General features: G+C 65.4%; 50 protein-coding genes and 1 riboswitch. Of the genes, 28 read left to right on the top strand and 22 right to left on the bottom strand.

What is annotated here, in order from left to right:
• Together GY769_07280 and GY769_07275 are read right to left on the bottom strand one after the other, a co-directional pair.
• Positions 1-277: hypothetical protein (locus GY769_07280; GenBank protein ID MCP4201721.1), on the bottom strand; the 277-nt coding region annotated here is incomplete at its 3' end.
• Positions 278-314: 37 nt separating this feature from the next.
• Entirely contained in the window at positions 315-800 is a 486-nt protein-coding gene (locus GY769_07275; protein ID MCP4201720.1) for an MgtC/SapB family protein, read from the bottom strand.
• A 251-nt stretch (positions 801-1,051) separates the two neighbouring features.
• On the opposite strand from GY769_07275, the gene GY769_07270 reads away from it, so the two are divergent.
• The 5 genes from GY769_07270 (at position 1,052) to GY769_07250 (ending at position 5,899) form a co-directional block, all read left to right on the top strand.
• Positions 1,052-1,642, top strand: a complete 591-nt coding sequence (locus tag GY769_07270) for a sigma-70 family RNA polymerase sigma factor (GenBank protein ID MCP4201719.1) — start codon at positions 1,052-1,054, stop codon at positions 1,640-1,642.
• Between the two features lie 356 nt (positions 1,643-1,998).
• Positions 1,999-2,643, top strand: coding sequence for a polyisoprenoid-binding protein (locus GY769_07265; protein ID MCP4201718.1), 645 nt, complete (start codon positions 1,999-2,001; stop codon positions 2,641-2,643).
• A 100-nt stretch (positions 2,644-2,743) separates the two neighbouring features.
• A complete protein-coding gene (locus GY769_07260) occupies positions 2,744-4,267 on the top strand; it encodes a mercuric reductase (protein ID MCP4201717.1) in 1,524 nt (507 codons plus the stop codon).
• A 52-nt stretch (positions 4,268-4,319) separates the two neighbouring features.
• Complete coding sequence (locus GY769_07255; GenBank protein ID MCP4201716.1) at positions 4,320-4,496, top strand: hypothetical protein; 177 nt, start codon at positions 4,320-4,322, stop codon at positions 4,494-4,496.
• A gap of 464 nt (positions 4,497-4,960) precedes the next feature.
• Positions 4,961-5,899, top strand: a complete 939-nt coding sequence (locus tag GY769_07250) for a hypothetical protein (protein ID MCP4201715.1) — start codon at positions 4,961-4,963, stop codon at positions 5,897-5,899.
• A 38-nt stretch (positions 5,900-5,937) separates the two neighbouring features.
• Here the strand turns inward: GY769_07250 and GY769_07245 are convergent, their stop codons facing one another.
• Together GY769_07245 and GY769_07240 are read right to left on the bottom strand one after the other, a co-directional pair.
• A complete protein-coding gene (locus GY769_07245) occupies positions 5,938-6,831 on the bottom strand; it encodes a DUF1207 domain-containing protein (protein ID MCP4201714.1) in 894 nt (297 codons plus the stop codon).
• 98 nt (positions 6,832-6,929) lie between these two features.
• A complete protein-coding gene (locus GY769_07240) occupies positions 6,930-7,616 on the bottom strand; it encodes a hypothetical protein (GenBank protein ID MCP4201713.1) in 687 nt (228 codons plus the stop codon).
• Between the two features lie 321 nt (positions 7,617-7,937).
• Between GY769_07240 and GY769_07235 the strand changes: the two genes are divergently transcribed.
• A complete protein-coding gene (locus GY769_07235; protein MCP4201712.1) occupies positions 7,938-8,312 on the top strand; it encodes a hypothetical protein in 375 nt (124 codons plus the stop codon).
• Positions 8,313-8,419: 107 nt separating this feature from the next.
• On the opposite strand, the gene GY769_07230 is transcribed toward GY769_07235, so the two are convergent.
• A complete protein-coding gene (locus GY769_07230) occupies positions 8,420-8,941 on the bottom strand; it encodes a hypothetical protein (GenBank protein MCP4201711.1) in 522 nt (173 codons plus the stop codon).
• 728 nt (positions 8,942-9,669) lie between these two features.
• Here GY769_07230 and GY769_07225 point away from each other — a divergent pair.
• The 4 genes from GY769_07225 (at position 9,670) to GY769_07210 (ending at position 16,376) form a co-directional block, all read left to right on the top strand.
• Positions 9,670-11,856 (top strand): TonB-dependent copper receptor, encoded by a 2,187-nt coding sequence (locus tag GY769_07225; GenBank protein MCP4201710.1) that lies wholly within the window; start codon positions 9,670-9,672, stop codon positions 11,854-11,856.
• Between the two features lie 83 nt (positions 11,857-11,939).
• On the top strand, positions 11,940-12,617 hold the full coding sequence (locus tag GY769_07220) for a hypothetical protein (GenBank protein MCP4201709.1): 678 nt from the start codon (positions 11,940-11,942) through the stop codon (positions 12,615-12,617).
• A gap of 149 nt (positions 12,618-12,766) precedes the next feature.
• Entirely contained in the window at positions 12,767-13,546 is a 780-nt protein-coding gene (locus GY769_07215; GenBank protein ID MCP4201708.1) for a ParA family protein, read from the top strand.
• A 160-nt stretch (positions 13,547-13,706) separates the two neighbouring features.
• The gene (locus tag GY769_07210; protein MCP4201707.1) at positions 13,707-16,376 is read left to right on the top strand and encodes a tryptophanase; all 2,670 of its coding nucleotides are present in this window, start codon (positions 13,707-13,709) and stop codon (positions 16,374-16,376) included.
• Positions 16,377-16,385: 9 nt separating this feature from the next.
• Here the strand turns inward: GY769_07210 and GY769_07205 are convergent, their stop codons facing one another.
• Positions 16,386-17,615, bottom strand: coding sequence for a glycosyltransferase family 4 protein (locus GY769_07205; protein MCP4201706.1), 1,230 nt, complete (start codon positions 17,613-17,615; stop codon positions 16,386-16,388).
• 23 nt (positions 17,616-17,638) lie between these two features.
• Between GY769_07205 and GY769_07200 the strand changes: the two genes are divergently transcribed.
• Positions 17,639-19,468, top strand: coding sequence for an SLC13 family permease (locus GY769_07200; GenBank protein ID MCP4201705.1), 1,830 nt, complete (start codon positions 17,639-17,641; stop codon positions 19,466-19,468).
• Positions 19,469-19,544: 76 nt separating this feature from the next.
• On the opposite strand, the gene GY769_07195 is transcribed toward GY769_07200, so the two are convergent.
• On the bottom strand, positions 19,545-20,042 hold the full coding sequence (locus tag GY769_07195) for a hypothetical protein (GenBank protein ID MCP4201704.1): 498 nt from the start codon (positions 20,040-20,042) through the stop codon (positions 19,545-19,547).
• A 310-nt stretch (positions 20,043-20,352) separates the two neighbouring features.
• On the opposite strand from GY769_07195, the gene GY769_07190 reads away from it, so the two are divergent.
• From GY769_07190 to GY769_07160, 7 genes are read left to right on the top strand one after another with little or no spacing between them, the layout of a single operon-like run.
• Positions 20,353-20,562 carry a SoxR reducing system RseC family protein gene (locus tag GY769_07190; protein ID MCP4201703.1) on the top strand — a complete coding sequence of 70 codons (210 nt, stop codon included), beginning with the start codon at positions 20,353-20,355 and terminating at the stop codon, positions 20,560-20,562.
• Positions 20,549-21,904: an electron transport complex subunit RsxC gene (gene rsxC, locus GY769_07185; protein MCP4201702.1), complete on the top strand. Its 1,356-nt coding sequence runs from the start codon at positions 20,549-20,551 to the stop codon at positions 21,902-21,904. Before GY769_07190 ends, rsxC begins: the two co-directional genes overlap by 14 nt.
• Entirely contained in the window at positions 21,901-22,932 is a 1,032-nt protein-coding gene (locus tag GY769_07180) for an RnfABCDGE type electron transport complex subunit D (GenBank protein ID MCP4201701.1), read from the top strand. The genes rsxC and GY769_07180 overlap by 4 nt, the downstream gene beginning before the upstream one ends.
• Positions 22,929-23,600, top strand: a complete 672-nt coding sequence (locus GY769_07175) for an FMN-binding protein (protein MCP4201700.1) — start codon at positions 22,929-22,931, stop codon at positions 23,598-23,600. The genes GY769_07180 and GY769_07175 overlap by 4 nt, the downstream gene beginning before the upstream one ends.
• Positions 23,597-24,268 carry an electron transport complex subunit RsxE gene (gene rsxE, locus GY769_07170; GenBank protein ID MCP4201699.1) on the top strand — a complete coding sequence of 224 codons (672 nt, stop codon included), beginning with the start codon at positions 23,597-23,599 and terminating at the stop codon, positions 24,266-24,268. The genes GY769_07175 and rsxE overlap by 4 nt, the downstream gene beginning before the upstream one ends.
• 1 nt (position 24,269) lies before the next feature.
• Positions 24,270-25,040, top strand: a complete 771-nt coding sequence (locus GY769_07165) for an RnfA-Nqr electron transport subunit (GenBank protein MCP4201698.1) — start codon at positions 24,270-24,272, stop codon at positions 25,038-25,040.
• A gap of 11 nt (positions 25,041-25,051) precedes the next feature.
• Entirely contained in the window at positions 25,052-25,975 is a 924-nt protein-coding gene (locus GY769_07160) for an RnfABCDGE type electron transport complex subunit B (protein ID MCP4201697.1), read from the top strand.
• On the opposite strand, the gene GY769_07155 is transcribed toward GY769_07160, so the two are convergent.
• The 4 genes from GY769_07155 to GY769_07140 all read right to left on the bottom strand — a co-directional run bounded on the left by GY769_07155 (position 25,976) and on the right by GY769_07140 (position 29,483).
• Positions 25,976-27,037: an FAD:protein FMN transferase gene (locus GY769_07155; GenBank protein ID MCP4201696.1), complete on the bottom strand. Its 1,062-nt coding sequence runs from the start codon at positions 27,035-27,037 to the stop codon at positions 25,976-25,978.
• 31 nt (positions 27,038-27,068) lie between these two features.
• Entirely contained in the window at positions 27,069-28,031 is a 963-nt protein-coding gene (locus GY769_07150; GenBank protein MCP4201695.1) for a ring-cleaving dioxygenase, read from the bottom strand.
• 78 nt (positions 28,032-28,109) lie between these two features.
• Positions 28,110-28,859, bottom strand: a complete 750-nt coding sequence (locus tag GY769_07145) for an SDR family oxidoreductase (protein MCP4201694.1) — start codon at positions 28,857-28,859, stop codon at positions 28,110-28,112.
• Positions 28,860-28,874: 15 nt separating this feature from the next.
• The gene (locus GY769_07140) at positions 28,875-29,483 is read right to left on the bottom strand and encodes a TetR/AcrR family transcriptional regulator (GenBank protein ID MCP4201693.1); all 609 of its coding nucleotides are present in this window, start codon (positions 29,481-29,483) and stop codon (positions 28,875-28,877) included.
• A gap of 128 nt (positions 29,484-29,611) precedes the next feature.
• A riboswitch (cyclic di-GMP riboswitch) is annotated at positions 29,612-29,720 on the top strand.
• Positions 29,721-29,782: 62 nt separating this feature from the next.
• On the opposite strand from GY769_07140, the gene GY769_07135 reads away from it, so the two are divergent.
• From GY769_07135 to GY769_07110, 6 genes are read left to right on the top strand one after another with little or no spacing between them, the layout of a single operon-like run.
• Positions 29,783-30,529, top strand: coding sequence for an ankyrin repeat domain-containing protein (locus tag GY769_07135; GenBank protein MCP4201692.1), 747 nt, complete (start codon positions 29,783-29,785; stop codon positions 30,527-30,529).
• Between the two features lie 30 nt (positions 30,530-30,559).
• Positions 30,560-31,006 (top strand): DUF4878 domain-containing protein, encoded by a 447-nt coding sequence (locus GY769_07130; protein ID MCP4201691.1) that lies wholly within the window; start codon positions 30,560-30,562, stop codon positions 31,004-31,006.
• A 34-nt stretch (positions 31,007-31,040) separates the two neighbouring features.
• Positions 31,041-33,974 (top strand): PRA1 family protein, encoded by a 2,934-nt coding sequence (locus GY769_07125; GenBank protein MCP4201690.1) that lies wholly within the window; start codon positions 31,041-31,043, stop codon positions 33,972-33,974.
• Complete coding sequence (locus GY769_07120) at positions 33,929-35,392, top strand: hypothetical protein (GenBank protein MCP4201689.1); 1,464 nt, start codon at positions 33,929-33,931, stop codon at positions 35,390-35,392. Before GY769_07125 ends, GY769_07120 begins: the two co-directional genes overlap by 46 nt.
• Positions 35,389-39,795 carry a VWA domain-containing protein gene (locus tag GY769_07115; GenBank protein MCP4201688.1) on the top strand — a complete coding sequence of 1,469 codons (4,407 nt, stop codon included), beginning with the start codon at positions 35,389-35,391 and terminating at the stop codon, positions 39,793-39,795. Before GY769_07120 ends, GY769_07115 begins: the two co-directional genes overlap by 4 nt.
• A 47-nt stretch (positions 39,796-39,842) precedes the next feature.
• Entirely contained in the window at positions 39,843-40,367 is a 525-nt protein-coding gene (locus GY769_07110; GenBank protein MCP4201687.1) for a DinB family protein, read from the top strand.
• A gap of 33 nt (positions 40,368-40,400) precedes the next feature.
• Here GY769_07110 and GY769_07105 read toward each other — a convergent pair whose 3' ends face one another.
• The 3 genes from GY769_07105 to ychF form a co-directional block, all read right to left on the bottom strand.
• Positions 40,401-41,276, bottom strand: coding sequence for a mechanosensitive ion channel family protein (locus tag GY769_07105; GenBank protein ID MCP4201686.1), 876 nt, complete (start codon positions 41,274-41,276; stop codon positions 40,401-40,403).
• Between the two features lie 9 nt (positions 41,277-41,285).
• On the bottom strand, positions 41,286-42,086 hold the full coding sequence (locus tag GY769_07100; protein MCP4201685.1) for a hypothetical protein: 801 nt from the start codon (positions 42,084-42,086) through the stop codon (positions 41,286-41,288).
• 95 nt (positions 42,087-42,181) lie between these two features.
• Positions 42,182-43,270, bottom strand: coding sequence for a redox-regulated ATPase YchF (gene ychF, locus GY769_07095; protein MCP4201684.1), 1,089 nt, complete (start codon positions 43,268-43,270; stop codon positions 42,182-42,184).
• A 101-nt stretch (positions 43,271-43,371) separates the two neighbouring features.
• Between ychF and GY769_07090 the strand changes: the two genes are divergently transcribed.
• Positions 43,372-44,265, top strand: a complete 894-nt coding sequence (locus GY769_07090) for a hypothetical protein (protein ID MCP4201683.1) — start codon at positions 43,372-43,374, stop codon at positions 44,263-44,265.
• Positions 44,266-44,317: 52 nt separating this feature from the next.
• Here GY769_07090 and GY769_07085 read toward each other — a convergent pair whose 3' ends face one another.
• Positions 44,318-44,776, bottom strand: coding sequence for a hypothetical protein (locus tag GY769_07085; GenBank protein MCP4201682.1), 459 nt, complete (start codon positions 44,774-44,776; stop codon positions 44,318-44,320).
• A 25-nt stretch (positions 44,777-44,801) separates the two neighbouring features.
• On the opposite strand from GY769_07085, the gene GY769_07080 reads away from it, so the two are divergent.
• Entirely contained in the window at positions 44,802-45,182 is a 381-nt protein-coding gene (locus GY769_07080; protein MCP4201681.1) for a pyridoxamine 5'-phosphate oxidase family protein, read from the top strand.
• Positions 45,183-45,205: 23 nt separating this feature from the next.
• On the opposite strand, the gene GY769_07075 is transcribed toward GY769_07080, so the two are convergent.
• Positions 45,206-46,744 (bottom strand): glycosyltransferase family 39 protein, encoded by a 1,539-nt coding sequence (locus tag GY769_07075; GenBank protein ID MCP4201680.1) that lies wholly within the window; start codon positions 46,742-46,744, stop codon positions 45,206-45,208.
• A gap of 80 nt (positions 46,745-46,824) precedes the next feature.
• Between GY769_07075 and GY769_07070 the strand changes: the two genes are divergently transcribed.
• Positions 46,825-46,992: a hypothetical protein gene (locus GY769_07070; protein ID MCP4201679.1), complete on the top strand. Its 168-nt coding sequence runs from the start codon at positions 46,825-46,827 to the stop codon at positions 46,990-46,992.
• Here GY769_07070 and GY769_07065 read toward each other — a convergent pair.
• Positions 46,989-47,195: a hypothetical protein gene (locus GY769_07065; protein ID MCP4201678.1), complete on the bottom strand. Its 207-nt coding sequence runs from the start codon at positions 47,193-47,195 to the stop codon at positions 46,989-46,991. The two genes, GY769_07070 and GY769_07065, sit on opposite strands and share 4 nt — an antisense overlap.
• A gap of 134 nt (positions 47,196-47,329) precedes the next feature.
• Here GY769_07065 and GY769_07060 point away from each other — a divergent pair, with 134 nt between their 5' ends.
• Positions 47,330-47,806, top strand: coding sequence for an isoprenylcysteine carboxylmethyltransferase family protein (locus GY769_07060; protein MCP4201677.1), 477 nt, complete (start codon positions 47,330-47,332; stop codon positions 47,804-47,806).
• A 338-nt stretch (positions 47,807-48,144) separates the two neighbouring features.
• On the opposite strand, the gene xni is transcribed toward GY769_07060, so the two are convergent.
• The 5 genes from xni to GY769_07035 form a co-directional block, all read right to left on the bottom strand.
• Positions 48,145-48,972, bottom strand: a complete 828-nt coding sequence (gene xni / locus GY769_07055; protein MCP4201676.1) for a flap endonuclease Xni — start codon at positions 48,970-48,972, stop codon at positions 48,145-48,147.
• Between the two features lie 394 nt (positions 48,973-49,366).
• Complete coding sequence (locus GY769_07050; GenBank protein ID MCP4201675.1) at positions 49,367-49,864, bottom strand: hypothetical protein; 498 nt, start codon at positions 49,862-49,864, stop codon at positions 49,367-49,369.
• Between the two features lie 91 nt (positions 49,865-49,955).
• Entirely contained in the window at positions 49,956-50,537 is a 582-nt protein-coding gene (locus GY769_07045; GenBank protein MCP4201674.1) for an RNA polymerase sigma factor, read from the bottom strand.
• Between the two features lie 199 nt (positions 50,538-50,736).
• Positions 50,737-51,726 carry a SpoIIE family protein phosphatase gene (locus GY769_07040; protein MCP4201673.1) on the bottom strand — a complete coding sequence of 330 codons (990 nt, stop codon included), beginning with the start codon at positions 51,724-51,726 and terminating at the stop codon, positions 50,737-50,739.
• A partial coding sequence (locus GY769_07035; GenBank protein MCP4201672.1) for a DinB family protein occupies positions 51,723-51,950 on the bottom strand: 228 nt, incomplete at its 5' end. The genes GY769_07040 and GY769_07035, both read right to left, overlap by 4 nt.

The raw sequence follows: 51,950 nt of genomic DNA, 5'->3' as shown, positions 1-51,950 counted from the left end.
TGGCTCCCAGGGCGGCGTAGAGGGTGCCCAACACAGGACCGAAGATGCGCCCCGCAAGAACATCGAGCGGGAACGTCGGCACCGGCAGGACAACGGTAGTCGCCATGACAAAGACGAAGACCAGTGGCGCTAGCGGGCCGGCGGCGCGAAGTCGCTCTTCGATGCGGGCTTCTTTGAACATTGCGCTGAGGTGGAAATGCCGCTCCAAGAGAATTGCCATTAGCACCAGGCCCGAGATCGCGAGAATCCGAAGGACTAGCTTGGCCGTGGGTCGCATGCCGGCTCCAACCATACAGATTGCTGAACGGCCACCTCTAGCCCGTTCCGGCCGGTTCGGCTCCCCGCCGCCGCTCCATCAGCTTCCCGTACCAGCTCTCCAGTCCACTCACGACCGAGAGCAGAACGACAACCACCAGGGCCAGCAGAATACCGGTGATCGGATAGCTGCAGCCGATCAGAATTCCCAGAGCGCCTTGAAACCAGATCGTCGCGGCCGAGGTCAGGCCACTGACCGAGCCGGCTCCGCGGATGATCGCCCCGGCTCCGAGAAAGCCGATGCCGGTGATGATCTGACTCGCGATTCGAGTCGGATCTCCGGGAATCGCCGCGACCTCCAAGATCAGGTGCCCGCTGGCCATATAGGTGGTGGCGCCGGCGCAGACCAAGGTACACGTTCTGATCCCGATCGGGCCCCCATGGTGTTGGCGCTCGAGGCCGACGATGGCTCCACTGGCAAAGGCAGCCAGGAGAAGTGGCAGAAAGGATAAAAACCAGCCGCCCAAGCCTGATAGTTCTTGCATTGCTCTCACTCCTTCGCTGTTTCGCTCCGCACGATATCCGAGTTCTTGCCGAAGCCACGCGTGAGCCTCTGGTTCGGTTATTTTTTTCAGTTGGCGTCATCGAGTACTCCCGAGCCCTTAGAATGTCCAGAATCTCTCGGTGAGGGCCGCCCGTACAATTCGAAGTGACCGGTCTCGAACCGGGCGGCCCCTTGTCCTGAGGTGAGTGAAGATGTCCTGCCACTTCTTACACATCCATCGGATCAGCCCAAATGTCTGAATCTCGTCTTCTGGGCGACCCCGACCTCCCCGAGCGGATTCGCGAGCGGGACCGCGACGCCCTAGCCACCGTCGTCGACGCCTATCTCGACCAGATCGTCCGCGCCGCGCGCGGCGCCGGACTCAACCAGCACCAGGCCGAGGAAGTCGCCCAGAACACATTCGCCACGTTCATTGAGACCGCGCATCGATTCGAAGGACGCTCCCACGTCCGTACCTGGATCTTCGGGATTCTCTACCGCAAGCTCCAGGAAGCTCGCCGCGGCTTCGCCAAGGACCGCCGACTGGACGACATCGACGAGGTGTTCGAGGGCCGATTTGACAACAACCAAAGCTGGAGCCGGCCGCCAAAAGGCCCGGAGGATGAGCTGTTCGCCAAAGAGGCTCACCGCGAGATTGGCGACTGCCTCGAGGCAGTGCCCGATCGACAGCGCATGGCATTCGTACTGCGGGAGATCGAAGGACACTCGACCCAGGAGATCTGTAAGATTCTCGAGGTTTCCGCCACTAACATAGGAGTCATGCTGTTTCGAGCCCGCAATCGGCTCCGAGAATGTCTGGAAACCAAGTGGGAGAACGCCTGAGCGCCATGCCGACTTGCCAAGAGATTTCCCGCTCCATCGGTTCCGATGAGTTGTCGACCGCCGATTGGCGCCGGCGCCTGTCGATCAAGCTTCATCTCCTGATGTGCCGCCATTGTCGGCGCTACGCCCGCCAAATCCAGGCGATCGGTATTGCGACGCGAAGGATTCTGGGCAAAGACCGTCTCGATGCCGACTCACGAGAACGGCTCCGCAACTCCATTCTGGAACAGCTACCACCAGCCGAGAGCGGCGATACGGACCCCAACGTGTAACGAATCGTCTCCCTTCGACACTCACCTTGCGATCCGGTATTGGAGCCGGACAGAAAAAGTAAACAACTGAAGGGAGACAACACAATGTCACGAGTCATCTATCGCAACCGCTCGGTTCTGGCCTTGCTTCTCGCAGTGGCGCTCGTCGCCTCGCTGGCGCCGAATGCGGTCGCATCCGCCGCCTCGGAGAACGCGAACTGGGGCACGGACGCCGCTCACACCGAGATCAACTTCTCGATCAAGCACTTCTTCACGCCGGTTACCGGCAGCTTCGAGGACTACGAGATCGACCTCGACTACAACGCCGAGAATCCGGAGCAGAGCACGGTCGAGGCCCGCATCAAGGTCGCGAGCGTCAACACCGGCAACGAGAAGCGGGACAACCACCTTCGAACCGCCGACTGGTTCGAGGCCGAGGCCTACCCCTACATGACGTTCAAGAGCACCTCGGTCCGCCAAGCAGGTGACAACCAGCTGATCGCCTCTGGCCCGTTGACGATCAAGGGCCAATCGCGTGAGGTCGAGCTTCCGATCACCCTCCTCGGCAAGCAGATGATCCCGGAGCAGATGCAACAGATGCTGGGCGGCACTAAAGAAGTTGCCAGCTTCAAGGCATCGACCGCCATCGATCGCGGCGATTTCGGCGTCGGTACCGGCAACTGGGCCGCGACCATGGTCGTCGGCGGCGAAGTCGATATCGAGATTCTGCTCGAAGCCCACAACAAGTAGCCGTCGGACCGGCGAATTCCACATTGCCATCAAAGCCCCCGGCCGGAGCTCCCGTGGCTCCGGCCGGTTCGCCTTCGCCGCGATGGCGTACCCTGCACACATGAAGTTCCACAACCTCGAAGAACTCCAGCCCCTCGACCATCACAACCTCCGTCTGGCCGCGAACGTCAGGCCCGAAGACTGGTCGAACCCCGAACCGCGAGGCCGCTACAACCTGGTTGTCATCGGCGCGGGCACGGCGGGCCTGGTAGCGGCCGCCGGCGCGGCCGGGCTCGGCGCACGGGTGGCACTTGTCGAGCGCAAACTTCTGGGCGGTGACTGCCTGAATGTCGGCTGCGTGCCTTCGAAGGCCCTGATTCGATCGGCCCATAGCGCCGCCGAAGTCAGAGACGCCACTCGGTACGGGATCCGAGTTCGCGGAGAAGTCGACGTCGACTTCCCGGCTGTGATGGAGCGCATGCGCCGGCTCCGCGCCGACATCAGCCCCCACGACTCGGCGGCCAGGTTCACCGAGCTCGGGATAGACGTCTTCCTGGGCAAGGCGCGTTTTGAAGAGAAGGGAGTCGTCACTGTCGGAAACACCGAGCTTCGCTACGCGAAGGCGGTGATCGCGACCGGAGGCCGGGCCGCGGCGCCACCGATCCCGGGTTTGGACAAGGTCCCCTATCTCACCAACGAGACCGTCTTCTCCCTGACCGAGCTTCCTCGTCGCCTGGGCGTCATCGGCGCCGGCCCCATCGGCTGCGAGCTAGCCCAGGCTTTCGCCCGTTTCGGATCCGAGGTCTTCCTGGTCGAGGCCGAGCATGGCGTTCTGCCGCGCGAGGATCCGGACGCCGCGGCCCTCGTGCGGACCGAGCTCGAGCGCGACGGCGTGCAGGTCCTGTGCTGCGGGCGTGGACTTCGCTTGAAGGAGCAGGACGACGGCATTCACCTCCAAGTCGCCAGCCACGGCGGCGACTATGACGTCGCGGTCGATCGCCTGCTGGTGGCCGCGGGGCGGAGGCCCAATCTCGAGGGACTCAATCTCGAAGCGGTCGGTGTCGCGTTCGACAGCACGGGCGTGACGGTCGACGATCGCCTGCGCACGACCAACCGCCGCATCCACGCCGCCGGGGATGTCTGCTCCGCGTTCAAGTTCACTCACGCGGCCGATGCGATGGCCCGGATCGTCATACAGAACGCCCTTTTCTTCGGTCGCTCGAAAGTGAGCGCCTTGAAGATCCCCTGGGCGACCTACACGATGCCTGAGGTGGGGCACGTGGGCCTCTACGAGAGCGAAGCCAAGGAGCGTGGGATCGCCATCGACACTTTCCGTGTGGACATGAGCGGTGTCGATCGGGCCATCCTGGACGGAGACGACCAGGGGTTTCTCAAGGTGCACGTCAGGAAGGGCACCGGCCGGATCCTCGGGGCAACCGTCGTTGCCCGCAACGGGGGCGATCTGATCTCCGAGATCACCTTGGCCATGGTCGCCGGCAAGGGCCTCGACACCTTGGCTCGGACGATTCACCCCTACCCGACCCAGGCGGAGGTCATCAAGAGAGCCGGCGACGCCTACAACCGCACACGGCTGACCCCTCGTGTCGGCCGGCTTTTCGAGAAGATCCTGGCCTGGCGCCGCTAGCTCTTCACTGTAAAAGAACCTTGGGAACCCGACGACGCAAGATGCCTTTTTCCTGCGCTCTTTCCTCCGCACCTACTGCGTGGCGGCTGCCAAGTGCGCCGACAACCTCGGCCTGGTCGTCGTATCCCACCGGCTGATAGACGGGGTGCCGGAGGAGCTCGAGCTACACGCCGGCTACGCCGAGAGCCTGGGCATCGACCTCCCCGCGATGAGAGGCGCCGGGAGATGACCGTCTTCATGGCCGCCAACGCTCCCTCGCTGAGCAAACGGGAGTCGTCGGCGAGGGAGCGGCGCCACACGACGAGGAGTCTGCACCGAAACCGGTACAGATCAGTGCCACAAGGAGCGCTGCCGTGAGAAAGCGTCTCATCCCGTTTCGACAGAGCCTTCGCGTCGCGACAAATAGAAGAAGTCCCGGTTGTCGGCGTAGCCGAGAAACCGCGGGATGACGAGCATGCGTATTCTCAACCGCCCAAACATCGGGGCCGTCATCAACTGGGCTCATGGACAGGATGGAGACCGATTCACCGGCGGCGTCAGCCTGCCTTTTTGAGAGTGGCTAGGTTGCTCGAGAACCGCTCGCCAGCGTAAGAAGTCTCCCAAAGGTCGCACTCACGTGCAGGCGGAGGGGCCCGAGTACCGCCACACCAGCCGGCTCGGGCCCAATCTCTCGCCGAAGGTAACGAGATATTGTTGCGCCAGCTCGCGGAGGTCCACCGGCTTTCTGACGAGCAGGTGACTCGAGTCCGATCGATCTTCGCCAACTCGGGGTTTATCGGTCAGGGAAACCCGGCAATCACGGTCCATCCGGCACGTGCCAAGAAGTGTGAGGCCGATCCTGCCCTGCCGAGAATCGGCAGGATCGGTTTCCAAGGCCCGGACTTCGAGCGGATCTGCGGCGCCCCGTACATGGCGCCACTGTACGACCTAAGGACGGCTGTCGCCGAAGAAGGTCGAGCGTGCATCGATCAATTCGAGTTCCCGGATCTCCCGGGTGTGTATCCCGTGGTGTGGGTACGAGCCAAAGAGGCGGCCGAGTTGTGCGAGGCAGTCGGCAAGCGGCTTTGTGACGCACACGAATGGGAAGGAGCTTGTGCGGGGCGGCTCGAGCCGCCCGACTACAACTTCGAGCTGGCGCGGGGAGTCGATCCGGCAACCGCGGTCAAGCGGATGCGAGCCCGTCACAACCGGCTCCACGCACAAGACAAGGTGTGGAGCTACGGCTCTTCGTACCGCACCGGAGTTTGCGCCGCTTCCAGCCGCAAGAGCCCGGAGTGCGGCGGAGGGGACTGGGCCACCTGTGGTTCGAATACCTTCCCGGCCGGCTGCTTCCCGGAGTGCCGTACCTCGTTAGGGGTCTACGATCTGCACGGCAACGCCGCTGAGCACATGAACCTCCCCCTTGATGAGAGCCAGATGAGCAGCGGGGGTCGCGGCAGCGGGTACCTAAGGCGAGGGCACGGCTATACCGAAATGAAGGGGAGCTGGTTCATCTTCGACGGCTACAAGGCGCACGAGGATCACTGCCGCTGGCGAGCGCCCTTCTGGCACGGCAGCCGGGTGATGGCTGAGCATAGTCACCGCAACTACCATCTCGGCTTCCGGTGCTGCAAGACGATCGAACGAAACTGAACGCGAAAGAAGATACTGCTGCGGGACTCGAATCGGTCCTAGAGCTCGGCCCACAGGCCAATCGTAAAGGCCGACTCCGTCTCTTTGAAGAACTCTCCAAGCGGCACACGTCCGTCGTAGTACTGGATTCCCAGACGCCACGTACGACCGTCGGAGACTACCTTCACACCCGCTTGAATGGAGACATCCGTCCTCCAGTCGCGCTCTTCCCAAGACGAGATATCGGTCGCGGCGTACCAACCCGAGAGCATTTTCCACCGAGTCCTGGGCGACTCGAACTCGAAACCCGCCTGCGTGCGTAACGGCTCCATCGAGCCGTCCTTTGCCCTCAACTCGTAGCCCCAGCCGGTTTCAAGATAGGTTCGCCATCTTGGGGCGAACTGCCAACTTACGGCTCCAAGCGCCTCCTCGCGCGTATAGTTGACGCGCTCGCGCCCGGTCCGTTGAATCCACTCATCGCCGATATGAGCGGAGGTGTGAAGCATGCCGGTCTTGTAGGCCCACTTGCCGTCTTTTCTCGCAGTGGTAAGGGTCAAACCGTAATTGCCGTCCCAACCTGTATTGTCCTGACCGCTGCGGGAGTCGAATTGAGCATCGAGCCCCGCTTCGAGGCTGAGCTGCCACATGCGGCCCTTGGGTGTCTTGGGCAACCGTCGAAGGATGCCGAACCGTCCACCCAGCTTGAGGTAGAAGCGGCGATCGCCGGCCTGCTCGATATCGGTTGAAGTGTAGCTCTCGACCAGAAGACCTGACCCCGGTCGGTGGGGATCGGCGATGAACGGCCTGACGAGGTACCCCGATGGAAAGAGGAGTAATGTCCGACCGGATTCGGAAGGGGTCCGATTCGCTTCAACTTCGCCCTGCTGTGCAAGGCCAGGAGAGCTGAAGCTGAGAAGGAGGATGAACACGACGCCGTATAGGCCGGGGTTCACTGGGCGAGAGGCTCTCATGCCAAGATGCTCGGTCGGGCAGAGTCGATCGTAGCCGCCTCAAGACTCAGCTGAACGTTGAATCGCGGGCGTGTCCGCTGCTACAGTCCCATCAAACTGCGGATTCCCGGGATCTCGCCCTCGTTGCTCAGCAGACCGGCAAGGCTCGGATCCTCCGAAGCTTCGTAGACCGACCTGAGCTCGTCGCCGATCAGCGCCGTTGCGCTAACGAGCCGTACGCCGTGACTGTAGTCGGCGTAGTCGGCTGAATGTATCGTGCTCAGCGGTTGGATCGGCCGCCCGTTCGGTCGGTGCCAACCGTAGATCGCCACCCTGCTTGGCGTCCTGGCGAGCCGCCTGGTCAAAACCAGATCCTTCTTGTGCCCCGCGAGCAAAAGTCCGAGAGGGTAGCCCGCACGCTGCTCGTCGATCAGCCGGCTGTGCGCCAAGTAGTAGGCGGTCGACCTCATCTGCGGCCCGGCCTGCATCGGTTGGGGCGAGAGCCGAAGCTCAGAGTTCCCGAAGAGGTGGTTGACGATCTTGCAGGTCGGCAAGACGAAGCCGAAGCGCCGAGCGATGGTCTTGGCCGAGTGAAAGTCGAGGGGCACGCGCACGAAGTCTTCGTCGGAACCGACGGCCAGATAATCCGGCATCACCCAGATCGTGGCGCCGGGACCTAAGGCAGTCTCGCTCCGAAGCTCGATGCGCCGGAGCTGCCGCAGAAATCGGGGCACGTTCCCGGCCTCGAGTTGCGCCAGGATCGCGTGTTCCCGGTCGATCCGCGTCATACCAGCAGTCTGTCCAAAAAACTCTGAGCCGGTGGGCGCTCCTGGCGGCCTAGCGGGAATCGCGTATGCGATATCGGTCCGCGATGTCGGTCCTGCGACGTCGGCCGGAGCGGCCGCCTCGAGCGACAGCAAGAGAAACGCTACAGCGAGCAGAGTGGGCTTCTTCATTCTTTTGGCCGAAGGCGGCTAACGCGACACCGCACGGCACGGCCGAACGCTCTTGCTATCAGAGATCTGGGCCGGCGCGCAACGATACACGGTCGCCCAAAGCGCCTCCGGTATCGCTCCCAGCATGTAAGAACTCGCGCCCGCAGTGCACTCATGGTTGAGGGTAGAAGCAACGTATGGAACCGCCATCAGCGCGTCGTCCAGCACGAGACCCTCAGTCAGCGCCTGGGGATCTCGGAAGAGAAGATCAGAGACATCGGCGACGACAAGTACAAGACCAGCCCTCATTTCACCGAGGCCGAGAAAGCGCTCCTGGATCTGACCGTTCAGATCGGCGTCGACGCGAACCGGCTATCGAAAGACCTCTGGGATCGCCTGCACGAGCATTTCTCCGAGCCTCAGATCGTCGAGGCCGTTTTCGTCATCACCCAATACATCGCGATCAGCAAGTTCGGCGACGCGCTGGGTGTGGTACTCGAGCCGGTCTTCTCCGGGGCTCAGCCTCTGCTCGAGGTGGCTCATCACTGACCGGTGGCGAGACCCGGCTGCCGGCCCGAGCGGCGTAGATAACCCTCGAGCATGAGCTTGCGCCGGGTGTTCTTCGAGCTCATGTAGCGCACCGCCACCCTGGCAGTTCAGACCGATGCGGCCCGCGACGCCGGCGCGATCGTCATGCCCTTGACCAGGGCCTCGAGCTCGGCCATCGATCTGCCGACATAGAGCAAGTCAGTCTTCGGAAGGTTCAACTTCCTGGCCTGCGCGCCGCCCACCACCAGGGGAGTGCCACGCCCCTCAAGGGTCGGCAGCAGTTTCATGATCGCGTCACGCAGCCGCTCGGGCTTCGAAGCCACACTCACGCTCAGCCAAGCCAGGCGTGCGCTCAGGTCATCGACGCCCAGGGCCAGCGTGTCGGGCGGGGTGTCCGGCCCCAGATTGACCGCCCGCATTCCCTCGCCCTCGAGCACGGCGGCGACCGCCATCGACGGCAAGATGTAACGATCGCCGGAAGGCGCTCCGCCTACGGCGAAAGGAGCATCATCCGGCACCTTGATCAGTCCGCGCAGCCGAGCGAGAGCCTGGATCGCGATCTGTGTGGCTCGATGCTCCCAGAAGATGCCGGAAGGCTCCCCGGTCCAGAGCTCGCCAATACGAGTCATGGCGGCTCGAAACGGCCCATCGATGATCTCCGAGACGCTCTTGCCTTCCAGGTACTGCGAGAGGATCAGTCCGCGAGCTTCGGCTTCCGCCCCCCGGCGCAGGTAATCGAGTGCCTTCTTCCCCCGGCCGCCGCGCGATTAGGTTCAGCCGGGAGCCACCCGAGGAGGCGGCCACGGCCCCGTCCCGACGAGTGTTGCCAGCCCTGACCGGCAACGTAGGCTGATCTGGCGATGAGTCCGAAGAGACATCGCCTCGGAGCCCTCGCTTCGGCCCTTTTGGTGCTGGCGATCAGCCCGGCCCTCACTCGGGCAGCGGACAACGGCGGCTGCGACTGCGCGCGCCGAAACGCTCCTTGCGCCTGCTGCGTGCGACCTGCTCAGACCGGGTCCGTGGCCGCCGTCGGCGCATGCCACCTTCGGCAGAGCCCATGCCGAACCACGACGCCCCACGACGCCGCTCGGACGAGCGACACCGGATCGATCGGAATCCTGGAGTCGACTCGACAGATCCGCTCGGAATCGCCGCGGCCGTGGAGCCCCGTCTCGGAGACACCTCCCGACGAGTGCCCTCGGGGTGGGCCCGAGCCACCTCCGCCTCGTCGCCACGGCTAGGCACCTACAGACTCCGGAAGGCGTCTACCGAGGCGGGCCGACGGCCGCCCGTGCTGCGGCAGCGGACCGCTCGGTAAGCGAACCCACGATCTGGTTATGGCAGGAGGGAAGGGACCATGAGAAGAATCAAACGCAGGCGTTCCATGCGATTCGGCCCGATCGGACTCGGTCTGATCTGGCTGGGCGCAACGGCCGCTGTGGCCGTCGAAGTCGAGCCGAAGGCCGAGACCGCTGCAACCGAAGCCCGAACGGACGAGATCGAGTCGACCGAGACGGAGCCACTCGCCACCGTCTTCGACGAGATCCTGATCGGCGCGGCTATGAGCCCGCTCGTTGGACCGGAGAGAGAGCTGGGGCACGCCGAGATCACCGAGATTCCGTACGGCGATGCTGCCGAGGTCCTGCGCAGCGTCTCGGGGATGGCCGTCGGCCGCATGGGTGGCCACGGCCTGGAGCCGCATCTGCGCGGCATGGCCGAGACCAACATCAATATCCTCCTCGACGGCGCCTATGTCCACAACGCCTGTCCCAACCGCATGGATCCTCCGACCTCCTTTGGCGCCGTGGACAGCTTCGACCGGGTGGTCGTACTCAAAGGCGTGCAGACCGTTCGCTACGGCGGCGGCGGCAGCGCCGGCACCATCCTCTACCAGCGCGAGACGCCGCGCTTCCGACCCGAGGAGCGCTGGCGCATTCACTTCGGATCGGCCTACGCCACTCACACCGAATCACCCGACCTGACCTTGGATGCCACGATCGGCGCACCCAAGTTCTACTTGCGGGCGATCGGTGAGCAACGCGATGTCGACAACTACAAGGACGGCGGTGGCAACGAGGTTCGCTCGGCTTTCAGGAAGCAAGACGCGACCTTCGCACTCGGCTGGACCCCCGACTACGGCACCGAGGTCGAGCTCTCCTACGAAGACAACCTAACCGAAGATGCTCTCTTTCCCGGCGCGGCGATGGATGCGCCATTCGACGAGAACAGCCTCTATCGGCTACAGCTTCGAAGGCTGCGTCCTGAAGCCCGCATCACCGCCATCGAGTCCGAGCTCTACTTCGGCGAGATCGATCACGTCATGGACAACTACTCACTTCGCCCGCTCACCGCTCCAATGGCGGCAAAGGCGGAGACGACCTCGGATACCTATGGCGGCAGATTCAGCATCGACAGCCGCAGCGGCGCTCACGCGCGCTTCACCTTCGGAGCCGATTTTCAGAGCAACTCCCGTCGCGCGGTACGCATCGTCGGGCCAGATCCCGAGACCGTCTCCCGAGATCAATCGATCCTGTGGCCGGATGTCGAAGTGACCGACGCCGGGGTCTTCTTCGAAGGTGTCCACGACATCGCTCCGCGGAGCCGGTTCCTTTTCGGCACCAGGCTCGACCGTTTCGAGGCCTCGATCGGCGAGCCCGACCGCAAGCCCTTCGGGTCCAACCTGAGTCCTAGCGGACTCTACGAGCTGTACTACGGAGAGGCCGCCACCGACTGGAGCCATGACGATGTCGGCGGCCTACTTCGCCTTGAACACGAGATCGAGAACGGTCCCACGCTGTTCGTCGGCGTCAGTCGAAGTGTTCGACCCGCCGACGCTACCGAGCGCTTTCTGGCATCGAACAACAGCCAGGCGTCCAAGCGGTGGATCGGCAAGCCGAATCTCCGCGCCTCGCGCCATCACCAGATCGATCTGGGGGCGACTTCGATCAAAGCCAGCCGGCAGATCACCGGTATCCTGTTCCTCGACCGGGTCGACGATTTCATCCTGCGCGATCGGGCTCGAGCTCAGCCCGGAGTGCTGCTCGACGACCGGGCCTCCATCTATCGAAATGTCGAGGCGGAGCTCTTCGGCGTCGAGCTCGACGCCTGGCAGAAACTCGATGAGCGCTTCTCGCTTCTGGGCAACGCCGGCTGGGTTCGCGCCGACAACAGCACCGACCGCCGCCCGATTGCACAGATCCCGCCGCTTCAGGGCCGCTTTCGACTGAACTTCGAACGGCAGCCCTGGAAGAGCTCGGCCACGGTCCGCTATGCCTTTCGCCAGAAACGCATCGACGATGACGCGGCAACCCGAAGCGGGCTCGATATGGGAGAGACGCCAGGCTACGCGGTTCTGGATCTTCTCGGCAGTCATACGTTGGGGTCGGGACTCGAGATCCAAGTCGGAGTCGAGAACGTCTTCGATCGCCTCTATGCCGACCACCTCAATCGCTCGAATCTGTTTGACGTCGAGCAGGTGCGCGTCAACGAGCCGGGGCGGACCCTCTGGTTGAGACTTCGGCTGGCATCGAACCGGGACAACTAGCCGGCACTACGGACCGGCCGGTTGCTATCGAGCGTCCTTCCGCCTGTTTACGCCGGGCTACGAGCGTGATCGAATTCTCCCCAATGCCATCTCTTCCCTTCGACGTCGTTCATCGCCTCCCCGGTTGGGCGCTGTACTGGGCCCTGCTCGAGCCGACCGATCCGGTCGACCAGCTGCCGGCGCGCCTGGACTCTCTGCGCCGACGAACCGCCGAACGAGCGCGCGAGCGCTACAGGCTCGAGACCCTCGCCGGCCGGCCGGCGGTGGCCGCGCTGCGCAAGCTGTTCCGCGCCGCGGGAACTGATCCCACGCGCCACCGCCCCTCATCGGAGGCGCTGTTGCGACGGCTGCTCAAGGGAGGGGAATTGCCGGCGATTCATCCACTGGTCGACTTCAACAACTGCCTGTCGGTGGAGCTGCCGGCTCCGTGTTGCGTGATGAACGAGCACGCGCTCGAGCCCCCGTTCGTGCTCCGTGCCGGCACTTCGGGCGAGAGCTACGATTCGTTCAAGGGACCGTTTCGGCTCGAGGGCCGACCGCTTCTGGTCGACGCCCTCGGACCCTGCGACGCACTGATCACCGGCAGCGAGCGGGTCAAGGTGGCCCGAGACACCGGGCGTGCCTGGCTGGTCGCCTACCTCCCGGCCTCCGCGATCACACCGGCCGAGACCGCCCAGCGGGTGGCGCAGCTCCTCGAAGCGGCTCCCGTCGCGACCGTCCTTTCCGAGGGCGCTTCCGGCGAGTCCGCCGGAGACTCCTAGCACTGTCGTTCTCGAGTTCGTGCCACCCCTCGGCCCAAAGGGCCCGTGGGGAGCCCGAGGCTGTGGTTCTTCCAGGCCCGGCCCACCCCGTCGAGTGGCGCCCCGCGGCCGGAGGCGTGCCATCGTTTCCCACGAAGGAGCATGGAACGATGCGCTACGTCGTATTCAATCGCAAAGGTGGAGTCGGCAAGACATCTCTTGTCTGCAATCTCGCCGCGGTGAGCGCCGCCGAGGGTTGGAAGACCCTGGTGATCGATCTCGACCCACAGGCCAACTCGTCCCACTACCTGCTTGGGCACGAGGCCTGCGAGGCACTGCCCAATGCCGCAGACTTCTTCGAGCACACGCTCGGCTTCCAGCTGTTCGGGGACGTCGACGAGGGCGACGCCTGGGTCCACGAAACACCGTTCGAGAACCTCTGGCTGCTGCCGGCCGACCATCGGCTCGCCGAGATCCAGCCCAAGCTCGAGTCCCGCTATAAGATCTACAAGCTCCGCGACCTGCTGAACAAACTTGCCGATTTCGACGCCATCTTTCTCGACACGCCGCCGGCGACCAGCTTCTTCACTACCTCGGCACTGATCGCCGCCGATTCCTGTCTGATTCCGTTCGATTGCGACGAGTTCTCTCGGCGAGCGCTCTACCAGCTGCTCGGCACGGTAAGGGAGGTGCGCGAGGACCACAACGAAGAGATCGAGATTGGCGGCATCGTAGTGAATCTCTTCCAGGAACAGGCACGGCTGCCACGACGCCTGGTCGACGAGCTCGAATCGGAAGGACTTCCGGTTCTCCGGCCCTACATCAACGCGTCGGTGAAGGTACGTGAGTCCCACGAGCAGCACCGGCCCTTGGTTCACCTGGCACCAAGTCACAAGGTGACTCGCCAGTTCCGTGACCTCTACCAGACGCTCGTCGAGCAGGCCGCATGAGTAGACAGGAATCGCCTACCCGATGGGGTGTAGTCGATTCCGGGCCCGCTTGACATCGTTGGTCCAGGCGTACCGCACGAGGGGCCGAACGCCCCGATGACCACGCCCATCGTTGCCGCGGTCACCTCGGTGTCTGCTCGCAGCAGTAGAGGAGAGATTCATGCAGACCGAGCTCATGCACGAACCCCACAAGATCAAGACCATCCGACCGGTCGCCTTTCCAAGCCTGGAAGAGCGCAAGCAGCATCTCGCCCAGGCCCATTTCAACGTCTTCAACCTGACCCCCTCGCAGGTGGGATTCGACATGTGCTCGCTGGGTACGAGCGCGATGACCCAGGAGCAACTGTCCGGACAGCTGATCGGTGACGAGGCCTATGCCGGCGCCCGGAACTTCGAACACCTGGAGCGGGTGGTGAGGGACGTCCTGGGGCACACCTACGTCTGCCCCACCCACAACGTCCTCGGCTGCGTGAAGCTGGTCACCGCGACCATGGTGCCCGCCGGATCGGTACTGCCTTCCAACGCCAGAACCCGAATCGACGTCTTGACGCCGCGGGACGTCGAGGTCCCCGACGTCCGCAACCACGACGAGGAGCTGTTCACGGGCAACGTCGACCTCGGCCGCCTCGAGAAGGTACTCGAGGACGGCAACGTCGCCATCGTCGGCTTGCAGGCCTTCGCCGACGGTCAGCATCCGTTCAGCATGCAGAACCTGCGAGCGGTAAGAGCTCTCGCGGATCGTTACGGTAAGCGCCTGGTCCTCGACGGCTCGCGGGTAATCGAGAACGCCTGGTACATGCAGCAGAACGAGAGGGGAATGTCCGCTCACACCGTTGCGGCGCTGGTCAGGGCGATCGCCAAGACGGCGCACGTTTTCCAGATCGACGGCGCCCAGGACCCGAAGTGCCCCACCGGCGGACTGCTCTCCACGGACAATCCGGAAGATCACGAACGCTTCATGAACGAGGTCGTCGTCTACGAAGGCCTTCACACCTACGGCGGCATGGCCGGCCGCACCATGGAAGTCTTCGCCCGCGGGCTCGAGGAGATGTGCATCGAGACCGAGGTGCAGTGGGTGATGCAGCAGACCGAGCGCTTCTGCGAGCGCCTGCGGGTCGCCGGAGTGCCCATGGAGCGCGGCTGCGACGGCGCCTACATCCTGGCGGACGCTTTCCTGTCCCATCATGACCGGTTCCAGCAGGACGCCTTCTCCGCGGCCCTCTACGAGATGTCGGGCGTGCGGGCCCTGGCGCACGGCCTGGTTGGGCGCGACAACCTGGTGCCGGTCCAGATCCCGCGACTGGCCATGACCGGCCGGCAGCTCGACCAGGTGGCGGACGCGGTGATCAGCCTCTACAACCGGCGAGACCAGATCCCACCGCTCGAGGCGGTGCGGGAAGGCATGTGGCGCGACCAGATGCGCTACCGCTGGGTCTACTGCGATCTCGAGTCCTACGAGTTCGATACTTATCCGTTCGTGATCCACACCATCGAGCGGATCGGCGAGCTCAGCCGCGAGGAGCGCTGGCGAGCGATCCGGGAGGCGGGCTTCAACACCTTCCTCTTGCGCTCGGCCGACGTCAGCATCGACCTGCTCACGGACTCGGGCACCTCGGCCATGAGCACCGATCAGTGGTCGGCCTACGACGGCGCCCGGGCCACGCCGACGACCTCCGACGAGTACGGAAGGCTGGTCGAGGTGCTCAAGGCCGCCACCGGCTACGAGCACATCATCCCGACCCATCAGGGGCGGGCCGCCGAGCAGATCCTGTCCGAGATCATGATCCAGCCCGGCCAGATCGTGCCCGGCAATATGTACTTCACCACCACCAAGCTCCACCAGGAGCTGGCCGGCGGAGTGTTCGCCGACGTCATCGTCGACGAAGCCCACGATCCGCAGAGTGACTTTCCATGGAAGGGCAACATCGACCTGGCCAAGCTCGAAGCCTTGGTCGAGGAGCACGGCGCCGAGAAGATCTCCTACATCTCGTTCGAGCACTCGGTCAACATGGCCGGCGGCCAGCCGGTCTCGATGGAGAACATGCGCGAGGTCTACGGCTACTGCTCGGGCCTTCACATCCCGGTCTTCTTCGACGCCACCCGGATGGCGGAGAACGCCTACATGATCCAACAGCACGACCCCCACTTCGGAGAGACGAAGATCCGGGACATCTTGAGAGAGATGCTGGTCTACGGCGACGGCTGCACGGTGTCGGGCAAGAAAGATTTTCTGATCAATATCGGGGGCCTGCTCGCCTTCCGCGACGACGCGGAGCTGGCCGAGAAGGCCCAGGACAAGCTGCGCATCTACGAGGGCAACATCACCGACGGCGGCCTCGCCGCCTCCGACCTCGCGGCCATCGCGGTCGGCGTCGACGAGATGCTCGACGACCGCTACATCCGGGCCCGAGTCCGCCAGACCGCGGCGCTTGGCAGAATGCTGCTCGAGGCCGGCGTGCCGATTGTCACGCCGCCCGGCAGCCATGCGATCTTCCTGGACGCCAAGCGCTTTCTCGCTCACATCGACCAGGACGAGTACCCGGCGCAGAGGCTCGCGGGCGAAATCTACGTGGAAACCGGCGTCCGCGCCATGGAGCGAGGCAACGTCTCCAAGGGCCGCAACCCCGACACCGGAGAAAACTGTCGCCCCGCCCTCGAGCTCGTCCGGCTGACGCTCCCGCGCCGGGTCTACACCCGCGACCACATGCGGGCGGTGGCCGACGGCATCATCCGGTTGTACAGACGGCGCGATGAGATCGGCGGACTGCGTTTCGTCTACGAGCCCGAGAAGCTGCGCTTCTTTCAGGGGCGCTTCGAGCCCCTGGACTGAAGCGAGAGGTCAAGAGGCGCCCAGTAGCTCCAGCCACGCGGCCTCGACTCGCTCGAACGTCGAGGTCCAGGTGAACGGATGCAGTGTTTCCTCCGGGGCTCGCTCGGCGGCGGCACCGACCCCGGCCTCGAGCGAACGCTCGATAGCGCCGATCAGCCCTTCGACGAAGCCGGGCAAGTCGGCCTCGACCGGCGAGTCGACGCCGAACAGGCGCGGTGGCGGAACCATCTCCAGGACTCCCGCAAGAGGCAGGGCCAGCTCGTCGCGGATTCCCTCGAGCTCGGTCGCAACCAGCCGGCAACCACAAGCCGCAGCCTCCACCAGGACGAGTGGCAGCCCCTCGTAGAACGACGGCAAGACACAGACGACGCATCGTCGCATCAGCGCAGCCAACTCCTCCTGCGCGAGGCTCCCGTGCAGGACCACGAGGTCTCCCATCGCCCGCATGCGCTCCTCCAGCTCCCTCGCCTCCCACCCCGCACCGCCGCCGGCTACATGCAGGCGCACGGCTCGGCGTTCCCCGAGCTCCTGGACGGCATCCAGGAGCCAGGGCAGCCCCTTCGCCGAGCTGTACTTGCCAACGTAGAGCAGCTCGCCAGCGGTGTTCTCCGGGCGGCCCGTGCGGTAAAAGAGCTCCTCTCGATAGCCCGCGCCAACGATGCGCACGCGACTCATCGGAACGTCCAGAGCGGTGGAAAGGCGTCTTGCGTCTCCGGCGTGTAGCACGAGAAACAACTCGTTGCGGCCTAGCCCGTCCCGAATCTCGTCCGCCAGATGCGGACAGAGCTCGAGCTGGCGCAACCCGGTCGCATGACAATGGGCCACGACCGGCGTCTCCGGGAACAGGTCTTTGAGCAGCGAGGCGACGATCCACGCGTGATGCACGTGGATCAAGCCGAGCCGCTCCTCCGCCACCACGGCACGGAGGTGCTCTCGCCAGGCATCCCGATAGGTTTTCAACTGAGCCGGCGTCAGTAGAGAGAACCGGCTACTCGAATACGGCATGACGTCACTCATGCCCGGCACCGGAAACGGCAAGGCTTCGGTACCGAAGAGTAGGGGGTGCACCCGCTCCGGAGCGAGCCCATCGACCGCTGGATTCGGGTCCTCCACGGGCGTGCCCACGACGACGCGCTGATCCCATCCCGCCTCCCCGGCCAACCGAACCAGCGCGTTCAACGTGATCCCGCTCCCGGTCAGCAGCGGACGCTGCGAAAGAACGTGGAGCACGTTTTTCATCGGTAGTAGTCTTTCACTCCCCGATGACGCAGGCGACACTCGTTCTTCTCATTCTCGCCGGCACGGTGGCGCTCTTCGCTTCGGACCGCCTGCGCGTCGACGTCGTCGCCCTGCTGTCGCTTCTCGCTCTGGTGGCCACCGGCACGCTTTCGACGGCCGAGGCGCTGTCGGGGCTCGCCGCTCCGATCGTGGTGATGATCGGCGCGCTCTTCGTAGTCGGTGAGGGGCTGACCAACACCGGTATCGCCGCCCGGGTGGCGGCCGCGGTCGCGGCCATCGGCCGCCGCAATGAGCGGCTCTTGCTGCCCTCGATCATGACCCTCTCGGCACTCTTGTCGGCTCTCATGAGCAGCACCGGCACGGTCGCCGTGATGCTCCCAGTGGTCATCGGGCTGGCGCGGGCCCTCGACCGGCCACTCTCGGGTCTTCTGTTGCCGATGGCGTTCGCGGCCCAGCTCGGTGGCGTGCTGACCCTCATCGGCACACCCCCGAACTTGATCGTCTCGCAGGCGCTCGGGAACGCGACGGGAACGGGCCTGACGTTCTTCTCGCTCACGCCGTACGGCCTGGTCGGCCTGGTCGCGGGAATCACCTTGATGGTAGTCGCCGGCCGGATGCTGCTGCCGGCGGGCAAGGGTGGGACTCAGCTCGCCGAAGAGCCCTCGCTCGAAGAGTTGGCCCGGCTCTTCGGTCTGGCGCCGCGGGTAGCCGTCTGCCGGCTGCCGGCCAATTCGCCGTTTGCCGGGCGCAGCGCCTCGGCGGTCGGGGCACGGCGCAACTATGGGGTATCACTGCTGTCACAAGTGAAGGATGCCGCCGAACCCTGGGGCCGGCCACGAGCCTACGCCGTCGAGCCCCACAGCCGTCTCTCCGCCGGAGACCGGCTGCTGGCAAAGGGTACGAAGGAAGCCCTCGCGGAGTTCGTAGCCGCTGGCGGTCTCGAAGCCCATCCGTTCGAGCCCCGGCGCGAAGCCGAGAGGGTGATTCTAGAGCTCGGAGTTGTCGAAGTGCTGCTGACGCCGCAGTCGCGTCTCATCGGGAGAACCGTGCGCGAGTCGGGCGTGCGCGAGCGGTTCGGCGTCAACGTCGTGGCGGTTAGACGGCGCGGCAAGGCCATCGACCGACCGGTGAGCACGATCCGACTCGACTTCGGTGACTCCCTGCTGGTCGTGGGCTCCTGGAATCGAATCGAGGAGCTGAGGCGGGATCGCCGCAACCTGATCGTAGCCAGCGAGCCGAGGACCGAGCCGGACCGGCTCCCCGGCGCCGCGAGAGCGCCATGGGCCGTCGCGGTCCTGGCGGCCATGCTCGCCTTGATGGTTTTCTCGGAGGTACCGCTGGTGTGGTCGGCGGTCGGCGCCGCGCTGGCAATGATCCTGGGTGGTGCGGTCGAGCCGGGCTCGGTCTATCGCGTCATCCAGTGGCCCAGCCTGGTGATGATCGCCGCCATGCTGCCGGTGGCGACGGCGCTCGGTAACAGCGGAGCTCTGGACTTGCTGGTCGGCTCGGCGAGCTCCGCGCTCGCCGGCGCGCCGGTCGTCGTAGCCCTCCTGGGCCTGATGCTGGCAACCTCCCTGCTTTCCCAGGTGATCTCCAACACGGCCACCGCGGTGCTGCTGGCTCCGGTCGCGATCGAGATGGCCAGCCGCCTCGGCGTCGCGGCCGAGCCGCTACTGATAGGCGTAGCCATCGCGGCTTCGACCGCCTTTGCCACGCCGGTCGCCTCGCCGGTCAACGCCCTGGTGCTCGGGCCCGGAGGCTATCGATTCGGCGACTTCTTCAAGGCCGGCGTTGCCCTACAGGCAACCGTGCTCCTCTTGTCTGCCGGGCTGATTCTCGTTCTAGCCCTCTGACCGCCCCGCCTTACCACAACGCGCTCCTCGGCCTGGCCGGAGCCGCGTTTGCCCTCGGCCTGACCATGGCCTACTGCTACCCTCCCCGCCCCAACGCCTCGAGCAACTGCAGGAGCGCAGCTCGTACCGACGAGACCGTATAGGGGTCCTTCCGGTGGGGAGGGACGCCATCCCGCTCGAAGTAGGGCCGTTCCGAATAGATGCGGCCCCACTCCGCGTCGATCGCCCGGACGAAGCGGCGCAGCCCGGTCCCGGAGCTCAGAATCCCTTGCGCTACGCGAGCCATGGCAGGTAGAGAGTTCTCGTAGTTGGCCGCCAGGAGGATCTCGCTCTCCGTAACGCGACGTACGAGAACGACTCGGAGGGCGCCCTCGGCATCCTCGAGATGACTCTCCAGGTACTGCTCGATCTCGAGCTCGGCCTGGCGCTTGAGGGTTACCGGCGACGCCCCTTTCATCAGGTCGGCTCCTTCCCGGCCGATGGCCTCCGCTAGCGAGAACTTGCGCTTCGAGCGGACCTCGCGCTCCAGCTCGGCGTCTTCAGGCGTCCCTTTCTTTCGGAACTCTTCGCTCATGCGCTCGGCCCCTCGAAGCCGGTCTTGATTCTAACTCTCGGTCATCCCGCCGTCTTCGACACGGGCTCACCACCCATTGAAGGTGGCTCGGCCCGCGGCCGGACCTACCCCCAACGGGTGGGTCGAAAGACTGTCTCTTGAACTGGTTTCGCGATCCCCTGATCGGCCTAGAGTGCCAATGGCAGAAGCGCGGGGCAGCGAGATGAACACGTCTTCTGAAAGCAGCATCGGATCGACCTCGGGGACGAGCGCATGCGGCGGATGCCGTCTCGCCGACAGCTGCGCCGGCGCGCCTCAGACTCGAGGCCCGTTGCAAGGCCCCCGGCTCGTCGCCGCTTCCTTTCTCTACTTCCTCGTGCCAGCGGTCACGGCCCTCGTGGGGGCCGCCGCGGGCAGCGACCCGCTTGAACAGCTGATCGGGGGCGCGATAGGACTGCTGCTTGGAATGCTGGTGGCCATCACCGCGGCCAGACGGTACCGCACTGCGCTCGAGCGGGAGGCCTGCTTTGAGCCTCGCTGACGCCGTCGCCTCGACTCGCTCGACCTTTCGCCGCGGGATCCATCCACCGGACGAGAAGGCCCTCGCCGCCGAGAGCCCGATCGAGGTCCTGCCGACGCCGAAGGAGATCCGCGTTCCGCTTCTGCAGCACCTGGGCAGCCCCTGCGAGCCTACCGTCAAGCCCAAGCAGGCCGTGGCACTCGGCGACGAAGTCGGCAACGTCGAGGCGATGGTGTCGGCGCCGGTCCACGCTTCGGTGGCGGGGACGGTCGGCCGGGCCACGGTTGCGACACTCCCCAACGGGCGCCACGTCGGCGTGCTCCCGATCAAGGCGGGAGAGCAGGAGATCGAGGGCCGGGACCTGTACCAAGATCTTCTCGGCGGAGAGTGGCCACTGGAGGAGATCGAGCGGTGTGAACCCCGCGAGATTGTCGAAGCCGTAAGGCGCGCCGGCCTGATTGGAATGGGCGGCGCCGCCTTTCCGACTCACGTCAAGCTCACCGCTCGAGACGACAAACCGATCGATACCGTGCTGGTGAACGGCTGCGAGTGCGAGCCCTACCTGGCGGCCGACTACCGGACGATGATCGAGGCCCCGGCGGCGATCGTCGCCGGGGCCCTGCTGGCGAAGCGCGCACTCGGTGCCCGCCGGCTCGTGGTGGGAATCGAGGACAACAAACCTAAAGCGATCCAGCACATGAAAACCGCGGCCTCGGGCACAGCGGTCGAGGTCAAGAGCGTCCGAACGAAGTACCCGCAGGGTGCCGAGAAGCAACTCGTTCGGGCCGTGCTCGCGGCCACGGTGCCCGAAGGTGGCCTGCCCCTGGATGTCGGTGCGCTCGTGGTCAATGTCGAGACCGCGGCCTCGATCGCCCGCGCCGTGCTGCGGGGCAAGCCGCTGACCCACAGAATCGTGACCGTCTCCGGCCGCGGCGTGGCGCGGCCGCGGAATCTCGTCGTGCCCATTGGTATCTCATTCAGCGAGCTGCTGGCGGCCTCCGGCGGAGTGCTGCCGGGGGCGGCGCGAATCCTCGCCGGGGGGCCGATGATGGGCTTCTGCGTCGGCTCCACAAGTGCGCCCGTAACCAAGGGCACCGGCGCCGTGACCGTGCTGACCCACGCGGACCTGCAGCGCGCCAGAGAGACGGCCTGCGTTCGCTGCGGCCGCTGCGTAGACGTGTGCCCCCTGTCCTTGGTGCCGACCCGCATCGCAATCGCCGCTCGCCACAAAGATTGGGATCTCGCCCGGCGCTACCACATCAAGACCTGCATGGAGTGTGGCTGCTGCGCCTGGGTGTGCCCGGCGCAGATTCCGCTCGTTCAGCTGATCCGCATGGGCAAGGCCGAGATGGCAACCGCATGAGCAAGCCGGAGAAGCTCCCGATCCCGCTCGCCGAGCCGGAGGCCGAGGTGCCGCGCATCCATGTGGCACCCGGACCGCACATCTCGGCGCCGGTGACCACCTGGCGGATGATGGTCGACGTCGCGCTCGGCCTGTTGCCGGTGCTGCTCGCGGCGGTCTGGTTCTTTCGCTGGCATGCAGTGCTTCAAGTCGCGGTTTGCGCACTCGGCTGCACGGCCGCCGAAGCGGTGTTCGCCCGCCTGCGCGGCCGGCGGGCACCGCTCGCGGACGGATCGGCGCTGGTCACCGGCTTGATCCTGGGACTGTCCCTGCCCTGGAGCGCCCCAGTCTACGTCGGTGTTGTGGGCTCGTTCGTGGCCATCGGCGTCGGCAAGGCGGCCTTCGGCGGTCTCGGACAGAACATCTTCAACCCGGCGATGGTCGGGCGAGCCTTCGTGATGATCAGCTTCGCCTCGGTTCTTGGCGCCACCGCCTACGTCAGCCCCGAGGGCCCACTCGACATCGTCACCCAAGCGACCCCGTTGACCGTCGCCAAAGAGGCGGCCGGCGAAATGCCGGGCCTGTGGCCGCTGTTCGTCGGTAGCGTCAACGGATCTCTTGGCGAGACAAGTGCCCTCGCTTGCCTGATCGGCGGGCTCTTTCTGTGTCTGCGGCGGGCCGCTGCCTGGCAGATTCCGGCGAGCATGATCGTCTCCGCCGCGGCGGTCGCCGGGTTAGCGAATCTGGTCAATCCCGAAACACCCTTGACCGTCCTTCATCACCTGGCGGGTGGCTCTCTGCTCTTTGGAGCGGTCTTCATCGCCACCGATCCGGTGACCAGTCCGCTGGCCCCCAAGGGACGCGCCGTTTTCGGCGCCGGCGTCGGGGCTCTGGTGATCTTCATCCGGCTGTTCTCGAACTACCCGGAAGGCGTGGTCTTCGCGGTGCTGCTAATGAACGCCACAGTGCCGCTCATCAACCGCTGGACGATACCGCGGCCGTTCGGCGCCCCCAAAAAGGCGACGGTTTCGGACGGAGCTCGAGCATGAGTACCGAGAGGCTGAGCGTGCTGCGGGAAGCGTGGCTGATTCTGGTGCTCGCCGCCGGCTTCGGGGCCGCCCTGGCTGCCGTGCAGACGGGCCTCGGGGAACGGATCGAAGCCAACAAGCGAGCCCAGACCCTGAGCCAGGTGCCGGCCCTGGTCCTCGGCTCGGAGCTGACCCGGGACGCCACGATCGCTATCCGTGACGGCCGGATCGAGGTGCGCCGCGCCGGCGGCGAAGCGCAGATTCTCGAGGTCGTTGAGCGGCAGATCGCCGGTCATCTGGTTCTCGAAGTGCGGCGTTCCACGGATGAGCTCGCCGGCTGGGTCCTCTGGGGCGCCGACCAGGGGTATGCGGACCAGATCGAGCTGCTGGTCGGACTGAGTCCCGATGGCGCGGTGATCCGCGGACTCTACGTCTTGAGCCAGAAGGAGACCCCGGCGCTGGGTGATGGCATTACCCGCGAGGAGTTCCGACAACGGTTCGTCGGCCGTCGTACCGACCGGCGACTGCAGGTTACACGGGTCGCCGAGGAGGCAAGCGCGACCGATGGCGGCATCCTGGCTCTCACCGCGGCCACGATCAGCTCCAGGAGCGTCTGCGACATCGTCAACCGGACGGTCGCCGAGGTGAAGCCTCGGCTGCCGATCGAAGAGGACTCGAGATCACGATGACAACCAGCCCCACCGCTCTCGAGCGCTTCCTCAACGGCATTTTGCCGGAGAACCCGGTTTACCGGCAGCTGCTCGGCATGTGCCCGACCCTGGCGGTGACCGCGGCGATGAAACCGGCACTCACCATGGTCGCGGCCACCGCCTTCGTTCTCATCTGCGCCAATCTCGTGACCAGCGTCATTCGAAGCTTCCTCAAGCCGCATCTGCGGATCCTGGTCTTCACCCTCACCATCGCGACTTTCGTGACCATCGCCGATCGCCTGCTGGCGGCCTTCGCCTACCCGATGAGCCAGCAGCTCGGCCCCTACGTGCCGTTGATCATCGTCAACTGCATGATCATTTGCCGCTGTGAAGTCTGCGCCTCGAAGCAGGGGCCGCTCACCGCCCTCGCCGATGCGGCCGGCAACTCGCTCGGCTTCCTGCTCGCGCTGGGCAGCGTCGCCACGGTGCGCGAGATCCTGGGCATGGGCAGCTGGTTCGGACTGCCGGTGCTGCCCGAGGCCTTCCCGCGCTTCGTCTTGATGGTGATGCCCCCGGGAGCGTTCCTCACCCTCGGGGTGCTGTTGGCTGCGACCACGGCGTTTCAACAGCTTCGTGACCGTCGCCGGACTCCGGCCGAGGAAGCCGGGGCAGACAGCGCGAGCCCCGAGCTCGAGAGGGCCAGCTGAGATGGAGCTCTTCGCCGATCTGCTGTTGATCGCGGTGGGCGCGGCCCTGATCAACAACTTCGTGCTGACCTACTTCGTCGGCATCTGCCCGTTCCTCGGGGTCTCGCGACGGCTGGACATGGCCCTGGGCATGGGCTTCGCCGTGACCTTCGTGATCTCGGTCGCCGCCCTCCTGTCGTGGACGCTGACCGAGTTCGTGCTGCGCCCGGGAGCGCCACTACCGAGCATGGTCTGGCGCGCCGTCGCCGGGGAATCGGCGGACGGAGCGATGGACCTCAGCATCCTCTCCTACATCGTCTACATTTTCGTCATCGCCTCGAGCGTCCAATTCGTCGAGCTCTACGTACGCAAGTTCTTTCCAGCGCTGTACAAGTCGTTCGGAGTCTTCCTACCGTTGATCACGACCAACTGCGCCATCCTGTTCGGCTGCCTCGAAGTCATGAAGCACGTTCACAGCCGGGAGTGGGGCCTCGCGGAGTCAATGACCATGGCCATCTTCGGGGGCCTCGGCTTCACCCTGGCGATCGTGCTCATGGCCGGAATTCGCGAAGAACTGGATCTCTCCGACGTCCCGCGGGCCTTTCGCGGAGCGGCCATCACCATGGTCACGGCCTGCATCCTGGCGCTCGCTTTCATGGGCTTCACCGGAGTCGGAGCCAACGTGCGCGATGCCCTGCTCGGTGCAGAGGCCGTCGAGGCCGTCATTGAGGACGCCGGTCCGGGGGACACCGCCAAGAGTCTCGGCACTACCGAGCCCCGGCCGCGCGACTGAGACTGCAAGCCATGCTGACGGTCACTCTGATAACGCTTGCCGCCGCCACCATGCTGGCGCTCGCCGTGGCGGCCGGATCGATCCTCGGCTGGGCGAACCGAGCTTTCTATGTCGCGGTCGACGCCCGGGTGACCCGGATCCAAAGCGTGCTGCCCGGCGTCAACTGCAGCGGATGCGGATATGTTGGATGCGGAGAGTACGCCGAAGCGGTTGCGGCCGGCGACGCCGCAGTCAACCTGTGCGCCCCGGGCGGCGCCAGCTGTGCCCAGGCGGTGGCCGGCATCATGGGGGTCGATGTGGAACCGAGCTGGCCCTACCGCGCCATCGTCCACTGCGCGGCGCGCTTCGATCAGCGCCTGGGACGTAGCGAGTATCGCGGCGAGCTGAGCTGCTCGGCAGCCAATCTCGTGGCCGGCTATCAGGGTTGCACCTACGGTTGCCTCGGCCTGGAGGACTGCGTGCGATCCTGCGAGTTCGACGCTATCCACGTGATCGAGGGTCTGGCGGTCATCGACTACCGCAAGTGCACTGGCTGCGGCGCCTGCGTCGATGCCTGCCCTCGCCACATCATAAGCCGCGTGCCGTTCAAGGCGAGCCGAATCCTGGCCGTGGCCTGCTCCAATCAGGACTTCGGCAACGACGTCCGCGCCGTCTGTACGTTCGGCTGTATCGGCTGCAAAGCCTGCGAGCGCGTGAGCAGCTTGTTTGCCATGCAGGACAACCTGCCGGTCCTCGACTACGACTCCTACGAGCCCGACAGCGCTCCCCAAGCCGAGGAACTCGACAAGAGCATCGAGAAGTGCCCGATGGAATCGCTGCTTTGGGTGGGAGAACCGGCTCCGGAAGACATCTTGGCTACCGCCGACGAAGAGCTGCCGTTGCGCGCCGTGGCGGACTTCAAGACGACCGTCGACCAGGCCGAGTGGCGGGGCTGATCAGTCGATCCGCGAGACCGGAACGCCGGACCGATCCCCGAGAGCGGGAAAGCCCGACGAGGCCACGGCTCGAGGAGCGTCGCGCTTCCCGAAGAGCAGCAGAGCCTCGACATCTTCTTCGAGACTCTCGAGGCCCTCGGATCCCAGAACCGAGAGCGCCGTCGCCCAGGCGTCGGCAGTCGCCGCGTCGCTCGCGATCACGGTGGTCGACACGACGTCGTCCACCGGCACACCGGTTCTGGGATCGAGGATGTGACTGTAGCGCTCGCCCTCGATCTCGACGAAGCGGGCGTAGCCGCCGCTGGTACAGACCGCGCGGTCGACGATATTGATCGTGCCCGCAAGTTGGTCCGAGGACGGGTCGCGAATGCCGACCGGCCAGCCGGCGCCGGCCGGGGACCTGCCGAAAACGCGAAGATCGCCCCCCACCTCCACCATGCCGCCGGCCGCGCCCGCCCGGCGCAGAGCCGACACCGCCCGATCGATCGCGTATCCCTTGGCGATGCCATCGACGTCCAGTCGCAGCGTCGGACGCGACTTGATAGCTCCGCTCGGGGTGAGCTCGAGATCCTCCCAGCTCGAAGAATCTCGGAGAGCCTCGAGCTCGGCTCGATCCGGCAGTCGCCCCTGCTCCGCGGCGCGACGCCAGCCATCGATCAGCGGCCCGGCGGTGATGTCGAACGCGCCGAAGGTCGCGCGATGAAGTTCCCTGGCGCGCTGCAGCACTTCCAGAGCCTCTCGGGACAGCGGCACTGCTCGACTCGCCGAAGCTCGATTGAGTCCGGAGATCTCCGAGGCTTCCATCCAGGTGCTGAAGAGCCCCTCGAGTCGCCTCAACTCGTCCTCTGCGCTCTGCAGAGCCTCGGCTCCCCGATGGCCCTCGTCGCCCGGGAGCACCGCGATGATCGAGCAACTCGTGCCCATGATGCCTACCGGGTGGCTCTCGACGACAATCTGCCGCTCTTCGACTCGTTGCGTAGCCCACCACGCGACGGCCAAAAGCGCGGCACAAAGCCCGACCACAACGAGCCGGCGGTGGTGATTCGCCCCAGCCCCAGCCATCGTCCCGGAGACTACCCGATGGCTCGGGCCTTCACGCTATTGTCCGCGCCGTCGGTCGGGGCCGCGCAATGGCCGGCAGAGCCGGCTCGAGCCTCTCGCGCTCCGGCTCGAGCCACGGCGGCAGCTTGAGCCCGGTGCCGAGCTCAGCCGGATCCTCATCGCGAGTGAAGCCCGGTGGATCGGTAGCGAACTCGAACAGAACGCCTCCCGGCTCCCGGAAGTAGATCGACTTGAAGTACTGCCGGTCCAGCACCGCCGTGGGATGAAGGCCCGCACCCGCAAGTACCTCGCGCCAGGCTTCTTGAGACCTCTCGTCGGGCACTCGCCAGGCGACGTGGTGCACGGTGCCGGCGGCGATCGTCCCGAAGCCGGTTTCCGGCGTGTGAACTACATCGACTCGGTCACCGATATCGTCCCCGGTTTCGAACCGGAACCGGTTGCCGCTTTCACTCCCGGGCCGGAGTCCCATCGTCTCGGTCAGCAGCCCGGCGGTCGCGTCCAGATCCCGCACGGAGAGCGCGACACTGTGAAGACCGCGAATGGCGTGCTCCGGTGGAACCGGGCCTCCGCTCCATGGCTCACCACGGCCGCTTCCGGAGTTGGCAACCAGCTCCAGCTTCAGTCCGTCGGGATCGTAGAAGGCCAGCACCTCTTCGTCGAAACGGGCCTTCGGCTCCTCGGCGACCGCTCCGAGCTGCGCCAGTCGCTCTCTCCAGAAACCGAGCGACGCCCCGGGAATTTCGAACGAGGTCACGGTCGCCTGGCCGGAGCCGCGGCTCCCGCGCCGTGCCATCGGCCAGGGGAAGAACGTCAGAATGGTCCCGGGACGACCAAGTTCGTCGCCGTAGTAGAAATGGTAGGTCCCCGGATCATCGAAGTTGACGGTCTTCTTGACCAGGCGCAGCCCCAGAACGCCGGCATAGAAATCGACGTTCTGCTGGGGATCGGTAGCTATCGCCGTGACGTGATGAATTCCGGCAATCTGTTCGCTCATGTCGCGCTCCCGAGAGTGAGGTCTGAATGAAACGAGGCGGCCCGACCGGGGAAACCTCCGGTCGGGGCCGCCCTTGGATCAAGCCTGGGCGAGCATCGCCGCCAGCTGCTCCTCCGACGCCTTGGGCGACGTGTGGAACTGCTGCCCGAAGCCCTCCGCGAAGGCGTCCGGAAAAATGTCGGCTGTACCTGCCTCGAGACCGTCCAGGATCGCGTCGGCAACATCGCGCGGCGTCGCTTTGTCCATGTCGATCTCCTTGGACATATCGGTATCGACCGGGCCCGGATAGACGCCGTGCACGGCGGTGTTCTGCGCCGCGAGGAGAGCGCTCGCGGCCTGAGTCAGCGATTGAGCCGCGGCCTTGGAGGCGCTGTAGGTCGGATAGAAGGGAAAGTTGCTCAAACCCGCGATCGATGCCACGTTGACGATAGCCCCACCGCCGTTGGCTTCGAGAATCGGCGCGAAGCGCTGCAGGAGATGGAGAGGCGCAAAGTAGTTGACCTCCATCTCGGTGCGGGCGGCGTCCACGATGCCGTCCTCGGTCAACCCTCCTCCCACGGCGACGCCCGCGTTGTTGAAAAGGACCCGCACGTCACCGGCTCTCTCGGCGGCGGCTCGAACCTTCTCGGCGTCGGTGACGTCGAGCTCGAGCGGCACGACGCGGTCTCCGTAGCGCTCCGCCAGATCGGCGAGCGCGTCGGGCTTGCGAGCCGCGGCGTAGACCTTCTCCACGCCTCGGTCGAGCAGGGCCTCGGTGATGGCACGGCCGATGCCGCGGTTGGCACCGGTTACGAAAACCACGCTGTCTTTGATTGTGTTCTCGGTCACCTCCGACAAAACACCTCAGTTCTCGACCTCGAGCTCCGCGCCAATCAGGCGAAACAGGTCGCGCTTCAGACCGCGCAGAAACCCGGGATCATTCTTCATCTTCGCCAACATGACACTGCCTTCGACGAGAGCCAGAATCGAGTAGGCCGCGCCGGTGATGTCGAGCGGCGCAACGTCGTTTCCTTTGACGGCCTCGCGAAGCACGCTCTCGAAGGTCTCGACATTCCTGTCAAAAACGCGATCGAGCCGCTCGCGCAACGCCGGCTCCTGCGTGCTCATCTCGAGCCCCAGGTTGCCGATGGGACACCCGAGCACCTGGCCACAACTCTCGTGCAGCTCGGACTGAGTCTCGAATACGCCGTCCGCGTAGGCCGCCAAGCGCTCGAGAGGAGGCCCCTTCCCGTTCGTCAGTTGGTCCATGGCAGCCTCCGAGCCCACGGACAGCCTGTCGATCACGGCCGCGGCAAGCTCGACCTTCGAGGGGAAGAAGTGGTAGAAGCTGCCCTTCTTTACCCCAGCGGCCTCACAGAGACCGCTGACGCCGACGGCGGTATATCCGCGCTGATGCATGAGCTCGCTGCCGCTCTCGATCAGCCGTTCTCTGGCATCGCTGGTCCGGCCCATTTCGAGACTATACGACCGGTCAACTATCATGTCAAGTCTCACACAGAAGAACATACTCCCAATCCTCCGCCCCATGCCGCCCAAACGGGTGGCGATCCGGCGCCGCCCTCCCAGGTAAGATGGGCGGCGCCCGAGAAAGGCACAGCCGGCGAAAGCCGGCGTCGCAAAGCCACGGATCCTCGCCTCCTTCCCAACGGCGTCCGCTGGGAGGGATCCCAAGACCGCCGAGCTGCCGAAGGTCCTGGGGTTGGCCCCCAGAATCGCCGACACACGGGCCATCCCCGCTGCGAGGGAGGGTCATGAGAATCAGTAGCTACCTGGGCGTGCTCGCCGCCCTGTCGATCGCCACGGCGGCCGCTGGGCAGGATCAAGCCGAGCCGCTGCTCCAAGCCGCTCTTCGAGGCGACTCCGCAGAGGTCGTGAGCCTGGTGTCGCAGGGCATGCCGGTGGATTCGGTCGTGAGCGGAGGGTGGACGGCACTCATGGCGGCGGCCCAGGAAGGGCACCTCGACGTCGTAGAAGCCTTGCTTGACCGAGGCGCGCGCGCCAACGCGGCCAACCACGAGGGCATGACGGCATTGACTCTGGCGGCTCAGACCGGGCATTCGAAGTGCATCGAGCTGTTACTGGACCGCGGCGCCGCCATCGACGCGACCAATAGGACAGGAACCACGACTCTCATGAAGGCCGCCGGGCACGACCATGTCGACACGCTGAGGGTTTTGCTCGAGCGAGGAGCAGCGACCGAGGCCAGATCCTCTGACAGAGGAACGGCCCTCATGCTGGCCGCTCTCGAGGGCCATGTCGCCGGTGTCCATGTCCTGCTGGAGGCAGGAGCGAACGCCGACGCAGCGACGCCCGACGGCTGGACGCCGCTCATGCTGGCGGCCCAGAACGGACACGAAGGCACCGTGCGAGCGTTGCTCGACGGCGGCGCAAGAGCCAGTCTGCGCAGCGGCGATGGTGCCACCGCTGGAATGATCGCGGAGCACCGTGGTCACGGTCAGGTCGCCCGCCTGCTGAATGAGGCGGCCAACGGAGAGTAGAAGAAAACAAGCGGCCCAAAGGAGGTTCTCATGACGATGTCGACGGACGCGAGCGAACAGCCGAAGAAGCGTTGGGGGCGTCTCATCGCGCTGGGCTGCGGAGCGCTCGCCGCGCTCATCGCTGTTTTCGTGGCGATCGTCTTTCTCTTTGTCTGGCGCGCGACGGCGGGGCCGGAAGAGGTCATTCAGGGCTTCCTCGCGAGCGCGGGGGCGGGTGACTACGCGGCGGCGCACGAGCACTTTTGTGCGCCGCTCAAAGAGGAACAATCACTCGCGGACTTCACAGCCACGGTCGAGACCAACACGCAGCTCTTCCAGGTCAAGGACACTTCCTTCACGGAGCGCTCTATCGATCTTGCCGGTGCCGAGCTGGCCGGCACCGTAACGCTCGAAAGAGGCACCAAAGTGCCTGCCTCTTTCAAGCTGGTCAAAGAGAACGACGACTGGAAGCTCATCTCCTACAACATCGGCAGCTGAGCCCGGCTGAGCGGACTCCCGAGGAGATTCGATCGTGGAACTCTCATCCCTTCGCAGTCGTCTTGCTGATCCCGGGTCGAGATCAACGCTGCTGGCGGCGGCGGGCGGCGTGCTGCTTCTGCTCGTGGCTCTCGTGACCGCCGCCCAGGCCTGGTGGATCGCTTGGCCCGGACGCCTCTGGCTGACGCTGGGCGCAGCAGTAGCGGTCGCTGTCGCCGCTCTCCTCGCTCGTCGGCGGCCGCAGGCCCTGCTGTGGGTCGGTTTCGCCGTCCTCGGGCTTCTGGTGCTCGCCCCGGCTTATCTGTACGGAACCGACGGCGGCGGGCTGCGCATCGCGGGTTTGCACTTCGATGATCTGGTGGGAGGACTTTTCCTGGCCGCGGTCGGCTTGGCCGTGTGGTGGCTGACGAGCCTGGCAGTGCTGCCGTGGTGGAGCCGCGCGATTCTCATCGGCCTCGGGCTGCACGCCGCGATTCCCGTGGCCATGGGTCTCGCGGAGCGCATCCCCTTCGGCGAAGCCCTGGTCGGCCTGTGGACACTGCCCTACTGGCTGCAGGGAGCCTACTTCGGAGCGGCGATCCTGCTGCCCGGGGCCCTGGTCATGACGCTCCTCGGACTGTGGCAACGATCCCTGCGGCCGGCCGTTGCTGGCCGGCGAGGAGCCGTCTCGCTGGCCGTGGTGTTCTTCGCCACCAGCCTCGTCTGCGCCTTCGAGATGAACTCGCGAGGTCTCGTCAACGCTCTGAGCTTCCTGCCACACTTCCAATCATCAGCCCCTGCCACGGCTCCAACGACGCCATCGATCGAGTCGCTGGGATCGGTGTCGGCGTCCGCGGAGCACCGCGCCCTCACGACCTCATCGGCGCCGGAGACGCCTGTCCTCGCCGGAGTCGGCGACGCCGATGCCGGCTGGGAGGACATCTTCGCCCAGGTGCGCGACGACATCGGCTTCGAGCCGACGCGCAACTCGCTCCGCTCTCCCGACGGCGTGGTCCTCAACGGCCGCGGCAACTCCCTGGAACAGGCGCGATTGCTGAGGGCTCGTCTCACGGCGGCTGGCGAGAGAGTTCGCTACGCGCAGGGACACCTCGAACGGGCCCAGGCCTCGACGCTGATCGCCGCGACTCTTCCGGCCGCCGTGGAGCTCTCTCATCCGGAGACGGTTCCGATCTCGCACCCAACCGAAGACGCGAGACTATTGGAGCGTCTCGACCCCCATTACTGGGTCCAGCTCGAGCAGCGCGGCGAGTGGCTGGATCTCGATCCGAGCTTCGCCGGCGCTGAGCCCGGCGCGCGTTTTGCGCGGCTGGACCGCACCTGGGACCGGCTTCCCGCCGAGCATGAACCGACCGCAGCCCTGCGGGTCGACGTCGAGCGTTTGGGGAGGCCCGGTCACCGGGAGCCCGTGCTGACCTGGGAGGGACCGTTCGACGATCTGTCCAACGCCGCTGTCGGACTCGTGGTGATTGCCCGTATCGAATCCGATTCGGACGAAGCAGAGACAGAGCCCGAAACGAGTCTCGACGTTTTCGGGGCGCTCGGCGGACGGGCCGCGAAACCGCAAGGACGATCAGACACCAAGACCAGCGTTTACGAGGCTGCTCTGACCGTGGGCGACGCGAGCCTCGCTCAGGGCGCCTTCCGAGTCGCCGGCGGACCGCTAGACGCTGCAGGATCGGACGCGATCGAGCGGATCGATCTCCGCTTCGAGATCCGCTATCCGGATGGCCGCCGGGAGGAGGTCGTCCGGCCGCTCTTCGAGACGAACGACGCGAGCGAGCGGCCGCCTCTCTTTCAACGCCACTCGATCCTGCTCACCGCGAATCGCATCCCCGAAAGCTGGTTCCGCCAGCTTCTTGACGCGACCCTCGCCCGGCGAGACGCCGAGGCGGTGCGCGAGCGCCTGGATCGTCTCAAGAAGAGCCTGCGCGACGGCAAGGACGCGGCCGAGCTATACCAGGAAGCGGTTTCGCTCGAGCGCTCGCTCGGTCTCGAGTCGGGACACCTCGTGAATCTCGCCTTCGCATCGATCTCGGATCAACTCGCCGACGAAATGGGTCGCGAGCTCTCGGTCTTTGCCTACTACGACAAGCCCCGAATTCTGATCAGTACTTTCCAGGGCAGTGGCAACGAGCTCGAGGTCTTCCTCGACCTGCGCCAGGACAGCTGCGCGGCGATCTCGTACCCCGGCCAGGCGCTCCTCAGGCGCGAGAGCTTCCTCTACGGACGAGGGGTTTTGGAATCGATCCTGGAAGCCAAGATCGTCGAGCTCTTCACCGGCCAGCGGCCACTCAGCACCGCCGGGCTCATGCTGGACGCCGCCGCCCAAGAGGTACCGATCGTCATGTACTCGGATCTCGAGCGATCTCGAATCGGAGAGCTCGACCTGTCGCCTCGAGCCCGACAGAGGGTGCTGGCGGCGCTCGATCGCGGCAAGATCGTGGCGCTGCCGACACGCGGCATCGAGCATCGCGAGCGCCAGCGCTGGGGCTGGTGGGAAGTCGAGCCGACGACCCGCGAAGCCGTGGGCGTTCTCGACACCGGCCTTCATCAAGCGACGGTGCAGCGCACCCTGATCGAGAGCGAGGGCGCCCTCGACGAAGACATGGCCTGGGTGATCGGCGCGATCACCGGCGCCACCGACACTCATTGGGTACTGGCCGCTCTCATCCTCGAGTACGGAGAGCTCAACAAGGCGGCGCTCCAGGAGGCCAAGGCCTACCTGAAACAGATCGGTGAGTACCTGTGCTCGGACATCAAGGTCGGCAAGGTCTGGGAGACCGGGGTCACGGTGGCGGAAGTGAAAGCCGAGATCGAGGGCTGCTGGGAGGAGGGTTATTCACTGGGCGTCGGCGCCAGCGCCGGTGCCGAGATCACCATCCTCGATACGGGCTGGTGCAAGGGTTTCCAGAAGGGGTTCACATGTTCATCGATGACCATTCTCAACGCCTACCTGGCCGACGCCTGACATTGTCGCGCTCTTTCGCCGGGACTGGACTGCTCCTCCTCGTAATCGCCCTTGGTTTCTGCTCTTGTCAGCGGCGCGAGATTCCCTCGCCTCGGATCGGCGCAGCCGACACGGTCGAGACGAAGGAGACGAGCCACCAGCCGGCCGACCCGTCGGAGGCGCCGGACTCGTCAGACGCGGCCAACCGGGCGGTCCGCGTCGAGGTGGTCGCGGTCGAAGAGGCGAGCGCCTTCTCCGAGACCGAGACGCCGAAGGGCCGCGCGTTTCTGATCGTCGAGACGCGCTGGGAGAACGTCCATCCGCGTCAGATGGTTCCGAAGTCCAAGCTCGAGGGCAAGGCCGACCGGACGATGGGCGTCGGCGCGTTCGCCCGCGGCGGCGGCGGTGACGAAGAGCTTGTGGAGGTCGACGTCGCCTACAAGGTGCCGAAGTGGCTCGACCACGTCTATCTGCTGGCCGACGGCGTCGCCTATCCGCTTCACGAACGGAGTGAAGAGATTCCCGGCGGTGTCGCGCCGGCAGCGGCGCTCGAGATCTCCGGGCAGGGTGAGGTGGTCGCCGCCAGTCTGCTCTTCCTGGTGCCACAGGCGGCCGAGAACCTGGCCCTGCGACTCTTCGACTACAGCTACGGCCACGTCACGGTGCCGGTCCGAGGCAAGGAGCGCAAAGCCTTCGGAAAGGGCAAGCTCCCGCGAGGCGCGCTTGGCGAGGCAGCCACCGGCGAGCTAGAGCTGGCCACGGTCAGCGTCGACTTCGCGCAAGAGTACCGCGGCCAGGCCGCCCCGGCGGAGCGCCGCTGGGCGATTGCCGGCCTACTGGGCAAGAGCCTCTCGAGCGGCGGCGGAGTCGGCAACATCGTCGAGATCGATCCCCGAGGCTACCTCTGGCTGGCGACGGATGGAGGGTTCATCCACTATGCTGAGCCCCGGGAGGTGCTCCGCTTCACCCCGGAGATCTACCAACATCAGGAGGTCGCTTTTCTGCTGCCGGCTGGGGCGGAACGTCTCGCGCTGGGCGCGCGCGTGGGCAATCAGGTCGTATCGCTGTCACTGACCGATCGGGCCCCACGCGGGATGCCCGACCCTACGGCCCGCCACCTCGACGGTGGGATCATGGAAATCCAGCTGTTCGGAAGCCGTAGAGACGGAGAGCTCGTCATCCTCGATCTCTGCGTGCGACCACTGGCCGGGGCGCGGGGGCTCGAGATCCAGCCGGCGGCGCAGTTCCTGCTCCAGGCCGGCGCCTCCGAAGCCAGATTGGATGCTCGGGCAACCGCCGCGCTTCTCCATTCGCCACCCGAGCCCTTCGTGGTGCCGCCGGACACTCCGGTGCGTTTCGAGCTCGCGTACCGAACGCGCAACACCCCCGACGCGTTGCGCGTCCGTGGCTTCGAGAGTGAAGGGAGGATCGAGCTTTGAGTCTTCATCTAACCTCGGGTTTCGTCGTCCTCCTCGCGATGCTGCTCGGAGGAATCGGCTGCGGCCGCCGCGACGAGGCCGAATCACCTGTACCGAGCGACGCTGAGCCGGCCATCGTCGCGGCCGGCAGTGAGGCGAGCAACCTCGCCTTCTCGGAGCCCGAGGCCGCCTTCGAAGACTTGAGCGCGGCAGAAGCCGACCCGCTCGAGGTCGCCCCCTACGACTTCAATTCGGCGCCAGCCAAGGCGGAAGAAGCCGAGCCCAACGACGAGATCGAGCAAGCCGGTCCCCTGACTCGGGACGGCGAGCAGTGGGTGACGCGAGGTCGCCTCAGCGGTCGTGACTTCGACTGGTACGTCTTCACGGTCGAAGGCGAGCCGGAGCTCTGGTTGATCGAGGCGATCAGCTCGAACCTTCAGAGCCTGAAGTACCAGAACGCGGCCGGGGAGTCGAAAACCGCGACCCGTCACGAAGACACCTCGCGATGGACCCTTGCCAACCTCTTCCTGATGCCCGGCCGTCACTGGCTGCAACTCTGGAGCCGCGAGGGTGACGCCGAGTACACCCTGCGCGCGGTCCCCCTCGGCGCACCGTCCCGCTGGGCCGAGCGCGAGCCCAACGACGACCCCAGCCGCGCCCACCTGCTGCGCCTCGGGACTCCTCGCAGCGGGCTGCTCTTCGAGGAAGGTGACGAGGACTACTATCAGTTCTCGCTCAACGCGGCCGAGTACGTCGAGCTCGAAGTCGCTCCGCCGCCGGAGGTCAAGCCGCGCCTCACGGTTTGGGAGATGGGACTCACGCGAACCGAGCGCACGCTCCTCCTCTATCGCGGCCACGAGGCGGGCGGCAACCTGGTCTACCGGGCCTGGCTGCCGAGCGGCGACTACATCACCGAGGTCAAGGCCGAGGAGGGGCAAAGTGCCTCGCCGTATCGGTTGCGAGTCAATCGCCTGGATCCGTTCGACCTCCCCTGCGACCTCGAGCCCAACGACGAACCCCGGGATGCTCGCCCCCTACCCTCGAGCTTGAAGGTCACCGGAACCGTCGGCGAAACGAGGGACGAGGACTGGTACCGCCTGCCGCGGCTCGCAGAGGAGACGACCGTCCGGGCGGAGATACTGGAACAGCCGGACAATGTACGGCCGGACACCTTCCTGCGCCTCTACCGCGAGGGTGACGACTACCACTCGGATGTCTTCAAGTGGGATGAGGAGAACGCGGTCTTCGAGGGCACCCTTGATGCGGCAACACCCTGGATCGCGCGAATCTACGGCAAAGGGGCCTACGAGGTGCGCTTCGCCTTCGAGCCCGGCCCGCCACCCCGTCCGGCCGCCCGAGACCTGCCGCTCAGGCTGTCGCTACCCGCCGGACCCCATGTCTTCGCGGCGTTCTGGCATCAGGATCAACGGTCGCAACTGCCGGTCGGGCTGGTGAATGAGAGTGATCAGACTCTGCATCTCACCCTTGACGCCGCGAGCAGTCATCACGCCTGGAATGCACGGCTCGAGCCCACGGAGGTAGCTCTCGCGGCCGGAGAGCGGACCTCGGTCGACCTGACGCTCGCCGTGGCCGAAGATGCTTGGGCCGAGCGCCCGGTGCGGATCACGATTCGTGCCCGTGACGGAGCCGGCGCCCAGCGCACGGCATCGACCGAGGCCGTGGCCCGCTGCGGTGCACCCCCCATCGGAGGCCGTCCACCGTCGCCGCTACCGGCCGAGCTGCTCGGCGGCCTCAACGTCGCCTGGGCGGGGCTGGGTGCCCGACCGGTCGTAGCCGATGAGCGGGCCGCGGAGGATCAGGCCCCGCTGCACGACGGCGTGACCCCGAACGACGGCGCATGGTACACGCGCGAGACACCAGCCGCCGTCACCGTCGAGTTAGCAGGGACCGAGCCGCTGCCTGTCGCCGGTGTTGTGCTCAATCCGCGCGGCAGTTACCCCGTACGCAACCAGGCCAGGCGCTTCGAGCTCGCTCTCTCGCTCGATGGCAGAGAGTTTTCCCCCGTCCTCTCCGAAGAGCTGGGACCGGCGCCGAGGGAGCAGACCTTCGCGCTCGACCGGCCGCGGCCGGCGCGTTTTGCTCGTCTCCGGGTTCTATCCAACCACGAAGGCGCCGGCGGATACGCCGCGCTGGGGGAATGGAAGGTCATTGCACGGCCCGGGACCCACCCCGTCGGAGCCGAGCCCTTCAATCTGGCGGATCCTCGCAAGGGCGGTCACGTGGTCTGGTCGGATCCGCTCATGACTACCAGCATCATCCGACAGATTCTGACCGAAGAGGTCGAGCATCCGCACATGCGCCTCGATCCGCTCAATCCGAACCGTTGGATCGTGGGCTTCCACCACCAGCGGGCCGCCCAGATCTCGGCCCTGGAGTGGGTTCAGGCCGACGACTACTACGATTCGCCTCGCCTGAGCACCGTCCAGGTTTCCGTCAGTGCCAAGAGCCCGGTCGGACCTTGGTCGCCGTTGAGCACCTGGCAGCTCGACACCACGCCGGCCGCTACCTCTCGCCTGCAGCTTCCGGAGCCGATCTGGGCACGCTACGTGCGCTTCTCCACCACCGAACCGGCGGTCTCCGACACGTGGCAGCTGCCCGAGACTTTGCGCGTATTCGAGCGGCCTGCGGCCCCAGGCTACCTGTCGGCATTGGGAGAGTGGGGTCAGTACTCCCGGGCCGCCTACTACGAGACGACGACCGACTCCGGCCGGGCCGGGAACGCGGTCTCCGAGGCCGGCGACAACGACACCCGCGCCAACGCTCAGAGCCTCGAGCCTGGGCGTCGCCAGCGCGGCGATGTGCTGGTCGGTGAGGACGTCGACTGGTATCGGATCGAGGTGCCGAGCGGCCACAACCGTCTGGAGCTGTCGCTCGAGGGCGACCCGGCGCTGCGGGTCGTGGGCCGAATCGAGAACCAGGCGGGCGAAGAGGTCTCTCTCGAAGAGGTCTCCGAGACCCCGGCCGGAGGCTGGCGAGCCGATCTCGCCGTCGAGGGTGGGGACGCCTACTTCGTGCAGATCGTCGAGCCACCCCGCTCCATCGTTCTCGCCTGGGATAACAGCGGCAGCACGACTCCGTTCAAGCCCACGCTCTACCAGGCACTGCCGCGCTTCGTCGCCTCGGTTCAAAGTGAGCGCGAGTTCGTCAACTTGCTTCCCTTCCAGAGCGGCGGCGGGGACTTCCTGCTCGAGGAGTGGTCAGATCAAGCGTACGTTCTGCAGACCGCCCTCAACGACTACGATCGCAGGCACGGCTCGAGCGAAGCCGAGCTGGCGCTGCTGACCGCCACCAAGGGCCTCGCGAACCGGTCGGGGACCCGAGCGGTCGTGTTCCTGACCGACGCCGACACCCACAGCTACGACAAGACGGGCGAGCTTTGGCGGTTCCTCGAGGAGGTGAGGCCGCGAGTCTTCACGCTCGAGCTCCACCGCGGCAACGTCGTCTATCAACAGGACCTGATGCAGAGCTGGGCCGCAACCAACGACGGGCGCTACGACTTCTTCCGCACCAACGCCGATCTGGAAGTCGCGTTCGATCGCGCCTCGTGCCTACTGCGACGACCGGCCGGCTACCTGCTCGCCGCTACCACCCGCTTCGAGGAGCCTCCCGGTCCGGGGACGATCGAGATCACCGCTTCCGAGTCCGTCCTCGGCCGTCCGGCCGTCGAGCTGATCCTCGACGCCTCCGGCAGCATGCTGCAGCGCCTCGAGGGGCGCTCGAGAATCGACATCGCCCGGGACGTGCTGGTATCCCTGGTAGAAGAGACCCTGCCGCCGGAGACGCCGCTGGCGCTTCGCATCTTCGGCCACAAGACTCCGCGCGCCTGCCAGACCGATCTCGAGGTGCCCCTGTCACCCCTGCGACCGGCGAAGATCGTCCCCGTTATTCGCCGGACCGAGGCCAAGAACCGGGCCAAGACGCCGATCGGTGCTTCCCTCGAACTGGTTGCGGCGGACCTCGAAACCGCGGACGGCCCGAAGATCGTCATTCTGGTGACCGACGGCGAGGAAACCTGCGGCGGGGATCCTCAAGCCGCCATCCAGGGCCTCAAGGACAAGGGCTTCGATGTCCGCGTCAACATCGTGGGATTCGCCATCGAAGACGAGACGCTCAAAGACACCTTCAGCCGCTGGGCCACGCTGGGGGGCGGTCTCTACTTCAACGCCACCAGCGGCGAGGAGCTGGGGCAAGCGATGCGCCAGGCGCTCCAGCCCAAGTTCCAGGTTCTGGACGCGGGCGGCGAGGTGGTGGCCGCGGGAGTCACCCGCGGCGACCCGGTGGAAGTGCCGGCCGGTCTCTACTCCGTGCGGGTTCTGACGAGCCCGCCACGACTCTTCGACGACGTACGCGTCAAGGGTGAAGACAGTGTCGTTCTGAATCTCGACGCGCGAGACGAGAGCTAGAGGCCTCGAAAGTAAAGCTCGGAAGACACACCCAAAAGGAGGACACGATGAACTGGACCGACCTGCTGAGATCGCATATCCATCTGACCTACGCCGCGACCGAGGGTCTGCTCGACATGGTCGACGACGAGATGCTCGACTGGAAACCCGCGACCGGAGAGAACTGGATGACCACGGGGCAGCTGCTCACTCACCTCACCACCGCCTGCGGATTCTGTTTTCGGGGCTTCCTCACCAACGACTGGACACCGCCCGAAGGCTACGAGATACCGGAACCGGAGGGGGGCGAGACCCTGCTGCCGGCCGAGAAGCTGCCGAAGGCCGAGAGCGTGGCCAAGGTGAAAGAGCTGCTAGCCAGCGACAAGCGGCTGGCGCTTGCGACGATCGAGGAGGCGGGCGAGAAACGGCTCGCCGGTGACACCGTCAAGGCTCCATGGGAGGGCCAGGAGCGACTGATGGGCGAGCAGTTCCTGTTCATGATCCAACATCTTGCTCAGCACAAGGGGCAGCTCTTCTACTACCTGAAGCTCCAGGGCAAGCCGGTCAACACTTCGGACCTGTGGGGTATGTAGCCGCCCTGCGCGAAGCTCATCGGGTTCGCTCCATCACGGCACGTTCACCCGCGAGTCGTCCGGATCTTCCGACCCGTCGGGGCTCTCGACGACCTCGACCGGAAACGACTTGGCACCGCCGCCCGCGTGAAGCACTCTCTGGGGGAACGGAATCTCGATCCCTTCTCGATCGAACGCCTTCTTGATCCCGAGCTGGATCGTGTTCTTGAGCTCGACGAAATTCTCGCGTGTCGCCCAGACCGAAAACTGGAAGTCGATCGACGAATCGCCGAAGCCCTGAAAGAAAAGAACCGGCTTGGGCTCGTCCAGACAAAGGAGATTCCGATCGGCTACCTCCATCAGCACATCCCGGACACGCTCGAGATCCTCTCGATACGCCACTCCGATCTGCAGATCGACCCGACGGATGGGAAACTTGGTCAGCGTCGAAACTTCGCTCTTGATGACGCTCTCGTTGGGGATGCGGACGAACTTGTTGTCGAAAGTGCGGAGCTTCACCGACAAGAGGTCGATTGCCAGGACTTCGCCCGTCGTCCCACCGATCTCGATCACGTCGCCGATGGCGAAGGGTTTCTCCACGATCAAGAAAAGACCACTGACCAGGTTGGAGGCCGACGTCTGCGAAGCGAAGCCGGCAGCGACCGAAAGCACTCCAGCCGCACCCAAAAGAACACCGAGGTTGAAACCGAGCTCGTGAAGCGCCGCGACCGTGAACAGCGCCACGAGCCCGTAGGAAAGAAAGCGCCGGAGCAGAAGCGCCTGCTGGGGCTCGAGACGAGCCGACACCAGCCGCGCGACGAGCCGACTCACGAGTCGGGCGACAACGAGGCCTGCGAGAAAGAGGATGACGGCTCTCGAGGCGGTAAGAACCTTCTCGGAGTCCAGCAGGACGTTCCTCAGCTCTTCCATCATAGTCTCCTACTCGAACCCCAGCAGTGAGCCGAAGGCTTGGAAGAGATGCCCCTTCTGGGCGACCCGGCGAGGGGCGCCCAGCCTCATGGCTTCCATGGCCTCTTCGGGAGGACCCACCCTGACGTCGAGCTCGGCGATGTCGCCGCTTTCGGTGCGCAGCATGTGGACCTCCTCGGACCATACCGCCCCGGTCTCGACGCCGTAGATCGAAAGAAACGGAACCGGCAGGCTCAGGCGCTCGAAGACGAGAGGATCGGCCGCCCGGTTCTCGATGACGACGGGCGTCAGGAGCCTGTAATGGGCGCGCGGCATCTCCTCGGAATCCGTACGGGCGCTGGTCTTGAGCGAATACGACAGCTCTCCCTCGCGGCTGGTCGCTCCGAACCACGTGTCCGACAGGCGCTTGGTCGGCAGCTCCCGCAACGGCACCTGCGCGGCTCCGACCGCGACTTCGAGCCACATCGGGGAGCTCATGAAAATGCGTGCGGACTGGCCAGGCAAGACGCGCAGTGGCGTCTTGGGACGCGCGACCACCGCCCGATCCGCGGGCAACGGCCGCAGGAGCACCGCGCCGGTCGTTTCGCTGACCGCGAACCGCTCACTCTGGGCCCCGTCCTCGGGCAGCTCCGCGGCCCGCTGGCAGCTCCATTCCGAGGGTCCATCTTCCTCGGCCCAGGCATGCGCCAGCCTCCATTCCAGCTGACGCCGCTGCAGCCAAAGGCGCAGAGGACCGATCTCCCAAGCCACGGTTTCGTCGATCGCGAGCTCGTAGTCTCCCCACCAGGAGCGTGTCTGTGTTTCGCTCATACGTCTTGCAGCGGATCATATTCCCGCGGAGTCTCGGAGGCTAATCGCCCGGCGGGTTCATTCTCGAAGACAACGCTCGGGATCGCGAGTCCGACCTAGACCTTGAACCGGATGTGAAGAACGTCCCGGTCCTCGATGACGTGGTCGCGGCCCACCGTGTGCAGCAGGCCGTGGTCGTGCAGCGCCTGCTGGCTGCCCAAACGCAGCAGGTCCTCGAGCGCCATGACCTCCGCTCGGATGAAGCCCTTCTCCATGTCACTGTGGATCCTTCCGGCCGCCTCCGCTGCCGTGCCGCCGCGCCGTAGCTGCCACGCGCTCAGCTTCTCGTTGGCCACCGTGTAGAAGGTCAGCAGATCGAGCAGCCGGTAGCAGCCAGTGACGACCAAATTCAATGCCGTCTCCTCGAGACCCAGGCTCTCCAGAAAGTCGGCTTGCTCCTCCACCGGCAGCTCCGAGATCTCTTCTTCGATCTCCACCGAGACGGGCAGCACTTGCTCGACCCCCTTGGCGTTCTTGAGTGCGGTCGCCAACGGGCCTTCACCGGAAGGGTCGCTCTCGCCCGTGTTGGCCACGTACAGGCACGGCTTGTCGGTCAGAAAACGCGTGTCACCGAAAGCGCGGCGCTCTTCCTCGTGCAGATCCAGGTCGCGCACCGCCACGCCCCGGTCGAGTGCCTCGGCAACCTTGGTGAACACGGCCGACTCGTCCTTGCCCACGCCCTTGCCGAGGCGCACGCCCCTGCTCCACTTCTCCGCGGCGCGCTCCGCGATCTCGAGATCGGCCAGTAGAAACTCGGTCTCCACGATGCCCACGTCGCGGACGGGATCCGGCGTACCGGTCGCATGGGCAAGGTTCTCGTCCTCGAAGCAGCGCACCACGTGAAGGATCGCGTCAACCTCGCGGATGTGCCCGAGAAACTTGTTGCCCAGACCCTCTCCCCTGCTCGCTCCCTCGACCAAGCCGGCGATGTCGACGAAGCGGATCGTGGTCGGGACCATCTCCGTCGGCGACAAGAGCTGCTCGAGCTGCTTCAGACGCGGATCGGGTACGACGGCCACACCGATGTTGCGATCGATGGTGCAGAACGGGTAGTTCGAGGCTTCGGCGTGGGCGTCCGACAGAGCGTTCAGCAACGTCGACTTGCCGACATTGGGAAGACCGGCGATTCCAACCGAAAGTGCCATCGTTACTCCCGCAGCAGCATAGCCGAAGTAGAAAACGGAGTGGGGCCCAGGCCCCAGGAGAGTAGGATGGCTGCAGGTCGGGAAGAAGAGAGGAACCTCCAATGACGCAGCAGCAGGCCGACGAGATTCTGCGCGCCTGTCTCGCGGAGCTCGACGCCGACCGCGACCACGGGGCGAGCGAGCTTGGTCGAAGGGCACTGCGCGGACTGGGGCAATACGTCGCCGCCTGTGGTGACCTGGAGCCAGAGGCGCTGAGGCAAGCGGCCCGTCGCGCGGCCGAGCGGATCGCAGACGCGCGCCCGTCGATGGCGCCGATCGAGAACCTGGCCGCAAGGTGGACGGCAGAGGTGGAGTCGACGGCCGCGGCGCCGGCCGCCGAGCTGGCGTCGGGTCTGGTGCGCGCCGCCGACCGACTGATCGCGCTGTCACGCCTGGCCACGGACGGAGCCGCCGAGCAAGCGGCGGCCGAGATCGCGAGCGGAGCAACGATCCTCACCCACAGCCTGAGCTCTACGGTTGTGGCAACTTTTCGGCGGCTGGCGGATCGCGGCGTGCGGGCCATCGTCAGTGAGTCACGACCGCTGCTCGAAGGACACAGCACGGCGCGCCGACTCGAGCAAATGGGGATTCAGACCGAGCTCATCACCGACGCACAGATCGGATGGTCTGCCTCGCGCGCAGATCTAGCCCTGGTCGGCGCCGATACCGTTCTCGCCGACGGTTCGGTCGTCAACAAAGCCGGCACATATCTCTTGGCCCTCGCGATGCGCGCGGCGGGCGCGCCACTTTGGGTCTGTTTCGAGAGCTTCAAGAGAAGCCCGCGAACCGCGCAAGAAGTTGAGCTCGAGGAAATGCCTCCGAGCGAGCTGGGTGTCACCAAGCCCGGTCGGCTCTCTATTCGAAACGTCTATTTCGACATTACCCCGGCGCAACTCGTGACACGCTGGATCGACGAGGAAAGCGCGAGGATCAGCTGGTCCGCGGCGGCCGATTGAGCCACGCGGAAGGTGGCTGGCGGCCGACTCAGAGGCCCCGGCGCGTCGCCGGTCAGGCCCCGGCCCGCAGCGCCCGGAGGTGGCGGAAGCCCACCAGCCGTTCTTCGTCCTCGTCCCAGAGGTGCAGACGCGCACAACGCAGGCTGCCGAGCACGGTCAACCGGGTCACCCGCTGCAGCTCGGGCACTTGGCGGAAGCAGTCCTTGAGCCGGTAGTTGGGGATCCGGCTCGCCAAATGGTGGATGTGGTGAAAGCCGATGTTGCCCGTGAACCAATGGAGCAGCGCGGGCAGATCGTAGAAAGAGCTGCCTTCGATGGCCGCGCGATGGAACTCCCACTCCGGGTGCTCGCGCCAATACGTGTCCTCGAACTGGTGTTGGACGTAGAACAGCCAGACGCCCAAAGTCCCGGCGATCAGGGTGATCGGCACCTGCACGAGCAAGAAGCGCTCGAGCCCGATCAGCGCCCATGCCAGCCCGACTACCGCCGCCAGACCCGCGTTCGTCCACATCACGCTGGCCCACTCCCTCTCGGTTGTGCTCACCGAGCCGGGACGCGGCTTCTACTTCGAGGTGTTCCCCACCGGTCTGCCGCGTAATCTCCTCCGCGACCCGCGGGTCTCGATCCTCGGCGTCAACAGTGGTCGGCTGTTCTGGCTACGGGCGCTCCTCTTCGGACGGTTCCCCGCGCCGCCCGCTGTCCGGCTCGGCGGCCGCGTCGTCGGTGAGCCCCGGCAGGCCAGCGCCCGCGAACTGGCGATGTGGCAACACCGCGTCCGCCCGCTCCGTCGGCTGCGCGGCTACGGCCTTCTGTGGGGACGCCTCCGGCGGATCCGGGTCCGCGATCTGGAGATCGACCGCGCCGAGCCGGTCCGTCTGGGCTCCATGACCGAAGGGCATTGGAAAAGAACCGTCTGAAAGCAGGGCTGCGCGAAAGATGCTCAGTCGTAGTGCTTGATGTTCGGCCACAGCTCCGCCAGCGGGAGCCGGAGATCACGGCCGATCCAGACCGGGTTGCCATTCTCGTAGGGGATGCAAAGACCGCAGTCAATCGTGGCAGCGCGATCGAGCTGAGAGAAGAGGGGGCGAAGCTCTTCCTCACTGCCACCGACTACGAGCAAGACGCGGCCGTCGGCGTCGCCTGGGCCCCATAGCCAGTAACTGTTGTGGCCGCTCAGGACGGGCGCGAGTCCCTGCCTGCGGCCAAAGAGATCGATTGCGCCGGCAACCCCGTAGTCCGGGGCGAACACGCGCGCGATCGCCTGCTCTGCGGGCGGCAGGCCGCGGTGAACCGCGACGACCGTGTCGGTGATCTCTTCCCACCCATGCATGTCGGCGAAGAACTGTCCGAGTTGGCCAAGCTCCTTGCGCTCCTCGGTGGCAGGCTGCTGCCCCAGAGCCTCGGCGTGGCGAAGGTAGGCATCAACCGGAAGAACGGGAAGCGCCAGCGGCGCGACCACGGCTCCCAGTATGGCGAGTGCGATCAGCGCCGTCGGACGGAGCCAGGTCAGTCGTGGCCTGCTGAGCAGGCCGGCCGCCGCGACACCTCCCGCGGCAAACAACCAGGTGTAGGCGGGGGCCAGGTAGTTCGAACGGCTGCTGCCCGAGAGCATGAGAATCAGAAAGACGGCGACATAGACCCATCCCAGTATCCGGTAGCTCTTGCCCTTGCGGTGTAAGAACAGAAACAGCAGCCCCGCGAGCCACAGTGGCAGGGCGAACGGCAGCAACATGCCCACCTGCCCGAGGACAAAATCGAGCGGCGCGACCTCGGCCATCTTCTCGCCGGTGGCGTTCTTGATGAACTCCGCGGTGGGCCAGCCGTTGCGCATCTGCCAAAACACGTGGGGAGAAAACACAGCCGTGGCGATCGCGCCCGCCACCCATGGCCAGGGCGTCTTCAACCACCGGCGTTCCGGTGTAATGACCAGGCCGACCAGCAAACCGGCGCCGAGCCACAGAACGCTGATCTTGTTCAGAAGGGCGAGCCCCAGAACCAGCCCCAAGAGGCACCAGCGTCGGGGGTTGCCCTGCTGCACGATCCCGATCACGAGGTACCCTGCGAGAGCCCAGAAGAAGAGATCGAGAGCGTTCATCGAGTAGATGTGGTCGAGTGCCAGAAACACCGGCGCCACGAGTGCACCCGTCATAGCCAGCGCCACCGCCCAGCGGCCGCCGCCGAGCCGAGCCGCCATCGCCCCGACGAGCCCTACCGTGGCCGAGCCAGCCAGGGCCGGCACGAGACGCAGAGCCAGGAGGGAGTCCCCGAGGCCCTGGCGCACCAACCAGAGAACGAAAACCGAGAGCGGCGGGTGGTCGACGTAGCCGGCCGCCAGGTGTTCCGTGCAGGCCAGATAGTAAAGCTCATCGCGGAAATAGCCGTAGCCGGCATGCGTGAAGAGATGCAGCGCGAGTTTTGCGATCGTGAAAAGCGCAATGACGGGAATGAGCTCTCGGATCGAGGAGCGATCTTCAGTCATGAGGTAGCACGAGGGTTACACGAATCTCGAGAACGGGCCAGTCCCCGCATGCTGGCGTAGCCGGATGTTCTTGGCCGCAAGTGGGCTTCTTCAAGAACGCGACCGACCTCATTCACGAGCTATCGGGTGGCAAACAGCCTCGGGAAGAGATCTATATCAACGTCGTGCACACAGTAGATGGAGCCTGGAACCTCGACGGCCAGGCGTTGACCAACGAACAGCTCGGCGACGCAGTTTCGAAGGGCTAGAAGGCACAGGAAAACCCCGGCCCATGGTCGATATGCTCGACGACACGGAAGTGAAGAAGGTCGTCGCAGAAGCCCGCTACCCCCATGCGGATCCGTTCGACGCACATGTCGTCGTGGACGATCGGCTGGTCACCGGCCAGAACCCCGCATCCGCCGCTGGTGTGGCGGCAGCGATGATCCGGCTGCTGCGAGCTCCGACCCAAGGTCCACATGTTCGAGGGAGAGAGAGGCCATCCTGATGAGTGCGCCCCGGCAATTCCGTGAACGCTGGATCAACCTCCTCCACCGGGTGGCGACAGGTACCGCCAAGACTAGGGCACTTCTTACCCCGATCGGAGTGACGATCTTCGGCGCGTTCACCGCGTTGTTCGTGCTGGCCGCGTTTCTTGTTGACCGGCTGCTAGGACTCCCCGGTTTCTTGCCAGAGGGCGCAAGGCTTCCGTTGTCGATTCCGGTAATAACGGTGGGAGTCACCCTCACGGCTTGGTCGGTGCTTCACTTCTTGAGAGTCAAGGGAACGCCGGTACCCTTCAATCCGCCTCCGACAGTGGTCAAAACCGGACCCTATCGGTACGCCAGGAATCCAATGCTCACGGGTGTCTTCCTCTTTCTCTTCGGCCTGGGCTTTGGCGTCAATTCGGCTTCACTCGTGTGCCTCTTCACGCCACTGTACGTGCTGATCAACGTGTGGGAACTAAAGAAGATCGAGGAGCCCGAGCTCATGAAGAGGTTGGGTGATGAGTACATCGAGTATCTAAAGCGAACCCCGATGTTTATCCCGGCCTTCAGGCCTAGATCGAGGCCGAGGAGCTGAAGACAGGTCGAGTCACTGAACCAGAATTCGGTGTGCGAACCAGCGACTACCGCAGAGAGACCGCGATAGCGATCCGTCACGGGCTCTCCAGCTTAGTGTCCTCGGCCAGATAGACCTCGCTCATGCCGCCAGCACCGAGTTGGCCGGTGATCCGGTAGTGAGACAAGGTCTGGCCGAGCATGATTCAGCCCTCAGACGTAGTTCGAGACGCTCTTAGACTCTACACCCAGCGGGGCTCCTCGAACTCGCCCGGCTCCGAAAGGACCCGAGTTCTGGACGGACGTTGCAGGCCGAGGAGCTTTGCCATGCCCTGTTGGCCGAAGCACAGAGGTGTCGCTCTAGTGATTCTGCAACCGATTGCGTCCTTGCATGTCTGACGATAGATAGCGCAGCTCGCTCAGATTAGTTCCGAGCGCGAGATCGGTACGAAGACCGACCAGCGTGCGGCACAGTCGCGCCGTCGCCGCGTGGTCGCGTAGACGCTCGCCCAGCTTGCCCTCGAGATCGCTCGCCGCTTGCAGCGTGTCTTCCAGCGTCTCGAATCGGGAAAGCAGCTCGCCAGCGGTCTTCGGGCCGATGCCGGGGACGCCGTTGATGTTGTTGCCTCGGTCACCGGCAAGCGCCAGGAAGTCGCCGAGCTGCTCGGGACGAACGCCGAATTTCTCGATCACGTCCCGCACATCCAAGTCGGCACCTCTGAAATGGTCCCGCACCTGGACACCGTGTGGCAGCAGCCCCAGGAAAGTCTTGTCGGTCGACAGAATGATCGCCGAGGCGCCGGCCGCGACCGCTTTGCAGGCGATGGTGGCAATGACGTCGTCCGCTTCGAGTCGAGGCCTGCAAAGCGAAGCAACTCCGAGCTCGCGGAAGGCCTCGCGGTAGCCTTCGAGAGCGGCGCCGAGCGCATCGGGCATCGGGGCGTGTCCCGCTTTGTAGGCGGGATAGAGCTCGTGACGCCAGCTTCGTCCCTCGCCATCGAACACACAAACGGCGTGTGTCGGCGCACTCTCGCGCAGGCCGCGCCGTAGCGACTGCACGCTCGAAACTCGTGCGCCCTCTGACCGTTCCGGTCCGTCCTCACCAGGCTGGGCCGCGTAGACCCGCCGAATCAGGTTGAGGGCATCGACCAAAAGCAGAACGGGACGCCGCTGACCCTCGTCAGTCAAAGCTGCCGCCGAGCGAGTAGCTTCTCATGGACCACTAAAGGTACCTGACAAGCCATTCTAGATTGTCCGAGCTCACCCAGCGAGGCCCTGTACCCGGGGTCTTGTCTGCCACGTTGAGCACCACCTGGAGAAGGCCGATATCCAGCTCTACCGGTTGCGAGCCCCGAGCGTGGCCGCGATCTATTCCGCCGGAACGTAGATCTCGAGAAGCGTGCCTTCCACAGAGCCTCATCCAGCATGCATCTGATGATCACACCCGAACAGCCCATGACAGATCGGGATGACATCGTGAAAAACGTGCCACAACCCCCTCGCCACGGGTCCTCCGAGCAGACCCGTCGCGCCGATGATCAGGACTCGCTGCACCGACCTACTCCTTCGCCACTTCTTGTGTTTATTCTACTGATTTTACAGCGGTTACGCCCTGCAACTCGAGCGACAAGTTGAACGGAAAGCTCACCTTCGGAAGGACGTTCATCAGGCCTTCTATTTCCATGCCTTGGATCACACGGCACTCGGTAGACTCTATGGAGTCACGTACGGCCTCAACCATTGCATCGCATCCAAGGACCAATGCGCCGTCGAACTCGGCGGCACGTTCTGCAAGCTCCCTTCGACGCCTCGACGTCCACATGCAGGCCACGAATTGATGCGGCAGCTTGCTGTCGAATACGGCTGTCCTGATTCCTTCATCTTCAAGACGACGCTTCAGAGCCCCGACGAACGACTCATAAGCCTCGGTCCTCAAGAATCTCCGAAACAACTCAATATAGGGTTTCCTCTCCCTTACGGAGAGGCTGGCTGCCGGACAGAATCGGCAGGGCACGATCAGCACGGACTGAAGTCCGGCAACCTGCGGAAGAACGTCCGACTCTCTGAGATAGAACGGCATTTCTCAGTCCTCCTTGATCGGTTGTCCGTCTCCTCCATATGCAAGGACGAAACAGCCAGCCGAAGGGATACGCGCATGAACGCTAGATCCCTCAGCTCTTCGGCTCGCAGACCCTGACCCGCGGCTCGTCGCTCTCGAACGAGCAGCCCGCACCGAGAGCAGCTCGCAGCTTGCCTCGTGCCCGATGCAGCCGGATCTTCACTGTCGCCAGAGAGACGCCCAGCATCTCGGCGATCTCTGGATTCGTCAGACCCTGCACGTCGTGCAGCAGGATCACGGCCCGATACGACTCGGGAAGAGCCGCGATGTAGTCCTGCACGCAGGCGCTCATCTCCCTTTGCTCCATCACCTTGTCGAGCCGTGGCTCGGTGTCGAGGGCAATCTCGGCACCTCCCGCACCGGTCTCGCTGTCGTCTTCAGCAAGCGACTTGGGCCGGTGACGGTACGAGGCCTGTCGGAAGCGGTCGTAGGTGATGTTCGTGGCGATGCGGTACAGCCAGGGAATTAGCCGGGCCGGTTCTTCCAGCGTCGCCAGCTTGTCGTACGCCCGCAGCAGGGTCTCTTGAGTCAGATCCTCGGCCTCCACCCCGTTGCGCACGATCCCGAGAATGTAGCGGTAGATGGACTCTCGCTGAGGGGCGAGTTGGTCTGCTACCTCTGGAGCAGTGACCATCGGTCTCCTTTTGCGGGCTTTGTCCGCACCGCCGCGGCGGGGTGGTGCGCGACACGCCAACTCACCGTCGCACCAGGCACCTCGACTCACAACACCTGCGCGGCCGGCTCGAAATCCCACCCTTTGGGGTGGTCCAGAGCAGCTGATGCAACAAATGGCGTCGAGTCGCTTTGGCTCCCCGAACGGGGCCCGATTCGCTCTACGCCGGCGCCGTTTCGGCTCTGCGAACGGCCAACAGGGTGAAGTCGTCGGGCCGATCGGTATCGGCGAGGAAAGTCTCCATGTCGTCGCGGCAAGCCACCAATAGCTCGGCCAGGGGCAGCCGCTCGGCCGCGGCCAGGGCCGCCGCGGCGCGCCCGACGCCGTACTCTCCCCTTTCGGTCGCAGCTTCGGTCCAGCCGTCGGTATAGAACAGGAGTGTCTCGCCCGGTTCCAGGCGCAGCCGGCGGACGTCGTAGTCTGACTCCCCGAAGAGCCCCAGCGGCAGACCCGCACCCTCCACCGGCCGCACGCCGCGGCGATCGGCGACCAGCGGCCGAGGATGCCCGGCGTTGGCCATCTCGACCGTGCCATCGCCATGAAGCCGCGCCGCCACCAGGGTGGCGTAGTCCGCGGTATCAGTGGCCTGGCAGAACAGTCGGTTGGCGCGGGAAAGGATCTCGCCCAGCAAGCGCGGCGGCTCGGCCAGAGCCCGGAACATGGCGTGGAGATGCGACTGCAGCAGCGACGCGGAGACGCCCTTACCCACCACGTCGCCGAGCAGCAAATCGAGGGTGCTGGGTTCGCCTCGGTGGCCGAGCAGGTCGACATAGTCTCCCGAGACCGCACCCCTCGGCTCCCAGAGCCAGGCTACCTGCCAGCCGTCGTGACTGAGCTCGGAAGGCGGAAGAAGGGCACGCTGGACCCGTTGGGCGCCGGCCAGATCCTGCTCGAGGGCGCGGCGCTCCTCGGGCGAAAGGCACTCCAGACAGACGCTGAACGAAGGGTCCGCTTCGAGCAGGTCGTCCTCGATCGCGTCGTGGCACTGAGCGCACAGACCCCAATCGGGTGTTTCCAGTTGCGCGAGGGTGGCATCGACCCGACGCAACAGTTCCACCAGCCGTTCCTCGCCTTGAGCCGCCGCCACTGCTTCCAGCCGCTGTCGCCTTCCGAGCAGCTCATCACGCAGACGAGTCTGGACGGGTGTCACGCCGCCCCTCCCGGAGTCGCCTCGGCCTTCTTCAGAACCGAGATCTGTCCAGCGTGGTAGACGTTGTGCTGCAGCACGCCCAACAGCAGGCCGCGGACGGTGGGGTCGCAGCCGGCGACCGGATCTTCCAAGCGTGCGTCCTCGAGCTCGAGGACCGTCGCGTGAAGGCTCCGATGAGCCTCTTCCAGATCGGAGAGAACGGTCCGCCAGGCCTCTTCCGAGCC

Source organism: bacterium (genome assembly GCA_024224155.1).
Classification (GTDB): Bacteria; Acidobacteriota; Thermoanaerobaculia; order Multivoradales; family JAHEKO01; genus CALZIK01.
Note: the sequence above shows the minus strand (reverse complement) of the source record. Positions and strands in the feature narration are given on the sequence as shown.

Excerpts from the sequence above, each read along its gene's own strand:
- GY769_07275 (MCP4201720.1), bottom strand. The coding sequence starts at position 800 with ATGCAAGAACTATCAGGCTTGGGCGGCTGGTTTTTATCCTTTCTGCCA.
- GY769_07270 (MCP4201719.1), top strand. The coding sequence starts at position 1,052 with ATGTCTGAATCTCGTCTTCTGGGCGACCCCGACCTCCCCGAGCGGATT.
- GY769_07265 (MCP4201718.1), top strand. The coding sequence starts at position 1,999 with ATGTCACGAGTCATCTATCGCAACCGCTCGGTTCTGGCCTTGCTTCTC.
- GY769_07260 (MCP4201717.1), top strand. The coding sequence starts at position 2,744 with ATGAAGTTCCACAACCTCGAAGAACTCCAGCCCCTCGACCATCACAAC.
- GY769_07240 (MCP4201713.1), bottom strand. The coding sequence starts at position 7,616 with ATGACGCGGATCGACCGGGAACACGCGATCCTGGCGCAACTCGAGGCC.
- GY769_07235 (MCP4201712.1), top strand. The coding sequence starts at position 7,938 with ATGGTTGAGGGTAGAAGCAACGTATGGAACCGCCATCAGCGCGTCGTC.
- GY769_07230 (MCP4201711.1), bottom strand. The coding sequence starts at position 8,941 with ATGACTCGTATTGGCGAGCTCTGGACCGGGGAGCCTTCCGGCATCTTC.
- GY769_07225 (MCP4201710.1), top strand. The coding sequence starts at position 9,670 with ATGAGAAGAATCAAACGCAGGCGTTCCATGCGATTCGGCCCGATCGGA.
- GY769_07220 (MCP4201709.1), top strand. The coding sequence starts at position 11,940 with ATGCCATCTCTTCCCTTCGACGTCGTTCATCGCCTCCCCGGTTGGGCG.
- GY769_07215 (MCP4201708.1), top strand. The coding sequence starts at position 12,767 with ATGCGCTACGTCGTATTCAATCGCAAAGGTGGAGTCGGCAAGACATCT.
- GY769_07210 (MCP4201707.1), top strand. The coding sequence starts at position 13,707 with ATGCAGACCGAGCTCATGCACGAACCCCACAAGATCAAGACCATCCGA.
- GY769_07205 (MCP4201706.1), bottom strand. The coding sequence starts at position 17,615 with ATGAAAAACGTGCTCCACGTTCTTTCGCAGCGTCCGCTGCTGACCGGG.
- GY769_07200 (MCP4201705.1), top strand. The coding sequence starts at position 17,639 with ATGACGCAGGCGACACTCGTTCTTCTCATTCTCGCCGGCACGGTGGCG.
- GY769_07195 (MCP4201704.1), bottom strand. The coding sequence starts at position 20,042 with ATGAGCGAAGAGTTCCGAAAGAAAGGGACGCCTGAAGACGCCGAGCTG.
- GY769_07180 (MCP4201701.1), top strand. The coding sequence starts at position 21,901 with ATGAGCAAGCCGGAGAAGCTCCCGATCCCGCTCGCCGAGCCGGAGGCC.
- GY769_07175 (MCP4201700.1), top strand. The coding sequence starts at position 22,929 with ATGAGTACCGAGAGGCTGAGCGTGCTGCGGGAAGCGTGGCTGATTCTG.
- rsxE (MCP4201699.1), top strand. The coding sequence starts at position 23,597 with ATGACAACCAGCCCCACCGCTCTCGAGCGCTTCCTCAACGGCATTTTG.
- GY769_07165 (MCP4201698.1), top strand. The coding sequence starts at position 24,270 with ATGGAGCTCTTCGCCGATCTGCTGTTGATCGCGGTGGGCGCGGCCCTG.
- GY769_07160 (MCP4201697.1), top strand. The coding sequence starts at position 25,052 with ATGCTGACGGTCACTCTGATAACGCTTGCCGCCGCCACCATGCTGGCG.
- GY769_07155 (MCP4201696.1), bottom strand. The coding sequence starts at position 27,037 with ATGGCTGGGGCTGGGGCGAATCACCACCGCCGGCTCGTTGTGGTCGGG.
- GY769_07150 (MCP4201695.1), bottom strand. The coding sequence starts at position 28,031 with ATGAGCGAACAGATTGCCGGAATTCATCACGTCACGGCGATAGCTACC.
- GY769_07140 (MCP4201693.1), bottom strand. The coding sequence starts at position 29,483 with ATGGGCCGGACCAGCGATGCCAGAGAACGGCTGATCGAGAGCGGCAGC.
- GY769_07135 (MCP4201692.1), top strand. The coding sequence starts at position 29,783 with ATGAGAATCAGTAGCTACCTGGGCGTGCTCGCCGCCCTGTCGATCGCC.
- GY769_07130 (MCP4201691.1), top strand. The coding sequence starts at position 30,560 with ATGACGATGTCGACGGACGCGAGCGAACAGCCGAAGAAGCGTTGGGGG.
- GY769_07120 (MCP4201689.1), top strand. The coding sequence starts at position 33,929 with ATGTTCATCGATGACCATTCTCAACGCCTACCTGGCCGACGCCTGACA.
- GY769_07110 (MCP4201687.1), top strand. The coding sequence starts at position 39,843 with ATGAACTGGACCGACCTGCTGAGATCGCATATCCATCTGACCTACGCC.
- GY769_07105 (MCP4201686.1), bottom strand. The coding sequence starts at position 41,276 with ATGGAAGAGCTGAGGAACGTCCTGCTGGACTCCGAGAAGGTTCTTACC.
- GY769_07100 (MCP4201685.1), bottom strand. The coding sequence starts at position 42,086 with ATGAGCGAAACACAGACACGCTCCTGGTGGGGAGACTACGAGCTCGCG.
- ychF (MCP4201684.1), bottom strand. The coding sequence starts at position 43,270 with ATGGCACTTTCGGTTGGAATCGCCGGTCTTCCCAATGTCGGCAAGTCG.
- GY769_07090 (MCP4201683.1), top strand. The coding sequence starts at position 43,372 with ATGACGCAGCAGCAGGCCGACGAGATTCTGCGCGCCTGTCTCGCGGAG.
- GY769_07085 (MCP4201682.1), bottom strand. The coding sequence starts at position 44,776 with ATGTGGACGAACGCGGGTCTGGCGGCGGTAGTCGGGCTGGCATGGGCG.
- GY769_07075 (MCP4201680.1), bottom strand. The coding sequence starts at position 46,744 with ATGACTGAAGATCGCTCCTCGATCCGAGAGCTCATTCCCGTCATTGCG.
- GY769_07050 (MCP4201675.1), bottom strand. The coding sequence starts at position 49,864 with ATGCCGTTCTATCTCAGAGAGTCGGACGTTCTTCCGCAGGTTGCCGGA.
- GY769_07045 (MCP4201674.1), bottom strand. The coding sequence starts at position 50,537 with ATGGTCACTGCTCCAGAGGTAGCAGACCAACTCGCCCCTCAGCGAGAG.